This is a genomic window from Mesorhizobium sp. L103C131B0 (genome assembly GCF_000502275.1).
Classification (GTDB): domain Bacteria; phylum Pseudomonadota; class Alphaproteobacteria; order Rhizobiales; family Rhizobiaceae; genus Mesorhizobium.
On record NZ_AYXC01000009.1, the window covers coordinates 1 to 55,591 of the forward strand.

A 55,591-nucleotide genomic window follows, 5' to 3' on the forward strand; every position below is an offset into this window, starting at 1 on the left:
ACCGTAGCGCCGACACTGGCGGTGGTGCCGCTGGTGCCGCCGACCGTTGCGCCGACATTGGCGCCCTTGCTGCCGCCGACCGAGACGCCGACGCCAAGCCCGCCGCCACTGCCGCCGACCGAGACGCCCACCCCACCGCTGCCGCCGATGCCTACACTGAGCCCGCCCGCGCCAGCCGGAAAGCACAAAGCCACGGCAACAGCGCCACCGGCCAAGGCCTTTGTTAAACTTTTAAAGAAATCCATAATGACGCTCCCCGTGTTGGTTGCCTGTACGCAGGTTGAACAGCATCCGTTACCAATATGATTACGCGAGTGTAGCGTTTTTAGTTTCTGCGAGAATAGGTAGTATTGGAAATCGTTGTTATGGCTGCTTGCGGCGATCGGAATATATATTTTGGAATTGGCGGAAAAAATCGAGGATTTGCGGTTAGACTCGGAACCTTAGACAGGCAGGACGAGTGCTCGCATGCGGGAATTTGCCGGGCGCATGCCTCAGGCCGTCTTGCGAAGCCGCTTCCCTAGGCTGCGGTGGAGAATGGACCCTCGAGAATGGGCTCGTGCTGGGGAAAGGGGACGACCCAAGAAACCCGCGACGATCTCCACCGATGTCGGGCGCGTTGTGCGTCACATCGTTCCGCTGCTCGCAGTCGACGGCGTCAGCGCTACCCTTGCGGGCATACCTTCGCCCCGTTTGGCGTTTCTGCCCTTTGGATCGGATGGCGATCGTCCGCTGGCGTTTCGAATCTCTTCAACTTACGCCGAGTTTCGCAAATCCACTTTCATCCCGGCTAACGTTCGAAGGGTTCGCCAAGCGAGGCGACACCGTTCAGCCTGAGCAAGCGGCGGTCCGCCGAGATGACACCGAGCACGACGATCGTAACGAGATAGGGAAGGCTGGAAAGCAGTTGCGATGGCAAGTCCAGACCGGTCGCCTGGGCGGCGAGGCTCATCAGCGAAACCGCGCCGAAGAGGCAGGCACCCAGGAAGATGCGGCCAGCGAGCCACGTACCAAAGACAACGAGTGCGATCGCGATCCAGCCACGTCCGGCAATCATACCGTCCGCCCAAAGGGGCGTGTACACCGCCGCCGCATAGGCGCCGGCAAAACCCGCCATCATGCCACCAAAAGCTATGGCCGCGACACGGATAGCGATGACCGGATAGCCGATGGCGTGGGCTGCCTTGGGATTCTCGCCGATTGCCCTCACGACAAGGCCGACTCTCGTATAGGCAAACATCGCCCAGATCGCAAACGTCACGGCAAGGGAAAGCCATACGACGACGTCCTGGACAAACAGCCTGCCGACTACCGGGATTTCCGAGAGGCCGGGAAAGACAAGTTTCGGGAGCCCCTTCACCGTCAAGCTCTCGTAGCTTTTGCCGAACAGCGCCGAAAGGCCTTGGCCGAGAATGCCGATCGCAAGGCCTGTCGCGACCTGGTTTGCCCGGAATCCGAGTGCCAGCACTGCAAAGACGAGGGACAGGACGGCGCTACCGAGGCCGGCGGCAACGAACCCCAGCAGGTGTCCACCGCCGTGGTAGACGACGATGAACGCGAGCACCGCGCCGAGGGCCATCAGGCCCTCTACGCCGAGGTTAAGAACACCGGCGCGCTCGACCACCAACTCGCCGAGTGCGGCAAGGAGAAAGGGGGTTGCCGCTGCGAGCATGCCCGAAATAATGAACTCGACGGCGTTCATGGCTGGCTCAGGTGATGGGGGCGGCGCCACTCGATGCGGTAGCGCACGAAGGCCACAGCGCCGAGATAGGCGAGCAGCAAGCTGCCTTGGAAGACGCGGACGGCGGCGATCGGCAGGTTTGCCGACACCATCGCATTGTCGCCGCCGATATAGAGGACAGCCATAAAGAGCGCGGAAAAGATGATGCCGACTGGATGCAAGCCGCCGAGATAGGCGACAATGATGGCCGCATAACCGTAGCCGGTCGAGATCGAGCGCTGCAGCTGGCCGAGCGGACCCGCGACTTCCGCCGCGCCTGCCAGTCCCGCCGCCATGCCACCGATCAGAAGCGACAGCCAAATCGCACGCCCTTCGCTGAAGCCGGCGTAACCGGCCGCGCGCGGGGCAAGGCCGCCGACCTTGAGCTTATACCCCATGAAGCTTCGCTGCATGAAAACCCAGGCCACCAGCGAGAGCGCAAGTGTGATGAGCAGCGAGACGTTGACGCGGGTACCGGTGATCAGGGTCGGCACCATCGCGTCGTTCTGAAACATGACGGATTGTGGGAAATTGAAGCCGGCCGGGTCCTTCCATGGGCCGAGCAGCAGGTAGTTGAGGACTTGCGCCGCAACGAGGCTCAGCATCAAGGAGACCAGGATCTCGTTCGCATTGAGCCTGACGCGCCAGAAGGCGGTGATAGATGCCCAAAGTGCACCGCCGAGGGCACCGAGAAGCAGCATCAGCGGCCAGATCCACTGCCCGGTCGCCTGCGGAAACCAGACGGGGATCGCCGAGGCGAAAATAGCGCCCAGGATAAACTGGCCCTCCGCGCCGATGTTGAACACTTTTGCGCGGAAACCGATCGCCAGCCCCTGAGCAATGAGGAGAAGGGGCCCCGCCTTCAGCAGCACCTCCGCAAACGATGCCCAGGAGAGGAACGGCTCGAGAAGCATCGCGTACAGGACGGCCGCCGGATCTCGGCCTATCAGCACATAAAGGCCCAGATTGAGGATGATCGCCATGCCAAGCGCGACAGCCGGGGCCAGCATGGCCGCGACGAGCGAGGCATGCTCCCGGCGGACGAGCGCGGGGAGGAACGGCGCGGCCCAAACGCTCATGCAGGAACCTTCTCTGGCGAGGCATGTGCTCCTATCATGTATCTGCCGATGTCTTCGGGGCGCGTGTCCCGCGTGACCAGAGGCGGACTCAGCATTCCATGATGGAGCACCTGGATCAAATCGCAGAGTTCGAAAAGTTCCTCGAGTTCCTCGGAAATTACGAGGATCGCCACGCCCAGGTTGCGCAACGCGATGAGCCGCCTTCTGATGGCGGATGCAGCGCCAATGTCTACACCCCAGGTCGGCTGCGCCACGAAAAGCAGTTTTGGCGACAGCATCATCTCGCGACCGACGATGAATTTCTGCAAGTTGCCGCCGGACAGCGAGCCCGCTTCGGCATCCGGGCCGGAGGCGCGGACGTCGTACCGACGGATGCATTCGCTGGTGAAAGCCGTCGCTCCGGCGCTGTTGATGAGGCCGCGCCTCACGAGATCGAAAGGATGGGCGGTAAGAACGGTGTTGAGCACGAGCGACATTTCAGGGACCGCGCCGCGTCCCAGCCGGTCTTCGGGCACGAAGGCGAAGCCAAATCTCCTGCGCGCGGCCGCATCGAGTGTGCCTACGTCGCGGCCCATCATGTAGATCCGGTCGCGTTGTTCCTTCAGCAGCATCGCTTCGCCCGAGATGAGCGCGGCAAGCTCGCCTTGGCCATTGCCCGATATTCCGGCTATGCCAAGGATCTCGCCTGATCGTACCGTGAGGCTGATGCCGGAGAGCGGCGTGGCAAAGGGGTCGTCCGGCGTGTAGTCCATGTCGATTATTTCCAGCCGCTTCTCCCCCTCGGGCATGGCCAACGCGGGCATCACCTCGGGCATGTCGCGGCCGATCATCATCCGGGCGAGGTCGTGCGCATCATAGTCGCGCGGGTCGACGGTGCCGATAACGCGCCCTCCACGCAAGACCGTCGCCTGGTCACAGATCGTGCGAATTTCCTCCAGTTTGTGGGAGATGAACAGGATGGACACGCCGCGGTCGCGAAGGCGCCTGAGCGTGTCGAACAGCTTCTTCACCGCCTGCGGCGGCAAGACCGAGGTCGGCTCGTCGAGAATGAGCAGCTTCGGGTCCGTCATCAGGCAGCGGATGATCTCCACCCGCTGCCGTTCGCCGACCGAGAGCGCGTGCACATCGGCGAGAGGATCTACTTCAAGGCCAAAATCCTGGCCGAGGCTGCGGATGCGCCCGGCCAGCTCCGCCTTGCCGCCGGGGACGACGAGCTGGATGTTCTCGACGACAGTCAGCGTCTCGAACAGCGAGAAATGCTGAAAGACCATGCCGATGCCCCTGCGCCGTGCCTCAGCCGGCGAGGCAAGGCGCAGAGGCTCTCCGTTCCAGACGACGGTGCCTTCGTCCGGCTGTTCAACGCCATAGATGAGCTTCATCAGCGTCGATTTGCCCGCCCCATTCTCCCCGAGGATCGCATGGATCGATTGGGGCGCCACGTCCAGATCGATGGCTTCGTTAGCCCGGATCTGGCCGTAGCTCTTCGAGATGCCGCGGAGCGACAGAAGGGGCGGGGTCATGACTTACTTCGGCAGTGGTGTGGTGACACCCTTGACGTGCCAGTCCATCGCGACGATCTCGGGATCCGCTATCGTCGCACCGGCGGCGGCGGCTTCGCTGCCGTCGGCCTTGGTGATTGGACCTGTGAAGGGCGAGAAGCTGCCGTCGGCGATCCTCGCCGCCACTTCCTTGATCTTCGTCATCGTGTCGGCTGGGATATCTGAGTTCCAGTCCACGACCTCCACCACCTTTTCCGCGACGCCGAGGAAGGTGTTGGCGCCCTTGAAAGTTCCGGCGAGATGGGCATCCACGGAAGCCTTGAAGAAGGGCGACCAGTCCGTCGCGATGCAGCCGAGATATTTCTTCGGTGCATATTTCTTCATCGACGAATTGAGGTTGAACGCATAGACGCCAGCCTCCTCGCAGGCCGAGATCACGGAGGGTGTGTCCTGCGCGTTCGAGAAGATCACGTCGCAGTTCTGTGCCATCAGCGCCTTGGCGGCTTCCTGTTCCTTGGCCGGGTCGAACCAGGAGTTCACCCAGACGACCGATACCTCGACATCGGGATTTACAGTCTGTGCGCCGAGCGTGAATGCGTTGATCGAGGTGATCAGCTCCGGAATGGCGAAGGCCGAGACGGAGCCGAGCTTGCCGGTCTTGGAAAGAGCTGCGGCGGCTATGCCGAGCAGGTAAGTGCCCTGGAAATACTTCGCCGCGAAGGGCGAGAAATTCGGCGCGGTCTGGAAGCCGGAGGCATGCAGCACGGTGACCCCAGGATCGCGGCGGGCGATCTGTAGTGCACCATTCTGGTAGCCGAATGAGCCGGCGATCAGGAACTTGTTACCGTCGGCGACGGTCTTGTTCATGATCCGGTCGGCGTCCGGCCCTTCGGCGATGTTCTCGATGACGGTGATCTTCACCTTGTCGCCGTAGGCGGCCTTGACCGGCTCGAGGCCGGCGGCGAGCGCATGGCCCCAGCCGACATCGCCGACCGGCGACGGGAGCACGAGCGTGATACCGAGCGGCTCGTCGGCCGCAAAGGCGGGACGGCTGCCAAGCGCGCCGGCAAGCCCTGTCGCGGCAAGGCCCTTCATCAGAGTTCTGCGGGTCAGATAGTTCAGCATGTCAGTTCCCCTGTCTTAAGTTGTTAGAATTCCACCGCGGCAAAGGCGGCTTCCGCGTCCGCAGCAAGCCGGGCCTCGTTCAGCCCGGTAAACGCACCCTTCTCCCAGACGATGCGGCCGTTGATCATGGTCATGTCGGTGGGCATGCCGATACCGACCTTGGCGATCAGGCTCAATGGATCGTGGCGCGTGCCGACATAATCCATGCGGCGCGTGTCGATCGCGAAGAGGTCGGCGGCCATGCCGGGCGACAGTCGGCCGATGTCATTGCGGCCCAGAAGCGCGGCCCCGCCCGTTGTCGCATAGCCGAGGAAATCGACCGGCGCAGGCACGGGATGAGCGCGCGTCGAGGCCGCCAGGCATTGCAGCATGTAGGCGGAATGGATGCAGTGCATGAGGTTGGAATTGTCGTTCGAGGCAGCACCGTCGCAGCCGAGACCGACGCGCAGGCCAAAGGCGGACATGGCGGGAATATCAGTCACCTCCGCGCCCACCAGATAGACCGGCTCAGGGCAATGCGAGACACCGGTGCCGCTCGCCGCCATCAGCCGCAGTTCGTCATGCGTCAGCTCCCAGCAATGGGCATAGAAAGTGTCTCGGCCGGCAAATCCGAGGTCCTCGAGATAGTCCACCGTACGCATGCCATGGCGGGCCTCGATGATCGGGCTTTCGCCCTCGCCGACATGGGTGTGCATCCGCACCCCGCGATCACGCGCCAGCGAAACCGATTCCACGAAGGTCTCGCGGTAGCAGTTGACCGGCTGGCAGGGAGCGACCACGACCTGACGCATGCTGAAGGGACTGGTGTCGTGATAAGTGTCGATGAGGCGTGCGCAGTCGGCAATGAATTCGTCCGTGGTCTCCAGCATCTCGTCTGGAATGGTCGAGCCTTCCGATTTTGGCAGCGTGTTGCCGCCGCGGCCGGCATGGAAACGCATGCCGAGAAGATCGGCCGCTTCGAACTGCCGGTCGATGAGCCGTTTTCCGGCATGGCGCGGAAAATTGTACTGGTGGTCGAAGGCCGTCGTGCAACCGTGCTTTATCATCTCTGCCATCGCCGTGATCGAGGCGTGGTAGAAACAATCCTCGTTGAGCCGGGAGAAGATCGGATAGATCCGGTCGAGCCATTCGATGACCGACAGCTTCGTCCAGTCGAGTTCGGCACGGTTGCGCACAAAGCACTGAAAGAAGTGATGGTGCGTGTTGACGAGGCCGGGATAGACGAACCAGCCGTCGGCGTCCTGCACGATAGTACCGGCCGGCAACTCGCTTCTGTGCAGGCCTTGCCCGATTGCCTCGATCTGCGGGCCATTCGTCAGCACATCGACATTGCGCCGGACGCTCGGACCCCTGCCCTCGTCGGTGATGACCGCTGCGCAATTCTTCAGGAGATAGCCGGTCACCTCACGCCTCGTCCAGCATGGGTCGCGGTTCGGGCTTCAACTCGTGCAGCCGGTGGATACCGGGCATTTCGATGAAATTGTCGAGGCTGCGGAGCGCTCGCGACCAGAGCCGGATCGTGGGATACGGATCGAGGGAAACGCCGCCGTCGGGCGCGAGCGCGACGTAGGGAAAGCAAGCAATGTCGGCAATCGTCGGCCGGTCGGATGCGAGAAACCGATCGCCACGCATTTTTTGTTCGAAGAGGCCGGCTTCCAGCTCACGTAGTGCCGCTATGCCATTGGCCTGAAGCGCACCGATGTCACCGGGACGCAGCAGCATCTCATGCAGGCGCGCGCCGCCGAGGTTGGCGGTCAGCCTGTGCGAGAAGGAAAGCCATTGCTGGATGCGCGCCGTCTCCTCGGGGGCGCCGCTGCCGAGCCAGGCCGGTGCTGCCTTCGCGGCGAGATAGCCAAGCATGGCGGAAGACTCGGTCAGGATCAGGTCGCCGTCTTCAAGGATCGGGATGGAGCCTCCCGGATTAAGCGCCATAAGCTCGGGGCCACGATGCTCGGCGCCGGGATGGAAGTCGACCGGGCGGATTTCGAGCTTCACACCTGACAGCGTCGCCATCAGGCGCACCTTGTAGCAACTTGGGGAGAGGATGTAGTCGTAAAGCTTCATTGTGCCACCAATTGCGCGCCGTAGGTATAATTGTGGCGCTTCAGCCAGCGGCGATAGGCGACCGAGGTCAGGTCGGCGCGCGTCGGGATTTCCATGCCGGGATCGAGCGGCAAAAGACGCGGGATCTGGTTTTCGAGGATCGAGCGGTCCTGCAGGAAAATCGTCTGCTGGAAATGGATGAGGTCGGTCTGTGGCGTCTCGTCATCAAAAAGCGCCATCCACGGCCAGACGTCGCAGAGATCCTCGGCAAGCGGCTGGACGAATAGCGCAATCACATCCCATTCGCCCGGGCGCGGCGGGCAGGTCTTGTAGAGGACTGAGCAGGTCGGAGCCGGCACGCGGTACATGTATTCCGTCGTGATACCTCCGCTCGCGGATTTCGCCGCCTGCGGCTGGTAGAACTTCACCTGGGTCGCCCAGACCTCATCCTCTTCCTCGCGGATATCGACCTTGTAGTTTTCGACCTCGGTATGTGGCTCCGAGCCGAGGATGTCGGTATGGACGAAGGGGAAGTGTGCGATGTCGAGGAAGTTCTCGACGGCGCGGAGCGGCGAGCAGCGCACCCGCACCACGCCGACATCGACGAAGCGGCGCCCGGGCTGGTCTGCCTCGGGAATCGGAAAGACCGGTTTCTTCGGTTCGCCGAGCGACGACCAGATATGGCCATAGCGCACCGAAACCGGCAGCACGCGCCCGTTTTCGCCTGTCACTTTCGCCGCGCCATTGGCGTCGAGCGCAACCTTGATCCGCTCGTCCATCAGGGTGGTCTCGCGCCCATAGCGGTCGAGCCGGCTGAAAAGCCCGACCGGATACCATTCGTCGCGCATCGCATCGTCGATCATGGCACAGCCCCTTTCGCCTCGATCCCTTCGGCCATGCGCCGAAGGCTCTCGGCGGCTCGCGAGGCGGCGATGCGCTCGGACGCATCGCAATCGGCTGGAACAAGGACGTGGATCAGCGTCTCGCCGGCTTCCCGCGGGATAGGCAGCAGGCGAATTGCCGGCGCGCCGGGTGCCTGCCAGACGTATCCTTCAACGGTGGCCTTCGTACCGGCAGCGACCGAGAGCGCCGAATGTCCGGCACGGGCCGTCAATGAACGGAGCGGCACGTAACCCTCAAAAAGGGGTGGGTTGCCATCAGGCTCTCCATCAGCGACCCAGATGATCCCGCCGGCCTCTTCGACCAACCGGGTCGCAACGCGAATCGTCTCCGGCGGCGTGAGGCTGGGATGGGCAGGAATGCGCAGGCACTGACCGGCCTGCGAATAGGTCCAGCCGTGATAGATGCAGGAGAGCGCCTCGCCGCGCACGAAGCCATGGGAGAGGCGCATGCCGCGATGCGGACAGCGATCCGCCGATGCCGCCAAGCGCCCCGATTGGCTTCGCCAGAGGGCAATGGGACCGGCGGGCGTCCGCGCCGGCATTACCTGTCCTGTTGGCAGATCCTGGGTAAGGGCGACCGGCACCCAGGTGTCCGTCTTGTCGGACAGCATGACCTTACTTTCCGTACTGATACTACTGTTTCCCGACCAGAGAGATGCCGGCGCAAGGAGTTGGCGAACCGCTCGATGCGGCTGACGTATGCATAATTATTTCGCAATTGCAATATTGATTAAATTAAGTGCAAACGGAGGGTAACCACACGCAAAGCTATATGTTTTTTTGCTCGACAGGCGCGCGGTCGACCGTCTCGACCCAGACTTCAATGGGCCCAAGCGAACATCCCATCTCCATCATGTCGATCAGTTCCGCCGCACCGGCAATATCGAGTTCGATGCGATCGGTGCTTGCATGAGCGATGTGGTGCGCGAGACCGAGCTTGGCCGCATGGCGCATGATCCAGGGCAGGAAGGACGCGGGTTCGAGGTGGCCGCGAATGGTCATCCGCTCATGCAAGCGGTGTTGACTTTGCTTCATCACGAACGGAACGCGCGCCTTGGTGTCATGGTCGGCAGCATAGCGTCTGACTGAACGGGCGGAAGTGGTAATCGACGCGCCATGACGCCGAATATGGACTGATCGCCCATGCCTACACCGGGCACTCATGCATGTCGCCCAGAAGTGAGCCGCGGTTCTGGGACAACGACATGCATTAAAACAAAGACTTCAAGCGGGTCGCATGGATCCGTTCAGCGTGACGCGCTTTAGGGTTATCTGAGCTATTGTAATACATCGGTAGATTGGCGCACCCGACAGGATTCGAACCTGTGACCTCTGCCTTCGGAGGGCAGCGCTCTATCCAGCTGAGCTACGGGTGCCTTCAAGGAACCTGAAAACGAACCAGCCGATAGGCCGGCCAGCCACGGCTTCTTAGCGGAAGCCGCGCCGGGCTTCAACGGGCAATTGGCGTGGCGATATTTTCGAAGCCACGTCGCGCGGCTTGGCAACTTCGCGTCCGCCCTGCAGCCTCAGCCCGGGACTCACCCCGCCACCTCCACCTTCGCCACCCGCCTGCGCACCCTGCGCGGCGCCCGCTTCGCCTTCTTCGCGCCGGTCAGTTCGTGCATCGCATCCAGCTGCATCTGCTGCATTTCGGCCAGCCGCGTCCATTGGCGCGAGATCAGATAGTCGAGCTTTTCGTGCAAATGGCGCACTTCCAGCTCGGCTTTCAGGTTCACCCGGTAGTCGTTGAACGAGCGCAGGCGGTCCTTGGCCTCCGTCCGTCTCTGGCTCATCATGATGATCGGCGCCTGGATGGCGGCGATACAGGAGAGCAGCAGGTTGAGCAGGATGAAGGGGTAGGGGTCGAAGGCGCTGCTCACGCCCGCGATCAAATTGATGCCGATCCACACCGCAAGCACGCTGCCGAACGAGATCAGGAACCACCAGCTGCCGCCGAAAGCCGCCATGTTGTCGGAGACGCGGTCGGCGAACGAGCGGTGCTCCTCGAACTCCTCTTCCGAGTTTTCCGAAATCGTGTCCTGCCTGGCGATCGATTCGACCACCTGGCGGTCGAGCTCGGAGAATTCGCCATGCTCCTGCTGCAGCAGCTCCTCCATGTAGCGCATGCGGTAACGGCCGAGCTCCTCCCGGCTGATGCGGGCGCCGCGCGGCAGGTCGGGATGATCGGAGCGGATGCGGTCGGCCAGGCTCGGCCTGAGGTCGTCGATGCGCACCAGGTCACGCTTGCGAAACTTTCTACCTGATATCGCCGACGGTTTTCGCTTCGGCTTCAGGCGGCCATGGGGTTCGGAGTCCGGCACATCGGGCGCTTCCAGCGCCTCGTCGGCAACCAGTTCGGCGTCGTGGGCGGGCGGCGCCTCGAAATACTCGCCGCCGCTGTCGTTTTCATTGTCGGCCTGTTCGGATGGTTTTGGGCTCATGATGCCGGCTCCTGCTGTCGCGCCCACGATACGCCAAGGCGAGGCGGCATAGCCACTGTGGCGGTGAAGATTGGGGGCTTGTGCATGCTTGTGATGAATGCCTGCTGCAATTGCCTGTGGCAGCGCAGCCCCCCGGGGCCTCGCTCGCCTGCTGCTCGGCAACCAGACCGCCGAAGTGCTGTTGCCGACGGAGGTCGCGCCTGCTGCAGAGTTAAGATGAGGCAGCGATCCTTCACGACCCCCCTCTGTCCTGCCGGACATCTCCCCCTCAAGGGGGGAGATCAGATGTCGCCATGGCTTCGCCAAACACGAAAAAGAGGCGAGACGCCGAAGCTGCTAATCTCCCCACTTGAGGGGGAGATGGCCGGCAGGCCAGAGGGGGGTGCTGTCCCGCCGGCGTTTCAGAGTTCCTCCACCCAACGACGGGTTCTATTGCGGCGGTAAACCAGGCAACTGCGACCCCTGCGCCGGCAAACCAGGCGGCGGCAGGCCGGGCGACGCGGCCGGCTGATCTCCCGCAAACATCAGCCGCGTCTTCGTATCGGCCATGGCGGGCGACAGACTGCGCTGGATCAGCGCTTCGACATGGTCGTTGCGCTGCCTAGCGCTGTCGGCGCCCATCACCACCACGATCAGATGCCGGCCGTCGGCATTGTAGGACGTGACGATATTGTAACCGGATGCCCTGATATAGCCGGTCTTGATGCCGTCGACGCCGCGCACCCGGCCGAGCATGTCGTTGTGGCCGCGCACCAGCCGGCCGCGGAACATGAAGTCGCTTTCGGAGAAATAGTGGAACTGCTGCGGGAAGCGGGCGCGCAGCGCCATCCCCAGCGTCGCCATGTCGCGCGCCGATGTGTGCTGGCCATCGTCGGGCAGGCCGGAGGCATTGCGGAAGACGGTGCTGCTCATGCCGATCTGGCGCGCCTTGGACGTCATCATGGCGGCGAACTGGTCCTCCGAGCCGCCGAGATATTCGCCCACCGCCACCGCCACGTCATTGGCCGACTTGACCACGATCGCCCGGATCGCCGAATCGACATCGATGCTCTCGCCGCGCTTGAAGCGCAATTTGGTCGGCGGCTGCCGGGCGGCATTGTCGGAGACCGGAATCTGCGTTTCCTTCGAGACGCGGCCGGACTCCAGCGCCTCGAACAGCAGGTACAGCGTCATCATCTTGGTCAGCGACGCCGGATAGCGTTGCGCCCTCGAACTGACTTCGAACAGCGTTTTGCCACTGCCGGCATCGACGACGATGGCCGCATATTTCTCCTGCGGCGCCGGCACCGCCAGCACGCTGTCGGGCGGTGCGGTGGTGCTGCAGCCGGCCACGAAGACAAGCAGCAGGAGGGCTGCGAGAAATTTCTGGGCGGGGGAGGGGAAATGGAAATTTGGCAAGTCAAGTCCGGCGTTGCTGAGAGGGCCGGAACCTAGCCTAACCCATTTTGTTCGTCCATTTGGTTAACGGCGGAGCTGCCGATGACGCTGCCAATCTCCCCCGCAAGGGGGGAGATCAGATGTCGCTTCGGCTTCGCCAACCATCGGCGCTGAAACGGCAACCTCCCGAAATCGCCTGCTTCCTGTCCTGTTTTGCCTGCGGGGTCGCGGTGCTGCTATAGAGGCGGCAATTGCTTGGGGGATTTGACAATGACCGGTGACATCGGCGCGGCTGCGCCATCTCTTATCAGGGCTTCGCTCAGCCGCACCGGCAAATGGGCCGGCAGCGTCGCTTTCATCGGCGGCGCCGCATCCGACATCCTCAATCCGCTGGCGCCGTTCGCCGCCTATATCGCGCTGGTCGCTTCGGTTGCCGCCGCCGTCATCGCCATTGCCATCGTTCTGCGGCTGGTGCTGGCCGCCAAGGCGCTGCCGGCGCTGATCTTTGCCACCAGCGCTGCCGCCGTCGCCGGCGGCGTCTATGGCCTGCAGCAGCAGTCCAATTCGCAGAACGGTGTGATCGCCGGCCTGGTGCCGGCCATCGCCCAGTTGCAGCAGCAGATGGGCATCGTCTCGGCCAGGGTGGCCAGGATCGAGCAAACGGTAACCGAGACGAAGCTGGCGGTCGACCAGGTCAAGCAATCGACCGACGCGGTGGCGAAGATGACCGAGGAAATTGCGTCGACCCAGCAGCAGCAGGCTGAGCAGGGCGCGCAGACGCAAAAGTCGGTAGAGGCGGTCAAGCAGACGACCGAAACGCTCGCTGCCGGCCAGCAGAAACAGGCCGAGCAGGCGGATAAGCTTCAGGCGACCACCGAGCAGATCGCCGCCTCGATCGACACCATCGCCAAGGGCTTTGCCGCATTGGCCGCGCAGGGCGGGACGATCGCCGAGCCGAAGCGGCCGGACGAATTCTATCACAATGCCCGCGTCTACGAGCTTTCCGGCGACATGCTGAATGCGCGGCGCTCCTATCTCGCTTTCGCCGGTTTCGACGTCGACGCCGTCGATCCCTACACACGCTTCGCCACCCTGCTGCGCGTGCAGGACGGCAAGGCCGGCGCCCGCGAAGTGTTCGGCGCCCTGGCCGACAAGGCCAAGGCGCTGTCGATCAAGCTGGTCCATATCCTGCAGTTCGACGATGCCCAGCGTCTCGACAAGCTCAACGCCTTCATCGCCGCCAATCCGGATTTCGCACCGGCCTATTACCTGCTCGCGCAGGAGTTTTCCGAGGATCGCCTCGGCGTCCAGTCGCTGTCCGACAAGCGCAGCGAGGCCGAGGCGCTGACCAGGTTCGTCTCCTATGAAAAGGAAGGCGGGCTGCTCAAATATTTCGTCGACCAGACGCAGCTCGCCGACTGGCTCGACCGCAGCCGTACCCGCCTGACGGCGCTTGGCGACGTGCTCGACCCAGCACGCTTTGCCCCGACGCTGACGCCGATGCGCTCCAATGCCGGCTGGACGATCTCCATCTCGCTGCCCGAGGCCGCGACCGGCATTTCCTGGCGCATGGGTGTGTCAGGTCCGTTCACCGACACCGGGCTGATGGCGATGAACGACCAGCGCACCGGCAAGCCGATGCCCAATCCGAGCTTCGAATTGCCCGACAGCACCACGGCCACCACCATCGGGGTCAAGTATCTCGATCTCAGGGGCCGCGAGACCGGGCCGTTCAACATAAGTTTCGATCCGGACGCAGCGCTGCAACAGGGCAACAAACAGATCCTCGACCAGTTCTGGACGTCGTGGATCGCCTTCGACGCCAGCGGCAATCACGGCCTGGTCTATTTCTCCCAGATGCTGTCGTTCCGCTGCGGCATCAAGGAGGTGCGCTACAGCCTGAACGGCACGGCGCTCGACAGGGAGATCAAGCTGCCGCCTTGCGACAAGAAGGACCCGTACGCCATTCCTTATGACTACCAGCCTTACTTCAAGGTCCCCGAGAACGTGACATCGATGGCGGTGCAGGTCACCTACACCGATGGCACCAAGTCGCCGGTGCGCGAGTATAAGCGGCAGTAGGCGCCCACCCTCCCCCATGTGGGGAGGGTCGATCCGCGTAGCGGATCGGGGTGGGGGTCCTCGTAGGGCGCTACCCCCACCCCGTCGATCGATCTCCGCTTCGCTCCGATCGCTCGCCGACCCTCCCCACAAGGGGGAGGGTAAAAATCGCCCTGATGCAAAATGCCGGTCGCTGTGCTTGCGCATCCCTCGCGGAGCGGGTTTGTTCGCTGCCATCAGAATCAGCAGGTGCGCGGATGGATACGGTCACGATCAAGGCAAAGGGCATTTCGGTCACGCTCGATCTCACTGTCGGCCATATCGCCGACATGACGGTCGACAGCGATGGCCGCCAGCTGAAGCCGCTGCACCGCGCGCCCTGGATCGATGCCGGCGAGACGCTGCCGCCGGATCTGCCTCAAGGCACGGTGCGGCTGTCGGGCGATTTCCTATGCGCACCGTTTTCGGCCAGCGACATCGAGGCCGCACCGCTGCATGGCTGGCCGGCCAACAGCGCCTGGGATGTCACCGCCAGCGAAGCGACATCCGACGGCTGGCGGGCCGTCTTCCGGTTGCGCCGCACGGTGATGGGCGCGACGGTCGACAAGATCTTCACGCTCCGCAACAGTCATCCCTTTCTCTATCAGGAGCATGTCTTTTCCGGCGGTTCCGGCGCTGTCTCCGCCGCCCACCATCCGATGGCGGCGATGCGCGATGGCGGCCGGCTGGCCTTTTCGCCGAAGCGCTTTGCCGGGACACTGGACGCACCGCTGGAGCCCGATCCGGCCCGCGGTCGCTTCAAGCTTTCCTATCCCGCCCGCTCGACCGATCTGACGCGCTTTCCAGCCACTGGCGGCGGCACGCTCGATCTCACCGACTACCACATGGAGGATGAGCGCGAGGATTTCATCACCCTGGTCGAAGCCGATCATGGCGGTCCGGGCTGGACGGCGCTGGCGCGCCGGGCCGAACAGGATCTGGTGCTGGTGCTGAAGAACCCGGCGGAGCTGCCGGTCACCATGCTGTGGTTCAGCAATGGCGGCCGCGACTACGCGCCGTGGAGCAGCCGCCATCGCGGCGTGCTCGGCATCGAGGACGGCCGCGCCGCCATCGGCCATGCCGCATCGATCGGCGACAATTGGCTGAAGCGCGAAGGGGTCGCGACCGCTTTTACCCTCGGCGGCGAAGTCTCCTTCCGCCATGTCATCGGCACGCTGCCGCTCACGAGCGGCGAGCCGCCGCGCGATATCGGGACAGCCTCAGGTCACATGCGTCTCACCGGAGCCGATGGTTCGACCCGCGATGTCAGGTTCGACAGCGATTTCCTGCGGATCGGCCAGCCCGGCTGATTTTCGAACGCTGGCCCTGCCCCTCACCTGCCTGCCGGCATCTCGACACACGGCACATGGAGCTTGTCCGCCGCACCGCCGCGCCAACCAATCTGCTTGGCGCTGCGGCGGACGCATTGGGGGAGAAGTGTTACCCATCTATCGGCTGGACACCGGCAGGGCGACGAGGGGCAGCGCTGACGTGGCGGATGTCGTGAGATTGCCCAAATCGCGGTTTGAAATTTCCTCGAACTGCCGACAAGATGCAAAGCATAGCTGGAAGCGCCCAATGTCCGAAATCGCCCATCTCGCCGCCACCATCTTCAAGCGCGCCGGCAAGGCGAAACGCTTCATCGTCGCCATTGCCGGCCCGCCCGGCGCCGGCAAGTCGACGCTCTCGACCGGGCTGCATGATCTGCTGCCGGAGGGCGCGGCTGAAGTCGTGCCGATGGACGGCTTCCACTATGACGACATCGTGCTCGACCAGCGCGGCCTGCGGCCAAGAAAGGGCGCGCCGGAGACTTTCGACTTCGCCGGCTTTGAGACGCTGTTGAAGCGCATCCGTTCGGGCGAGCCAGACATCGCCATTCCGGTGTTCGACCGCAGCATGGAATTGTCGCGCGCCGCCGCCTCCATCGTTGCCGCCGAGACCAAGTTCATCCTGGTCGAAGGCAATTACCTCCTGCTCGACGAGGAGCCGTGGTCGCGGCTGGCGCCGCTGTTCGACTTCACCATCTTTGTCGATGTGCCGCGGGCCGAACTCGAGCGCCGCCTTCTGGTGCGCTGGCACGAGCATGGCCGCTCCGACGAAGACGCCCGCGCCTGGATCGCTTCCAACGACATGCCCAACATCGATCGCGTGCTCGGCCGTCGCAGGTCCGCCGACCTGGTTGTTGGCGATCCCGCATAGTTCGCTGGACTTCGGAACGGGAACCTTAAGACTTTCAGGTCGTTATCTCTCATCGGCAATCGTGCCGCCGTGAGGGAACCGTCAGATGGCAACCAAGGCAAAAACACCCGCCAAGAGCAAGACCGCTCAACCCAAAGCCAGGCAGGCAAAGGCCACGCAGGCCAAGGCAGGCGCCGGCCCGGCGATCGCCGAGCGGTCCAAGGACGCAAAGCCGGCTTTCGGCAAAGCGGCGCCAAAGAAGGTAGAACCGGTCGCGACGGCGAAGGTGGCGGCGAAAACCGCCAAACCCAAGAAGCCGGCAAGCCGCGGCTCGATGGCCGGCGGGGCCATGCGCACGGTCAAGGCGACCGCCAATGTCGCCGCGGGTGCGGTGGCGGCGACAGCCAGGGGCGCCGCGTCGCTCGCTGCGTCCGTCATCGGCAAGGGCGGCTCGAAAAGCAAGGCCAAGGCGAAATAGACCCGGCTGCTTCGGCTGGCCGAGGTCAATTCCTGGCGGGAATGGTCAGGCCGCGCTGCACCGCGGGCCGCGCCAGCCCGCGCTCCAGCCATGCCGCGACGGTGGGGAAGTCGTCGAAGCCGACGAGTTCGCGCGCCTCGTAGAAGCCGATCAGATTGCGCACCCAGCCCAGCATCGAAATGTCGGCGATGGTATAGTCGTCGTCCATGATCCAGGTTCGACCCTTCAGCCGCGTCTCCAGCACCCCGATCAGCCGCCGCGATTCATTGCGGTAGCGATCCAGCGGCCGCTTGTCGGCGATCTCGCGTCCGGCGAATTTGTTGAAAAACCCGACCTGTCCGAAAATCGGCCCGATCGCCGCCATCTGGAAGAACACCCATTGGATGGTCTCGTAGCGCCGCGCCGGATCGGCAGGGATCAGCTTGCCGGTCTTGTCGGTGAGGTAGAGCAGGATGGCGCCGGATTCGAACAGGCCGAATGGCCTGCCGCCCGGCCCGTCGGGGTCGATGATCGCGGGTATCTTGCCGTTCGGGTTCAGCGACAGGAATTCCGGCGTCCAGCTCTGGTCCTTGCCGATATCCACCAGATGCGCCTCGTAGGGGAGGCCGAGTTCTTCCAGCGCGATCGAGACTTTCACCCCATTCGGCGTCGTCGCGGAATAGAGCTGCAGGCGGTCGGGGTGGCTGGCCGGCCAGCGCTTGGTGATCGGAAAGGCGGACAGGTCGGTCATCGAAAGCTCCGGTCGGGAATTTGGCGCGGTATCGCGCCGTCTGGCGAGTTGCGAAGGATTATCCTCGGCTTCTTTGCCGATCAACCGGTCGAAGGTGCACACACCGTCTTCGCAGTCATTCAGGGCCAGTCGCTCAGGCCAGTCGCTTGCCGTCAGACCGCCTTGAACGCCACCACGGCATTGGTGCCGCCGAAGGCAAAACCGTTGCTGATCGCCGCGCGCACCTTGCGCTCGCGCGCCACATTCGGCGTGATGTCGAGATCGCAGTCGGGGTCGGCCTGCCGGAAATTGGCCGTCGGCGGCACGATGCCTTCGCGGATCGCCATCACGCAGGCGATCATTTCCAGGCCGCCCGAGGCGCCGAGGCAATGGGCATGCATCGACTTGGTCGACGACACCGACAGCTTATAGGCATGGTCGCCGAAGACGCGCTTGATTGCCGCCGTCTCGATCTGGTCGTTGGCCTTGGTGCCGGTGCCGTGGGCGTTGAGATAGTCGACGTCCTCGGGATTGAGCCCGGCGTCCGCCAGGCAGGCGCGCATCGCCGCCGTCGGTCCCTCGACAGTCGGCGCGACGATATCGGAAGCGTCGGCGGAAAGGCCGGCTCCAGCAAATTCGGCCAGAATGGTCGCGCCGCGCGCCATGGCGTGTTCATACGTTTCCAGCACCGCCATTCCAGCACCTTCGCCGAGCGACAGGCCTTGGCGATCGGCCGAGAACGGCCGGCAGGTATCGGGCGCCAGCACCCGCAGGGCCTCCCAGCCCTTCAGGATGCCCCAAAGCAGCGGCGCGTCGGTGCCGCCGGCGACCATGACATCGGCGCGGCCGAGCCGGATCTGGTCGACCGCCGAGGCAAAGGCGTGATTGGACGAGGAGCAGGCCGAAGTGACGCCGAACACCGGCCCGCGCAGGCCGAGATTCATGCTGACATGGCCGGATGCCGCACTCGGCATCACTTTCGGCACGGTGAAGATGCCGGCCCGGTTCTTGCCGTCGACCAGGATGGCGCGATAGTTCTCCTCGATCGCCTCCCAGCCGCAGACGCCGACGCCGACAACCGCGCCCATCCGGTAGGTGGTTGCTTCAGTCGATGTCAGGCCGGCATGCTGCATGGCTTCGCGCGCGGCAATCGTCGCCAAAAGGCTGAAGCGGTCCATCGACACGGTCTGCTTGTGGCTGATGCCATGATCGGGCAGCGTCTTGATTTCGCAGCCGACCTTGACCTTCAAATCATGCAAACCGGGATTGCTGATTTGACCGATGGCCGATCGGCCGGCCCGCATTTCGTTCCAGATTGCAGGCGCATTGGCGCCGAGCCCGCATATGCCGCCGATGCCGGTAATGACGACGCGCTTTTGCATTCAGCTCAGGCTTTTTTCGCAATCAGCGCGCGAACAGCCTCAACCATATCGCCGACATTCTTGAGATTGCTCCAGGCATCGACCGTGTTCATCTCGATCTCGATGCCGTACTGCTCCTCGAGATCGAAGATGATCTCGGTCAGTTCCAGGGAATGGATGCCAAGCGCGGTCAATTCCGTATTGGTGGTGATCTCTTCGCCACCGGGCTCCGCATGTGCCCTGATCTTGGCGATGATTTCCGTTGCCAGCTCGTCAGCCATTCGATTCCTTCCCCAATTTTATAACGTCGCGGTGCCGATTGGTTGGCGCCCCTGTTGCCTGGACTGAAATCGCCGTCGCCTTCAAAAACCCGCCAGGCGCAGCATGACCGTTCCAAAGAGGCTCCCTCTATAGAAACGGAAACGCTGTCAAGCAACAAGCTATATCAACAAGCACCATATCGACAAAGCGCCGGGAGTGCTTAACGTTAGCGCCGTGGATACGTTGCAGCATGTCTTGATCCCAGCTCTTCCGGCCCAGCGCGCGGCCGGGGCGGCCCGGCTTGCGTGCGGCGTCAGGGATGGACGCACCCGGCTTTTGCGCCTCTATCAGGACGGCTCGGCCAAAATCCGCATGCCGGCCGTTGCGGCCGATCCGCTCGAAGCCGTGCTCATCAACACCGCCGGCGGTCTGACCGGCGGCGATCGGCTCGGCTGGGAAATCGATGTCGGGCCAGGTGCCTCCGCCTCGATAACCACCCAGGCCTGCGAAAAGATCTATCGTGCCGCTAGCGACCGCGCCGAAGTTCGGGTGAAGCTCAGCGTCGGCGCGGGCGGGCGTATCGCCTGGCTGCCCCAGGAAACCATCGTCTTCGACCGCTCGGCCTTTGCCCGCACGCTCGAGGTCGAGCTTGCCGCAGGCGCCGAGGCATTGCTGCTTGAAGCCACCATATTCGGCCGCCTCGCCATGGGCGAAGAGGCCGCGCACGGCCATTTCCACGACCGTTGGCGTGTCCGTCAGGATGGTGCGCTCGTTCATGCCGAGGATTTCCGCATCGGGCCGGCTATCGCGGCGGCACTTGGCCGCCCGGCGGTCGCCGGCGGCGCCATTGCCGCAGCGACGCTGCTGATGGTTTCGCCGCAGGCCGAAGCCTTGCTCGATCCGGCCCGCGACATCATCGGCGCCGATGGCGATGCCAGCGCCTGGAGCGTCAAGAAATCTGGCAAGCTTCTTGCGAGGCTGTTTGCCGAGGACGGCTATCAGCTGCGCAAGCGGCTGGTTCCGCTCGTCGAACTGCTCAACGGGCGGGCGGGTCTGCCCAAATTATGGTCACTCTGAGCCAAATCCAGGCCAAATCCAGGAAAGCGCATGAACCTGACGCCGCGTGAAAAGGACAAGCTGCTCATCGCCATGGCGGCGATCGTGGCGCGCAAGCGGCTGGAACGCGGCGTCAAGCTCAATCACCCCGAAGCGATCGCGCTGATCACCGATTTCGTCGTCGAGGGCGCCCGCGACGGCCGCCCGGTCGCCGAACTGATGGACGCCGGCGCCCATGTCATCACCCGCGCGCAGGTGATGGAAGGCATCGCCGAGATGATCCACGACGTGCAGGTCGAGGCGACCTTTCCCGACGGCACCAAGCTGGTGACCGTTCACGAACCGATCAGGTGAGGAGAAAAACGATGCTGGAGCTGCGACCGAATTGCGAATGCTGCGACAAGGACCTGCCGCCGGAAGCGTCGGACGCGCTGATCTGCACCTTTGAATGCACCTTCTGCGCTGACTGCGCTGAACATGTGCTGGGCGGCGTCTGCCCGAACTGCGGCGGCAATTTTTCCGCACGCCCGATCCGCCCAGTGGAGAAACTGGTGAAATATCCGGCCTCGACCCAACGCGTGCTCAAGGCCGAGGGCTGCGGCCCGCGCAAGGCTGCGTGATTGTTTTTGTGACTTCGAAGGGAAGACCGATGATCTCTGCTTCAACCAAACGCACCACGCTTGCAGCGATCCTGCTGCTGGCGGCGGCGATGCCCGCCTATGCCCATGTCGGCATCGGCACCGCCCCGTCCTTCGCGGCGGGCTTCGCGCATCCGCTGTCCGGCCTCGACCATATGACCGTCATGGTAGCCGTCGGCCTGTGGGCGGCGCTCAAGGGCGGCAAGGCAATCTGGGCCTGGCCGCTGGCCTTTGTCGGCGTCATGCTGGTCGGCGGCGCGCTCGGCATGCTCCACGTGCCGGTGCCTTTCGTCGAACCGGGCATCCTTGCCTCCGTCGTCGCGCTTGGCTTGCTGGTGGCGTTGGCGGTCGATCTGCCGGTCTCGGCCGGAGTCGCCATCATCGGCCTGTTCGCGCTGTTCCATGGCCATGCCCACGGCACCGAAGTGCCGGAAAATGCCGGTGGGCTTGACTATATGGCCGGCTTTGCCGTTGCCACCGCACTTCTCCATGCCATGGGCATCGCTGCCGGCCTTGGCCTCGGCATGCGCTTTCGCGGGCTTGCCCGCGCCGCTGGCGCCGCTTGTGCTGCAGTCGCCGTCGGCCTGGTCTTCGGCGTTTTGTGAGGCTAACGATGATTCCCGGCGAAATCATCACGGCAAGCGGCGACATCGAGCTCAACAAGGGGCTGCCGACGGTGACGCTGAAGGTGGCCAACAGCGGCGACCGGCCGATCCAGGTCGGCAGCCACTACCATTTCTTCGAGACCAATGAGGGGTTGAAATTCGATCGCGACAAAGCGCGCGGCATGCGTCTGGACATTGCCGCCGGCACCGCGATGCGCTTCGAACCGGGACAAGAGCGGGACGTCACGCTGGTGCCGTTCGGAGGAAAACGCGAGGTCTACGGTTTTCAGCAGAAGATCATGGGCAGGCTGTGAGATCGACGGGGTCGGGCGCCCTGAGGTCAGTTCGACGGCCTGGCCGCCGCGTAGATGACGATTCTTGCCGAGCCGTCGAATTCCACCGCAAGGACGTCTTCCGTAAGCACGCGCCGCGAATCGATGGCGTTGAACAGCAAGGCGTTGGCGTCGATCTCCTTGCGCAGTTCCGCAATGTCATCCTGATGCTGTTCGACCTTGCTCTCGACCGCCGGCGGCGGGCCGCCTTCGCTGCGCGCCGCGTCGGTGAGGAAGACGATATCCACAGTATCGAGCTTGGACGTCTTGCGCACGGCGCCGATGTTCTCACGCGTCCGCTCGATCGCGGTGATGATCTTGTTGGTCTGTGGTTCCGTCCGCGCCTCCTCCTGCCGGACATCGGAGCCGACGATCCTGTTGACGGTGTCGGCCCGGTTGACGGCGTCAGCGCTTTCAAGACCTTGCGCGGCTTGCGGGCCGAAAGCTGCGAGAAATGTGCAGGCAGCAAGGCTCTGGAGCCATCTGGTGTCGGCAAAGACAGGCATTGCTCGCTCCTGGTGGACTTTTCTGTGCAACGCCGTTCGGCGCCAAAGGAACGAAACGCCTCCTGTCGGGCGAAGGTTCCCTGTGGGCTGGCGGGCCGGGTGCCGGCCCGCCAAGCGCTTCTTTCAGCTTGCCTTCTTGGTGACAAGGGTCAGCGCGCCATCGGTGGTCATGCTGGCGGCGACCACCTGTGCCGAGGTGAGCCCCTTGGCTTCGAGCGCCGACTTGATCTGCGGCGTCGCGTCGATCGAAGAGCGCAGTTTCTGCAGCCCGGCATCGCCACGCTGGTCGATCACCTGATTGACCTGCGTCTGGGTGGCCTTGGGCAATTCGCTGATATCGACGATGTTGACCTTCTGGATCGCCGGCGCCGCCGGCTGAGCGCTGGGCGCCGCCGGCTTCGGTTGCGGCGTGGGCTGCTGGTGGGCGCCGGCTACGGTTGCGGAGGCCAGCGTGGCGGCGGCTGCAAGAACGATGATTTTGCGCATGTATTTTCCTTTCATCGATTTGGCCAAGGGTTTGGCAAACGGGCGGTTTGGGGTGGCACGGCCACCTCAACGGCCAAATGGGATCAGAAGGTGTCGCCGAGCGGGTCATTGCATGACCATTGGATGGCGACGATGTGGAGTTCGGCTGCGGCCGGACTCTCGTTTGGGGAGCATTGACTGATGGCTAGAATTACCCGCGCCGCCTACGCGCAGATGTATGGCCCGACGGTCGGCGACAGAGTGCGCCTGGCCGATACCGAGCTGTTTATCGAGGTCGAAAAGGACCTCACCGTCCATGGCGAGGAGGTGAAATTCGGCGGCGGCAAGGTCATCCGCGACGGCATGGGCCAGAGCCAGGTGTCGCGCGCCGGCGGCGCGGTCGACACGGTCATCACCAACGCGCTGGTGGTCGATGCCACTGCCGGCATCTTCAAGGCCGATATAGGTCTCAGGGACGGCCGCATCGCGGCGATCGGCAAGGCCGGCAATCCCGACACGCAGGACGGTGTCACCATCATCATCGGCCCCGGTACCGAGATCATCGCCGGCGAGGGCAAGATCCTGACCGCCGGCGGCTTCGACGCGCACATCCACTTCATCTGCCCGCAGCAGATCGACGAAGCGCTGATGTCGGGCATCACCACCATGCTCGGCGGCGGCACCGGCCCGGCGCATGGCACGCTGGCCACCACCTGCACGCCCGGACCCTGGCACATGGCGCGCATGATCCAGTCCTTCGACGCTTTCCCGATGAACATCGGGCTGTCCGGAAAGGGCAACGCCTCGCTGCCGGCAGCGCTGGAGGAAATGGTGCTGGGCGGGGCCTGCTCGCTGAAGCTGCACGAGGACTGGGGCACGACGCCGGCGGCCATCGACTGCTGCCTGTCGGTTGCCGACGATTACGACGTGCAGGTGATGATCCACACCGACACGCTGAACGAATCCGGCTTCGTCGAGAACACCGTCGCCGCCATCAAGGGCCGCACCATCCACGCCTTCCACACCGAAGGCGCCGGTGGCGGCCATGCGCCCGATATCATCAAGGTCTGCGGCCTGCCCAACGTCATTCCGTCTTCGACCAACCCGACCCGGCCCTACACCGTCAACACGCTGGCCGAGCATCTCGACATGCTGATGGTGTGCCATCATCTGTCGCCGTCGATACCCGAAGACATCGCCTTTGCCGAAAGCCGCATCCGCAAGGAGACCATCGCGGCGGAAGACATTCTGCACGATATCGGCGCCTTCTCGATCATCTCGTCGGACTCGCAGGCAATGGGCCGTGTCGGCGAGGTGGCGATCCGCACCTGGCAGACCGCCGACAAGATGAAGCGCCAGCGCGGGTCATTGCCGCAGGAGACCGGCAACAACGACAATTTCCGCGTTCGCCGCTACATCGCCAAATACACCATCAATCCGGCCATCGCGCATGGGCTGTCCAAGGACATCGGGTCGATCGCGGTCGGCAAGCGCGCCGATCTGGTGCTGTGGAACCCAGCCTTCTTCGGCGTCAAGCCCGACATGGTGCTGATCGGTGGCATGATTGCCGCCGCGCCCATGGGCGATCCCAACGCCTCTATCCCGACGCCGCAGCCGATGCACTACCGGCCGATGTTCGGCGCCTATGGCAAGGCTAGGACCAACTCGTCGGTGACCTTCGTTTCGAAGGCCGCGCTGGAGTCCGGCCTGCATGGCCGGCTCGGCGTCGACAAGCAGTTCGTGGCGGTGGAAAACACCCGCGGCGGCATCGGCAAGCATTCGATGGTCCTCAACGACGCTACGCCGCATGTCGAAGTCGACCCGGAGACTTACGAGGTGCGCGCCGATGGCGAGCTACTGACCTGCGAGCCGGCAAGCGTGCTGCCGATGGCGCAGCGGTATTTCCTGTTTTGAGGCGAGGGGCGATTTGATCAACCCGGCAAATTCCGTTGCGACCCGGTCGGTCCCACCGCAATATGCGGCTCAAAGAAACCGCGTAGCAGGTCATGGCCACCGAAATAGCCTCCGCCCACGACATCTTCCCGCATATCCGCATCGTCATGGGCATGGTGATCGGACTTGGCGTCGCTCGCCTGCTGTCGGGGGTGGCGCGAATCGTCCAGCATCCCGGCCAGTACAGGCTCTATCCCGTGCACCTCGGCTGGGTCGCCTCCATGCTGTTGCTGCTGGTGCATTTCTGGTGGTGGGAGTTCGGCCTCTACACCATAGAGGTCTGGACTTTCGGCAAGTACCTGTTCCTGATCTTCTACGCCATCACGCTGTTCCTGCTGTGCGCGCTGCTGTTTCCGGATTCGATGCTCGACTACACCAGCTACGAGGATTTCTTCTATTCACGCCGTGGCTGGTTCTTCGGCCTGCTGGCGACGACCTATCTGCTCGACGTCGTCGACACGCTGCTGAAGGGTCCCGAGCATTTCGCCCGCTACGGCAATGAATATCTGTTCCGAACGCCGGTTTTCGTGGTGTTGTGCATCGCCGCCATACTGGTGCGTGACCGCCGCTTCCACATCGCCTTCGTCGCCGGCACGCTGATCTATCAGATATCGTTCATCCTGCGGCTCTTCGACACCATCGTCTGAACAGTGGCTATGGTTTAGGGTCGCAGGAAAGAGGGTTCAACCATGTACAAGGCCATCGGATCGCGTGGATCCCGCGTCAGCCGCGTTCTGTGGATGCTCGAGGAACTCGGGCAGCCCTATGAATTCGTCGAGGTCAAATTGCGTTCGCCCGAAGCCTATGCGCTCAACCCGTCGGGCAAGGTGCCGATCCTGATCGATGGCGAACTGACGGTGACTGATTCGGCGGCAATCTGCGTCTATCTCGCCGACAAGCACGCCGACAAAGGCATGGGCGCCAATCCAGGTGTGGCCGGACGCGCCGAAATGGATTCCTGGATGCATTTTGCCCAGTCCGAGTTCGAAGCGCCGCTGTGGAACAAGCTGCGCCACCGCTTCCTGTTGCCGAAGGACGTGCGGGTCGATGTCGGCCCCGCCGCCGCCTACGATTTCGCCTCGGAGGCCAAGGCGCTCGACGGCCGGCTGGGGGATCGGGAGTTTGCGCTGGGCGACCGGTTTTCCGCCGTCGACGTGCTGTTGGGCGACATGGGCGGCTGGGCCCGCGCCGGAAAATTTCCGATCGAATCCGAGCGCGTCAACGCGTATTTCGACCGCGTCCTGGCGCGGCCTGCCCGTGCGAGAGCCCAGGCTAACGGTGGAGCCATGCGATGAAACTCAACCTGAACACCGACTTCACCAAGTTCCCCCGGGCCGTCTCGGTGGTGCCTGCCGGCACTGCCGGAACTACGCCGCCATCCGGCCGTGCCGTCCTGCCCCATGACGAGCGTCATTTGCGCCGCCGCGCCATCGAGCTTGCCGACGGCAGCAAGGTGCTGGTCGACCTGCCCGAACCCGTGACCTTGAACGATGGCGACCGGCTGGTGCTGGAGGATGGCGGCCAGGTCGAGATCACCGCGGCACCCGAAGAGGTCTACGACATCCGCGCCCGCCACGCCGTGCATCTGACCGAACTCGCCTGGCATATCGGCAACCGGCATCTGGCGGCTGCGATTGAGCCCAGCCGCATCCTGATTTTGCGCGACCATGTTATCAAGGCTATGCTGGAAGGGCTAGGCGCCACGGTGCGCGAAGTCTCCGAACCGTTCAAGCCGGTGCGCGGCGCCTATTCCGCCCAAGGTGCGCATGGTCATGATCATGGCCATGCGCATGCGCACGCCGAAGCGCATTCCCATGATGGACGTTCCCACGCACACAGCGAGTCGCATTCGCACAGCCATTCCCATGACGGGCATCATCACGATCATGACTGACCAGCCGTCCGGCATCGCTTTGCTGCGGCTCATGGCGTGGCTGTCGCCGGCCTTTCCGGTCGGCGGCTTTGCCTACAGCCATGGCCTCGAACGCGCCGGGCAAGACGGGCTGGTTGCCGATACCGCCAGCCTCGCCTTCTGGCTGGAGACGCTGGTCGAGATGGGCTCGGGCTGGAACGACGCCGTGCTCTTCACGGAAGCCTGGCGCCGCGCCCGCGGCGGCGGCGATCTCCATGAAATTGCCGATCTCGCCGAAGCGCTGGCCGGCTCGCGTGAGCGTCACACCGAAACCATGCTGCAAGGCGCCGCCTTCCTGAAAGCGGCAGCGGCTTGGGCGAATCCGGTGTTGGGCCGCCTGCCGGCCGAATGCGTCTACTGTGTCGCCGTCGGCGCCGTTGCCGGCGGCAACGGCATCGCGCTTCAGGACGCGATGTCGGCCTTCCTGCAGGCCTTCTTCTCCAACCTCGTCCAGGCGGCGATCCGACTCGGCATCGTCGGCCAGACGGACGCTATGGCCTTGCTCGCCGGCTTCGAGCCGTTGGCGCTGTCGACGGCCGCGCGCGCCGCCGGCTCGACATTGGACGATCTCGGCGGCTGCGCCTTCATCTCCGACATCATGGCGATGAAGCACGAGACGCAGTATTCCAGGCTGTTCCGCTCATGATCGTCCTCGCCTTCGCCCTCTCGGCCGTCCTGCTGCTGATCACCGCGCTGCATGTCTATTGGGGCCTTGGCGGCATCTGGCCGGGCAGGGACGGCGTCTCCTGCGCCCACGCCGTCGTCGGCTTTCGCGGCGTCGACGAGATGCCGACGCCGTTTGCCTGTTTCGCCGTTGCCGCGTGCCTGTGCCTCGCAACCCTGTGGCCGCTGGCGCTGACCGGGGTCTTCGCCACCCCCTTTCCAAGGGAAGGCCTTGCCGCCACAGCGCTGCTCATAGGGCTGGTCTTCCTCGGCCGCGGCATTGCCGGCTTCACGCCGTGGTGGCGCCGTCTGGCGCCGGAACAGCCTTTTGCGCGGCTCGATATCAGCTTCTATTCGCCGCTCTGCCTGTTGATCGGGCTCAGCTTCGCCATCCTCGCCATCACGGAGTTTTCGGCATGACGGAGTTTTCGGTATGACTCAGGCAAACGGTCCCCTGCGTATCGGCATCGGCGGTCCCGTCGGCTCCGGCAAGACGACGCTCACCGAAAAGCTCTGCAAGGCGCTGCGCGACGATTTCTCCATCGCCGTCGTCACCAACGACATCTACACCAAGGAAGACGCCATGATGCTGGCCCGCCTGCAGGCGCTGCCTGAGGACCGCATCGTCGGCGTGGAGACCGGCGGCTGCCCGCACACCGCCATCCGTGAGGACGCCTCGATCAATTTGCAGGCGATCGCCGGGCTGAACAGGAAATTCCCCGATCTCGACATCGTCTTCATCGAATCCGGCGGCGACAATCTTGCCGCCACCTTCTCGCCGGACCTTGCCGACCTGACCCTCTATGTCATCTCGGTTTGCCAGGGCGAGGAAATCCCCAGGAAGGGCGGGCCGGCGATCACCCGTTCCGATTTCCTGGTCATCAACAAGAGCGATCTGGCGCCCTATGTGAACGTCAACCTCGATGTCATGGAGAGCGACGCCGCCCGAATGCGGGGCAAGCGCCCGTTCGGCTTCACCGACCTGTCGCGCGGCAAGGGACTGCAGGAAGTCATCGACTTCATCGTCGAACATGGCGGGCTGCAGTCGGCTCGCTCGGCGGCCTGACCCAGTACTTACCGGTTGCTGGTCGGCATTGGGCGCGGCATTCTCGGGGAAATGGAGGATTTTTTGATGAGCATCGCCCGTTTGCAGAAAGAGCCGCTGACCAACCTGCCCTATTATGAGGGGCGCGTCGACCTTGCCGCCGCCTTCCGCTGGACGGCGCGGCTCAACATGCATGAAGCCGTGGCCAACCACTTCTCGCTGTCGGTCAACGAGGCCGGCAGCAAATTCCTGATGAACCCCAACCAGGTGCATTTCTCGCGCATCAAGGCGAGCGACCTTTTGCTGATCGACGCCAACGATCCCGAGACATTGTCCGGCCCGAATGCGCCCGACCCGACCGCCTGGGGTCTGCACGGCGCCATTCACCGCAACGTGCCGCATGCGCGCTGCGCCATGCATGTGCATTCCATTCATGCCACTGTGCTTGCGTCGCTGGCCGACTCGACTCTGCCGCCGATCGACCAGAACTCGGCCATGTTCTTCAACCGCCACGTCGTCGATGCCCACTATGGCGGGCTGGCCTTCGAGGAGGAAGGCGAGCGCTGCTCGCAACTGCTCACCGACCCTAAGGTCAAGGTGATGGTGATGGGCAATCACGGCGTCATGGTCATCGGCGACACCGTTGCCGACGCCTTCAACCGCATGTTCTATTTCGAGCGCGCCGCAGAGACCTACATCAAGGCGCTATGGACCGGCCGGCCGCTGCGCACGCTCTCCGACGCCATTGCCGAAAAGGCCGCCAGCGAGATGGACGACTATCCCGGCCAGGCGGAGCGTCATCTCGCCGAGCTGAAGGCGATCCTCGACGAGGAGGAGCCGGTGTACCGGAGCTAAGCGACCATCCGTGCTTCTCCCGTTTACGCTACGCACTCACCTTCTGTGATTTGTTATGACTGATCGGCGTAAGGTTGATTGCCAGGTGGTTCCCCCAATCCGTCGCTGCTTCGCAGCGCCACCTTTCCCCCTCCGGAGGGAAAGGAAGGGAGCCTTTCTGGACGAGCGTTTGACGGCAAAAAGCTTGGCGCCTTTCCTCTACCCCGTCGATCGGGGGGTCCGAAGGACGGGCGAGACCCGTGGCTCGCCCCGGCAGGGTGGCTCGGCGAAGCCGAGACGGGGGTCGACCGGCGCAACATTAGACAATGCATGGCCAAGCTGAAGGGAGGATGAGGGGCAGCGCCGACGTTCATAGGCTCACTCAGAGTCCCAACTGAGCCCGCAACTCTTCCGCACTGTTGATCACGACAGCGCCCTTCGGTCCTGCCATCGGCGCTTCCGGCCAGAAGATCGTCCGCATCCCCGCGGCCAGGCCTGATGTGGCGCCGGTAACGCTGTCGTCGACGGCCACCGCGTCTGAAGGATCGACGCCGGCCAGCCACGCGGCGCGCAGGAACGGTTCGGGATGCGGCTTGCCTTCGCGCACGTCGTTTCGGCTGATCGTGCGCATGCCGGGATAGATCAGGCCGACGGCGCTCAGATTTGCATCGACGATCACCCGGTCGGAATTGGACACCACCGCCTGCTGCACGCCGAGCGCGCGCAACTCGTTGAACACTTCGATCGCGCCGGGGCGCGGCTTCAGCGTCTCGGCCATCGGCATGTAGTGATCGTATTTGCGCACGATCCAGTCGTCGAAGGGCAGGTCGAGGCCGAACTCGCTGCGCAGCATCTCGTAGACCGGTGCGGCGGCGACGCCCAGCACCCGCTCATGCAGGTCGGCCGGCGGCGTGATACCGACGCTGCGCAGCGCCGCCACCAAGGCCGCCTCATGCAGCGGCTCGCTGTCGACCAGCGTGCCGTCCATATCCCAGAAAACCGCTTTCGGCGTCATGCGAGGCTCCTTTTGCCGATCCCCTTAAAGCGTTTGTATCAGGAGATAAACCGCCGAGCCCGTTCGCCGGCGATTTTCGCTGGGTTGATTGCCGCGCGGCAGTCGGATCGGAAGCAGCAAGCAATTGCCCTGCCAATAGACAATTGCGCGCCGACACATTCCCTGCAAGACTATGACGCTTCGCCCGAGGGCAGGCAAATGGGCAGGGCTGGAGGCACATTTTGAATTCGCGGCAAGACGGCGGCAGCAGCAGGCTGGACGAGGCAGCGCGCGCCGGCTGGCTTTATTATGTTGCCGGCAACACCCAGGACCAGATCGCCGCCACGCTCGGCATTTCCCGGCAGACGGCGCAGCGGCTGGTGTCGCTGGCGGTGTCGGAGGGGCTGATCAAGGTGCGGGTCGACCACCCGATCGCCAATTGCCTTGATCTCGCAGCTAGACTGAAGTCACGCTTCGCGCTCGACCTCGTCGAAGTGGTGCCGAGCGATCCAACCTCATCCTCGACCACGATCGGCATTGCCGAGGCGGCTGCGGCCGAGATCGAGCGGCGGCTGCGGTCACCGACGCCCATCGTCTTGGCCATCGGCACCGGCCGCACGCTGAAGGCGGCGATCGAGCAATTGCCGCCGATGGAATGCTCGCAGCACAAGGTTGTGTCCTTGACCGGCAACATCTCGCCCGACGGTTCGGCCGCCTTCTACAACGTCATCTTCACCATGGCCGACCGGGTCAAGGCGCGTTCGTTCCCGATGCCGCTGCCGGTCATCGCCTCGTCGCCGGAAGAGCGCGAGATGCTGCTTGCCCAGCCGATGATCCAACCGACGCTGGCGCTGGCCGCGGAAGCCGACGTGACCTTTGTCGGCATCGGCGATCTCGGCCCGAAGGCGCCGCTCTACGAGGACGGTTTTATCTCGGAAAGCGAGCTGAAGGCTTTGCAAAAGGCTGGCGGCGTCGCCGAGATCGTCGGCTGGGTGTTCGACCGGGAAGGCCGCATGATCGAGGGCATCACCAACGACCGGGTATCGTCGGCAGCCTTGCCGTCACGCGAAAAGTCGCTGGTCATTGCGCTCGCCATGGGCGAGCGTAAATTGCCGGGCATCGTGGCCGCTGTGAACCGCCGGCTGGTCAATGGCCTCATCACCGACGAGCGGACCGCCACGGCTTTGCTCGACGGTTCCTGATAGATTAAGCGGCCCATCGATAAAATCCAACATGTTTATTTGCAGCGCCCGGACGGGTCGTTGCCGTCGAGAAAACCCATGTCGCGCTGCAGATGCGGCGACAACTCCCGGACGTCGACGTAGCCGCGCCGGCGGTGCACAAGCAGGGAAAATTCATGCACCAGCAGGGAAAACCAGCTCTGCGCCGGGGTCGAATGGAGCTTTTGCTGTACCGTGGTCATGATCTTCGGCCTCCGCTATGCTTGAACTTGATTGATCGTTGACACCAGATATCGGCCTGATTGCCTCTTGCCGCCAATCAAACGTCGATCACGACCCATAAGGAGGGCTTATGCCCGATCTCAAGGCACCACAGCTCGCCCAGTTGCCGCCGCTGCAGGCCATCAGGGTGTTCGAAGCCGTCGCGCGGCATCTCTCCTTCACCAAGGCCGCGCAGGAACTCGGCATGACGCAGGCCGCCGCCAGCTACCAGATCAAGCTTCTGGAAGAGCGCATCGGTTCGCCGCTGTTCCTGCGCCAGCCGCGCCAGATTGTGCTGACGGAACCCGGCCAGCGCCTGGCGCCCGCCGTCAGCGAGGCGTTCAGCCTGCTCTCAAGCGCCTATTCCGCCGCGCGTGGGGGCGCCGATGGTGTGCTGTGCGTCTCGACGCTGCTGACCTTTGCCTCGAACTGGCTGGCGCAGCACCTCGGCTCCTTCCAGGTCGCGCATCCGTCGCTGGCGGTGCGCGTCGATACCTCGAACAGGGTGATCGATTTTGCCCGCGAGGACATGGACATCGCTATCCGCTCCGGCAGCGGCAAGTGGCCTGGAGTGGAGACCCATCTTTTGTTCAAGGCCGATTTCACCCCGGTGCTGAGCCCGGCACTCGCTGCCACCATAGGTGGCGTCCACGAACCCGCCGACCTGTTCAAGCTGCCCATTCTCGATCCCGGCGACATCTGGTGGCGGGAATGGTTCGCCCTTGCCGGCGTCCCGGCGGACGAACTTGCCAGGCGCACCGGCACCAGCATGGGCGCGCAGGCCTATGAGGCGAACGCGGCCATCGCCGGCCATGGTGTGGCGATCCTGACCACCGCATTGTTCAAGACCGAGCTCGCCGCCGGCCGCCTGATCCAGCCCTTCGACCTAGTCGGCGACGACGGCCACGCCTATTGGCTGGTCTACCCGACGGCGCGTCGCAACGTGCCGAAGATAAAAGCCTTCCGGGACTGGATCTTGGCCGAGATCGCCTGCGCCTGAGGGCGAGCGACTCGCGGATTGATTTCCGAGATGCAAAGCGAGCCATGGATCCGCGACGAATGCTCGCTTCGCGGACAAACAGCTGCGATCGGGCCACCCGGTTAACCAAGCTTGACAAAAACGCTGTCGATATCACTCGCCCGGCATAGGCTTGTGCTTGTGACGACCCAATTGAGCAGGATCAATCGTCTGCAGATTGAAACAGGGTCGATCAGCCGGCTGATGAAAGTCTATCGCGTCGAAGAAATCGAAAACAACACCGTGCGCACGACGCAGGTGATCGAAGCATTTACGCCGTTTCAAGCTGCCGTCAAGGCAATCGGCCGGGAAGTTAGGCTGCGCAAGGACGAGGCCGGCTGGATCCGGGTGACGGAAGTGCTGACCAGAGCCAAGCAAATCCGCGACGGCAGGGTTTTCGAATATTCCGTGGGAAGCTACCCGTCCCACGGCTGATGGACTCGGCCCTATCGCTCCCCTGGCGCGACGATTGGGTTGCGATGGGTCGGCATCAACCCGCTCTCACATTCCCTGCAAACAGCTTCCCAAATCGGTTCAATATCCTCTACGCGCGCAACGCCGCGCTCCGCCTTGCGTGCTGCGCTGCAGCATCGAATCTGGCTTGACATAATTTATGCCAAGTGAGTAATTGCCCATTACCAAGGCAAATGCTCATCTTGGTTCATGGGAGGAATTTGATGAAACTGCGCACGCTCACCCTGGGCTTGTTGTCGGCCAGCGCTTTCGCTTTTGCCGCACACGCCGAATCCATCACCATCGCCACGGTCAACAATGGCGACATGGTCCGCATGCAGAAGCTGACCGACGACTTCACCAAGGCTAACCCCGACGTCACGCTCAACTGGGTCACGCTCGAAGAGAACGTGCTGCGCGAGCGCGTCACCACCGACATCGCCACCAAGGGCGGCCAGTATGACGTTATGACCATCGGCACCTACGAGGTTCCGATCTGGGCCAAGCAGAGCTGGCTGTTGCCGCTCGACAAGCTCGGCGACGACTATGACGCCAAGGACATCATCCCGGCCATCGCCGGCGGCCTGTCGGTCGACGGCAAGCTCTATGCCGCGCCCTTCTACGGCGAAAGCTCCTTCGTCATGTACCGCAAGGACCTGATCGAGAAGGCCGGGCTGACCATGCCCGATGCCCCGACCTGGGACTTCATTAAGCAGGCCGCCGACAAGATGACCGACCGCGCCAATGGCGTGAACGGCGTATGCCTGCGCGGCAAGGCCGGCTGGGGCGAGAACACGGCGTTCCTGACGGCCATGTCCAACTCGTTTGGCGCCCGCTGGTTCGACGAGAACTGGAAGCCGCAGTTCGACCAGCCGGAATGGAAGAACACACTGCAGTTCTATGTCGACCTGATGAAGGCCGACGGTCCGGAAGGCGCTTCGTCCAACGGCTTCAACGAGAATCTGGCTCTGTTCCAGCAAGGCAAGTGCGGCATGTGGATCGACGCCACCGTGGCGGCGTCCTTCGTCTCGGATCCGAAGGCCTCGAAGGTGGCCGACAAGGTCGGTTATGCTTTGGCGCCGGACAATGGCCTCGGCAAGCGCGCCAACTGGCTCTGGGCCTGGTCGCTGGCGATCCCCGCAGGCACGCAGAAGGCGGAATCCGCCCAGAAGTTCGTCTCATGGGCAACCAGCAAGCACTATGCCGAACTGGTCGCTTCCAAGGAAGGCTGGGCCAACGTTCCTCCGGGAACGCGTTCCTCGCTCTACGCCAATCCCGAGTACCAGAAGGCGGCCCCGTTCGCCAAGATGACGCTGGACTCGATCAATGCCGCCGATCCGGCGCATCCGACGGTCAAGCCGGTGCCCTATGTCGGTGTGCAGTTCGTCGCCATTCCTGAGTTCCAGGGCCTCGGCACAACCGTTGGCCAGCTGTTCTCGGCGGCGCTCGCCGGCCAGACCAGCGTAGACGACGCGCTCAAGCAGGCGCAGGACGCCGCCACGGCGACCATGACCGAAGGCGGTTATATCAAGTAAGGCTCCTCCCGGTGCCGAACGCCGGTCGCCTCCTGACCGGCGATGGCCGCCCGAGTCCCAGTTCGGGCGGCCGCTTTTTCCCCGCTGTGAAAATTCAGTCCGACTAGTGAAGGGTGACCGTCATGGCTACTCAGCAGACCCGTTCGCTTGCCCGCTTTATGTTGGCGCCATCCGTGGTGCTGCTGTTCGTCTGGATGATCGTGCCGCTGGTCATCACCTTCTGGTTCTCCTTCCAGCAATACAATCCGCTGAACCCGATCCGCGACGGCTTCGTCTGGTTCTCGAACTACTCGCTGTTCTATTCCAACCCGGCATTCCTGCAATCGATCCTGAACACGCTCGTCCTGGTCGGCAGCGTGCTGCTGATCACCGTGATCGGCGGCATCATGCTGGCGCTGTTGATCGATCAGCCGATGTGGGGACAGGGGATCGTGCGCATCCTCGTCATCTCTCCGTTCTTCGTCATGCCGCCGGTGGCTGCACTTGTCTGGAAGAACATGATCATGCACCCGCAATACGGCGTCTTTGCCGACATTGCGCGCTTCTTCGGCGCCCAGCCAATCGACTGGTTCGGGCAGCACCCGATGCTGGCCATCATCATCATCGTCGCCTGGCAATGGCTGCCCTTCGCCACGCTGATCCTGCTGACCGCATTGCAGTCGCTCGACGGCGAGCAGAAGGAAGCCGCCGAGATGGACGGCGCCGGCTTCGTCAGCCGCTTCATCTATCTGACGCTGCCGCACATGTCGCGCGCCATCACCGTCGTCATCCTGATCCAGACCATCTTCCTGCTGTCGGTCTATGCCGAAATCCTGGTCACCACCAATGGCGGACCCGGCTATGCCTCCACCAACCTGCCCTTCCTCGTCTACCAGAAGGCATTGCTGGAGTTCAAAATCGGCCAGGCATCGGCCGGCGGTGTCATCGCCGTCATTCTCGCCAACATCGTCGCCTTCTTCGCCATGCGCGCGGTGGGCAAGAACCTGGACAAGTAAGGGAGGATACGATGGCACGTGCAGTCACCACCCAACACAAGGTCATTGCGACAGGCGCCGCCTGGATCGTTGCGCTGCTGATCTTCTTCCCGATCCTCTACACGATCATCACCTCGTTCAAGTCGGAGCAGGAGGCCATCCAGGGCTTCGCGCTGATCCCGTCGGGGACGTTCGAGAGCTATACCGAGGTCCAGGCGCAGAGCGGCTACTTCAAGTTCTTCTTCAACTCGGTGCTGCTCTCGGTCGGCTCGACCATCCTGGCCCTGATAGTCGCGGTTCCGGCCGCCTGGTCGATGGCCTTCTCGCCGGGCAAGTGGACCAAGGACATCCTGATGTGGATGCTCTCGACCAAGATGATGCCGGCGGTTGCCGTGCTATTCCCGATCTACCTCATCTTCCGCGATGCCGGACTGCTCGACAGCCGCATCGGTCTGATGATCATGCTGATGCTGATCAACCTGCCGATCGTGATCTGGATGCTCTACACCTACTTCCGCGAAATCCCCGGCGAAATCCTGGAGGCGGCACGCATGGACGGCGCCACCCTGTGGGGCGAGATCGTCTATGTGCTGACCCCCATGGCCGTGCCGGGCATCGCCTCGACCATGCTGCTCAACATCATCCTGGCGTGGAACGAAGCGTTCTGGACCATCCGCCTGACCACCACCGAGGCGGCGCCGCTGACGGCCTTCATCAGTTCGTTCTCAAGCCCGCAAGGCCTGTTCTGGGCCAAGCTTTCGGCGGCATCGACGCTGGCCATCGCGCCCATCCTGATCATGGGCTGGTTCAGCCAGAAGCAGCTGGTGCGCGGGCTGACCTTCGGTGCGGTAAAATAACGGACGTTGCCTGAAGCAATCCGGCCAAATAACCCCTCGGGGAGGAAACCATGGGAAACATCACGCTCAAGAACGTCTCCAAGCATTTCGGATCGACGGTCATCATTCCAGGCCTCGACCTGGTCATCGAGAATGGCGAGTTCGTCGTCTTCGTCGGGCCGTCGGGTTGCGGCAAGTCCACGTTGCTGCGCCTCATCGCCGGGCTCGAGGACACCAGCGGGGGCACCATCAACATCGATGGCCGTGACGTCACCGGCGAGGCGCCGGCCAAGCGCAAGCTGGCCATGGTATTCCAGTCCTATGCGCTCTATCCGCATATGACGGTGGCCAAGAACATCGGCTTCCCGCTGAAGATGGCGGGCGAGGATGTGGCGACGATCGACAAGAAGGTGAAGGACGCAGCCCGGGTCCTCAACCTCACCAACTATCTCGAACGCCGGCCTGGCCAGCTCTCCGGCGGCCAGCGGCAACGCGTCGCCATCGGCCGCGCCATCGTGCGCCAGCCCTCGGCCTTCCTGTTCGACGAGCCGCTGTCCAACCTCGATGCCGCACTGCGCGGCACCATGCGGCTCGAAATCAGCGAGCTGCACCATCAGCTCAAGACGACGATGGTCTACGTCACCCACGACCAGATCGAAGCTATGACCATGGCCGACAAGATCGTCGTGCTCAACGCCGGCAACATCGAACAGGTCGGCTCGCCGATGGAACTCTACAAGTCGCCGAAGAACCTGTTCGTGGCGGGCTTCATCGGTTCGCCGAAAATGAACCTGATCGAAGGTGCGCCGGCGGCCAAATACAACGCCAAGACCATCGGCATTCGTCCTGAGCATATGGGGATATCGACCACAGCGGGTGACTGGAAAGCCCTTGTCGGCGTCGCCGAGCATCTGGGCTCCGACACCTTCCTGCATGTCCAGGCCGACGGCGCCGGTCCGCTGACGGTACGCGCCGACGGCGAACTCGCCGTGCGTCACGGCGACACCATCTATTTGACGCCCGACAAGGTCCGGATGCATCGCTTCGGCCCCGATGGAAAGGCGCTGACGCAGTGAGACTGAACGGCAAATCGGCGCTGATCACCGGCTCGGCGCGCGGCATCGGCAGGGCTTTTGCCGAAGCCTACACGCGCGAGGGTGCCACGGTGGCCATTGCCGATATCAATCTGGCGGCTGCCGAAAAGACGGCCGCCGAGATCGGCGCCAACGCCTATCCGGTCAGGCTCGACGTCAGCGACCTCGCTTCGATCCAGGCGGCGGTCAAGGCGGTCGAAACAAAGACGGGCGGCCTCGACATACTGATCAACAACGCTGCCTTGTTCGACCTGGCGCCGATCGTCGAGATCACCAAAGCGAGCTACGACAAATTGTTCTCCGTCAACGTCGCCGGCACCTTGTTCATGCTGCAGGCAGCGGCGCGTTCGATGATCGCAAGGGGCAATGGCGGCAAGATCATCAACATCGCCAGCCAGGCAGGACGCCGCGGCGAGCCGCTGGTCGCCGTCTATTGCGCCACCAAGGCCGCGGTGATTTCGTTGACCCAGTCCGCCGGGCTCGATCTGATCAAGCACCGCATCAACGTCAATGGCATCGCGCCCGGCGTCGTCGACAGCGATATGTGGGATGAGGTCGATGCGCTGTTTGCCAAATATGAGAACCGGCCGAAGGGCGAGAAGAAGCGGCTGGTCGGCGAGGGCGTGCCCTATGGCCGCATGGGCAAGCCGGAGGACCTGACCGGCATGGCGGTCTTCCTGGCAAGCGACGACGCCGAATACATCGTCGCCCAGACCTACAATGTCGATGGCGGCCAATGGATGAGTTGATGGGCCGGGATCACGAAGGCCGCAGCCCGGCCAAAAGGGTAAAAAAATGACCGTGAAACTCTCCTCCTCGATCCTCTCGGAACTCCCCGCCAAGGTCGCCGGTCCCAGATATGATCGCTCCAGGCTCAAACCCGGTATCGTCCATTTCGGCGTCGGCAATTTCCATCGCTCGCATCAGGCGGTCTACCTCGACGATCTCTTCAATTCAGGCATCGGCCATGACTGGGCGCTGGTCGGCGCCGGGGTCTTCGAGGGCGAAAAAATCGGCCGTTCCAAGCTGCAGGAGCAGGACTGGCTGACCACCGTGGTCGAGCAGGATTCCGACCATATGAGCGCCCGCGTCACCGGCGTCATGATCGACTTCCTGACGCCCGGCGATGCCGATGCCATCATCGACCAGCTCGCCGATCCGGCGATCAAGATCGTCTCGCTGACCATCACGGAAGGCGGTTATTTCATCGATCCGGCCTCCGGCAAGTTCAACCCGACCCACCCCGACATCGTCGCCGACGCACAGGCAGGCACGACGCCGAAGACGGTGTTCGGCCTCATCCTTGCGGGCCTGATGCGCCGCCGGGCCGACGGCATCGTGCCGTTCACCGTCATGTCCTGCGACAACATCCCTCACAATGGCCATGTCACCTCGGATGGCGTCATCGGCCTCGCCCGGCTGATCGATGAGGATCTGGCAAACTGGGTCAGCGACAATGTCGCCTTTCCAAACGGCATGGTCGACCGCATCACCCCCGCCACCTCCGACCGCGAGCGCGGTATTCTCGCCACCGAGTTCGGCCTCGAGGACAACTGGCCGGTGTTCTGCGAGCCGTTCAAGCAATGGGTGCTGGAGGATCATTTCACCGACGGCCGCCCGCCGCTGGAAAAGGTCGGTGTGCAATTCGTGAGGGATGTCGCGCCCTATGAACTGATGAAGATCCGCATCCTCAATGGCGGTCATGCCACGATCGCTTATCCCGCAGGGTTGATGGACATCCATTTCGTCCATGAGGCGATGCAGGAGCCGCTGGTGCGCGGCTTCCTCGCCAAGCTCGAGCATGACGAGATCATCCCGACCGTGCCGCCGGTGCCGGACACCGTGCTGGAGGATTATTACCAGCTCATCGAGCACCGCTTTTCCAACCCCAAGATCGGCGACACCATCCGTCGGCTTTGCCTCGACGGTTCCAACCGGCAGCCGAAATTCATCATCCCGACCATTGCCGACCGGCTGAAGGCCGGCAAAGGAGTCGCGGGTCTGGCGCTCGAGTCGGCGCTGTGGTGCCGCTATTGTTTCGGCACCACAGACAGCGGCGCGGTCATCGAGGCCAACGACCCGAGCTGGGACCGGCTGCAGGCAAGCGCGAAGGCGGCGAAGGACAAGCCCGGTGCCTGGCTTGCGATGGAAGATATATATGGCCACGTCGGCCGCTCGGCGCCGTTCGCCGAGGCCTTTGCCCATGCGCTCAACGTCTTGTGGGCGAATGGCACGCGCGCGACGCTGACGCGCTACATCTCCGGCAAGCTCTGACGCCAGCCGCAATGACGCCCGAACTGGTCATCTTCGACTGTGACGGCGTGCTGGTCGACAGCGAGGCGCTGTCGGTTTCGGCTCTGCTCGGCATGATCTCTGCCGCCGGGGGCTCGGTCAGCGAGGATGCGGCCTACGAGCATTTCCTCGGCAAGAGCATGAAGAGCGTGCGCGAGATACTTCTTCGCGATTTCACCATCGACATCACCGACGTGCATCTGACCGATATGCGCGTCGAGCTGATGCGCAAATTCCGCGAGGAGCTGAAGCCGATTCCCGGCATCAGCGACATCCTGCCGAGGCTGGGCGTGCCCTGCTGCGTCGCTTCCTCCGGCACGCTCGACCGCATTCGCTATGCGCTCGACGTTACCGGCCTGCTCGGCCTGCTCGAGCCCCATCTGTTCAGCGCTGCCATGGTCGCGCGCGGCAAGCCGGCGCCGGATCTTTTTCTCCATGCCGCCGCCGCCATGGGCGCGCATCCCGGTAATTGCATCGTAATCGAGGACAGCCCTGCCGGCATCGCGGCGGCGCGTGCGGCCGGCATGCGCGTCTTTGCTTTCACCGGCGGTTCGCACGCCGGCAACCCGGCCTTGAAAGCGCGGCTTGCGTCGAGTGAACCGGACTTTATATTCGCGGACATGCTGCAATTGCCCGATCTGATTGCAGGCTAGAGCATGATGCCGAAAAGTGTGAATCGGTTTTCGGAACGACATCATGCTCTACTTCTTTGATTTAGAGACGGATTCAGATTTCGGGTCGAACAGACCTGAAATCATCCGGCTCTAGGGAGCGAGAGTAAAAGCATCTTGACGAAAAGCTTCGTTTGCGCGGTCGATGTCGGCACCGGGAGCGCCCGCGCGGGCATTCTCGATACGTCAGGCACCTTGCTCGGCCGCGCCGAGCATCCGATCGTCATGAACCAGCCGAAGGCCGATCACGCCGAGCACAATTCGCAGGATATCTGGTCGGCGGTCTGCATCGCGGTGCGTGCCGCGCGCGAAAAGGCCGGTGTGTCAGCCGACGATATTGTCGGCATGTCGTTCGACGCCACCTGCTCGCTGGTGGTGCTGGACAGGAATGCCGGCCAGCTCAGCGTCTCGGTGACGGGCGAACGGCGCTGGGACACCATCGTCTGGCTCGACCATCGCGCCATCGCCGAGGCAGATGAATGCACCGATAGCGGCCACGCCGTACTCGACTATATCGGTGGCGTCATGTCGCCGGAAATGGCGACGCCGAAGCTGATGTGGCTGAAGCGCAATCTGCCGGGAACTTGGCATGAAGCCGGCTACCTGTTCGACCTCACCGATTTCCTGACCTGGAAGGCGACCGGGTCGCTGGCGCGCTCGCAATGCACGCTGACCGCCAAATGGACCTATCTGGCGCATGAGGAAACCGGCTGGCGCCGTGACTTCTTCGACAGGGTCGGGCTTGGCGATCTGTTCGAACACGGCAGCCTGCCGGAGAAGGCAAGTGCTGTCGGTGCCGACATCGGCACGCTCACCCCTGAAGCGGCGGCGGAGTTGGGCTTGAGCGAAAACTGTCGGGTCGGCGCCGGCGTCATCGATGCCTATGCCGGCGCGCTTGGCGTGCTCGGCGGCTTTGCTGGCGACGAGCAGAATATCGGCCGCCATCTGGCATTGATCGCCGGCACCTCGTCCTGCGTCATGGCGATGTCGCCCGACCCGCAGCCTTTCGCCGGCGTCTGGGGTCCATACTATGGCGCCGCACTGCCAAAGCTGTGGCTGTCGGAAGGCGGACAGTCGGCCACTGGTGCCTTGCTCGACCACATCATCCGCTGGCATGGCGCCGGCGGCGAGCCGGATGCGGCCATGCATGCCAAGATCGCCAGGCGCGTCGCTGAACTGCGCAGCACCGAAGGCGACAAGCTGGCGGCGAGGTTGCATGTGCTGCCGGATTTCCACGGCAACCGCTCGCCGCTTGCCGACCCGCATGCCGTCGGCGTGGTCAGCGGGCTGACGCTGGATTCCTCCTTCGACAGTCTGTGCAAGCTGTATTGGCGCACCGCCGTCGGCATCGCGCTCGGCGTGCGCCATGTGCTGGAGGCGCTGAACGAGAACGGCTATCTCATCGACACGCTGCATGTCACCGGCGGCCACACCAAGAACCCGTTGCTGATGGAGCTTTATGCCGACGCGACCGGCTGCGCGGTAATCGAGCCGCTGGCCGACGAAGCCGTTCTGCTCGGCACCGGCATGGTCGCCGCCACCGCGGCCGGTCTGTTCCCGGACCTGAATGCCGCTTGCGTCGCCATGCAGCAAGGCGGCAGGGCGCGCACCTCGAACCGGGCCGCGTCAGGCCGCTTCGACCGCGACTACAGGATTTTCCTCGAAATGCACCGCCAGCGGCAGGAGCTCGACGCCATCAGCTAGAGCAATTCCACGAAAAATGTGAAACGGTTTTCCGTCCGGAATTGCGTACCAAATCTAGGCCTCCTCTCGCCGGCGCAAGGATGCGCCGGTCGCCGAGTCGAACAGATGCACGCTCTCCTCCTCGAATGTGTAGCGCACAGGCGCGCGCAACGCCGGGCATTCGCGGGCCGATACCAATGCGCCGACCTCCTTGCCGCCGCAGGCGAACGTCACCAGCGCGTCATTGCCATGGAACTCGATGAGGTCGGCGGTGCCTTGCAGAAGATTGATGCTCTGAGCGCCGGCGGTCTTCAGGTCCGGCGGTCGGATTCCAAGCACGGCGCGCTGGACGCCGCGTAGATCGAAGCCCGAGCCTTCTATGGAGAAGCTCGAGCCGCCGTCTGTCAGCGTCCAGCGTTCGTCCTTCCGCCCGACGGCCACGTCGATGAAATTCATGTTCGGCGTACCGATGAAGCCGGCGACGAACAGATTGCCCGGCTGGCGATAGATCTCCGCAGGCGAGCCGATCTGTTCGATAACGCCATCCCTGAGCAGCACGATCCGGTCGGCCAGCGTCATCGCTTCCAACTGATCGTGGGTGACATAGACGGTGGTGGTCTTCAGCGACTGATGCAGCCAGGCGATCTCGACCCGCATGTGGTTGCGCAGTTTGGCATCTAGATTGGACAGCGGCTCGTCGAACAGGAACACTTTCGGCGTCTTGATCATGGCGCGCGCAATCGCCACGCGCTGCTGCTGGCCGCCGGAAAGTTCGGTCGGCTTGCGGGCGAGGTAAGGTTCGAGGCCGAGCGTCGTTGCCACCGCCTCGACTCGCTTCCGGATCTCGGCCGGGGGCACTTTCTGTCGCTTGAGCCCAAAGGCGATGTTGTCGAAGATCGTCATATGCGGGTAGAGCGCATAGTTCTGGAAAACCATGGCAATGCCGCGCTCGCCGGGCTCGAGATCGTTGACCACTTTGCCGCCGATCGACACTTCCCCGCCGCTGATATCCTCCAGTCCGGCCAGCATCCTGAGCAAGGTCGACTTGCCGCAGCCGGACGGGCCGAGGAATACGACGAATTCGTGCTCCTCGATCGAGAGATTGAGGTCGCGGATGACGGTGGTGGCGCCGTAAGCCTTGTCGACATGGGAGCAAACGATCGCGGACATGGTCAGCCCTTCTCGCCGGTAAGAAGGATTTGCAGCTTGACGTCTTGCGGCTTGCCTTGCGCCGCCCGCTCGAAGGCCTCGATGCTGTCCGAGAAATCATAAGTGCCGGTGATCAGCGGCTTGAGGTCGACCTTCCCCGAGGCGATCAGCTGCAGCGCGCGGTCGAAGATGTTGGCGTAACGGAACACCGTCTCGATGCGCACTTCCTTGGAGATGGCCGCCGGAACGTTGAGGCTGACCGGTTCGACCGGCAGTCCGACCAGCACCACCGCGCCGCCCGGCCGCGCGACATCGAACAGGTCGGCGAATGCCTTCGGGCTGCCGCTCGCCTCGAACACGATATCCGCGCCCCAATTGTCGGTCGCGGCGGAGACTGCGTCGACCAGCGATTGCTCACCTATATTGACCGGCACGATGCCGGGATATTGCGCGGCAATCTTGAGCTTGGGTGCGGAAAAATCGGAGATCAGCACCTTCGAGCAGCCGCCGGCCAGCGCCGCCAGCGCGATCATGATGCCGATCGGGCCGCAGCCGACGACGACGGCGACGTCGCCAGGCACGATGCGGGCGCGGCTCGCCGCCTGCATGCCGATGGCAAAGGGTTCGACCATCGCGCCTTCGGCGAAGGTGACATTGTCCGGCAGTCTGTAGGTGAAGGCGGCCGGGTGCACGGCATAGGGCGCCAGCACGCCATGGACAGGCGGCGTCGCCCAGAAGGAGACGTCAGGGTCGACATTGTAGATGCCGAGCCTGGTCGCGCGCGACGACAGGTTCGGCACGCCCGGCTCCATGCAGACGCGGTCGCCGACCTTCAGCGTGCCGACATTGGCGCCGATCTCGACGATCGTTCCCGCGGCTTCGTGGCCGAGCACCATCGGGGCCCGCACGACATAGCTGCCGATGGCGCCATGGGTGTAATAGTGCACGTCGCTGCCGCAGACGCCGACCGTGTGGATGGCGATCTTGACATCGCCCGGTCCGACGTCGAGCGGCAGCGCGATCTCGCGCAGCGACAGTTCGCCTTTTTTCTCAAGCACCAGTGCCCGCATAGGTAAGTCCTCGCATCAAGTCTTTTTTTACCGGAAAACGGAATTCAGGAAGCCGCTGAGCACGCCGAGGAACAGCAGCGGCGGTAGCGACAACAGCACGACCGAGGCGTTGAGGATTCCCCACGGCACGTTCATGCCTTGCTGTGAAAGTTCGGAAGCGACGATCGGCAATGTCTTGGCGTTGGAACTGGACAGCATCAGCGCGATCAGGAATTCGTTCCACACCAGCACGAAGCTGAAGGCGACGGCGCCGATCAGCGAGCGCGCCGCTACCGGCAGCGCAATGCGCCAGAACACCGAGTAAGCGCCGTAGCCGTCGACGAAAGCGGCTTCCTCGATTTCCTTCGGCACGGCCTGGAAGGCGGGAATGGCGAGCCACATGATCACCGAGATGGTGAGCAGCGAATAGGTGACGATCAGCGCCGGCAAGGTGTCGTAGAGCCCGATCTGCAGCCAGATCACCATCAGCGGAATGGCGACTGCCACCGGGGGCAGGAAGCGCAGCGACAACACGAAGAACTGGATGTCGCCAGCGAAGCGATTGGGATAGCGCGCCACCGCATAGGCTGCCGGAAGGCCGAGCATGACGCCGATCAGCACGGCGACGCCGCAGGAAATGACCGAGTTATAGAGACCGGTCAGTACGCTGTCGCGGCCGATGATGTAGCTGATATTGTCGAAGGTCGGGGTAAACACCAGGCGCGGCACGCGGGTGATGATGTCGACATTGTTCTTCAGCGAATTGACCGCCGTCCAGGCGAGCGGAAACACCGCCATGAAGCCGGCGAAGGCCAGGATGATCTTGCCGATGAGGCGGCCCGGTCTCATGCGATACGGCCTCATGCCTGCACCCGCTTCCACAGCATGGTGAAGGTGATGACAGTCGCGATCATCATCAGCACCGCCATGGCCGAGGCATAGGACACCTTGCCGGATTCGATGAAGCCTTGCGAGAAGGCGTACATGTCGAGCGTCTCGGTCGCCACGCCCGGCCCGCCGCGCGTCATCACATAAATCAGGTCGAAGGAGCGCAGCGATTCGATCATCTTGACGAACATCAGGCTGATCAGCGGCGCCTTCAGCATAGGCAAGGTCACATAGGCATGGATCTGCCAGCGTTTGGCGTGGTCGAGCCGCGCCGCTTCGATCGGCTGCGGCGGCAAGGTCTCCAGAAGCTTCAGCACGATGACCGCGAAGAACAGTCCCCACTGCCAGACATCGACCGAGGCGACGGCAAACAGGGCCGTCGACGGCTTCGACAGCGGGTCGAAGATCAGCCCGCCGGTGATCAGCCTGTAGGGATAGGTGGCGATGCCGTAGAGCGGATGATAGGCGAACTTCCACACGAAAGCCGCCGACACGCGCGGCAACAGCACCGGGATGATGAACAGCAGGCAGTAGATGTTGCGCAGCCGCGGCGACGCCACTTCGAACATCAGCACGCCGAGCCCGATGGCCACCATCATCGTTGCCACGACGGTGACGATTTCCCACTTCACCGAAACCCAGACCGCGTTGAGGAAACGCCGGTCGGCGAACAGGTCGATGAAGTTCGACAACCAGACCCAGGAATAGTCCGAGGAGCTCAGCTCGCGGTTCTGCAGGGCGATGACGATGGCGTAGAGCGTCGGCACCATCGACAGCACCAGAAGAATGGTGAGCGTCGGAACCAGAAACGTCACGGGCAGGGAAGAGCGTCGGCGCATGGCCTATCCTCGGGCTGTGCCTTTTTTGGGGAGAACCCGCGGCGCACAGGACCCGGCATCCGGTCGAATGCCGTGGACCGCGCGCCGCGGCCGGGAGGATTACTTCTTCTTCACCAGCTCGTTGGCGTAGGCCTCGAGTTCGTCGAGGCCGCCCTTGACGTCGGTGCGCGTGCCGGTGACCAGCTCTTCCAGGATGATGCCCCAGCGGTCGCCGAGATCCGGCCAGCGCGGATCCTGCCAGAAGTTCACCGCCGTCACCTTGCCGGTATCGGCAAGCGCCTGGCCGAGATCGGCGCCATAGATGTCGGCGAACTCCTTGCTGGACAGCACGCTGGTGCGGTTGAGCTCGCCGAATTGGTGCGCGTCGAGCCGGCGCTTCTCGTTCTCCTTCGACGTCGCCCAGGCGATGAACAGGCCGGCGCATTGCTTCGCGGCGTCATCGGCATTGGCCTTGGCGGCGATGGCGAGGCCGTGGCCGTAGCCGCCGCCGGTCAGTGGCGAGGGCGGCGGCAGGAAGCCGATCTTGCCGACCACTTGCGAGGTCTTCGGGTCGACCGCCATGCCCGACAGCGGCGTCGATTCGACCAAGATGGCAACCTGGCCCGACAGGAAGGCGCCGGTCGATTCATCCCAGCTGCCGGTCTGCGTGCCGGGCGCTGAATCCTTGAACAGTTTAAGATAGGTCTCGGTCGCTTTGACCGCGGCCTCGGAGTTGAAAGCCGGCTTGTCACCGTCGAACCATTTTCCGCCATAGGCCTTGAAGAACGGCATCCAGCGCCAGACATTGGCGCCCGAGCCACGCGCGCCGCGCAGCGCGATGCCGTACATGCCCTTGTCGGGATCAGTCAGCTTCGGCACGTCGGCGATCAACTCGTCCAGCGTCTTCGGCGGCTGGATGCCGGCGGCTTCCAGAATGTCCTTGCGGTAGACCATCAGGTCGCCGCCGCCGGTCAGCGGCGCGAACCACACCTTGCCGTCATAGGTGGCGACCTTCTGCCGGCCCGGGTCGAAATCGGCGTAGTCGTAGTCAGCCGGGTAATAGTCGGTGAGCGGCACGATCCATTTCGACGAGGCGAACAGCGCGACATTGGCTTCGTCGACATAGTAGACGTTGTAGTTGCCCACCGTGGACGCATCGGCGCGCGATTTCGCCCGGCGGTCGTTCTCGTTGAGATAGTCGATCTGGAAGCTGGCGCCGGCCAGTTTCTGGAACTCGTCCTTGGACGCCTCCAGCAGCGTCAGCCCGTCACGCGGTTGCGCCAGCACCTTGACCGGCGCCGAGCAGACCGGCGCCGCCAGCGCCATGGTCGAGAGGGTCGTGGTAAGCATGAAAGCTGCGCTTATGCTCGCAGCGAGCCGAATTGGTTTCATTGATTTTCTCCTCCAGGAACAGTCGCAGGAAGCGGAAGTCTTCGGTTGCGCGATCCTCGCCATCGCCCGAGCGACAAGCCACCCATCGCCAAAATGAGGAGTTGCTAAAGGCCGCGCTAGAAGCCTCGTTGCAGCAGACCTGTACTTTTATGCATTGTGCGCTGCAAAATCCGGCCCGCCTGCACGGCCTCTGTCACATGAGTACCGATGGAGTGAGGAAGGCCGGTTTTCAGGCGCGCATCGTCATCCGCTGCTTCGACAGCTTGCGGTAGGATGACGGCGTCATCCGGTGCTTGCGCAGGAAGGCGCGGTTGAAGTTGGAGATGTTCATGTAGCCGACCTGGAAGCAGATGTCGGTGATCGGAATATCGGTGTCCGCCAGCAGCTTGCAGGCTTGCCAGAGCCGGAGCTTGGCGATGTGGTCGCTGAAACTGTTGCCGGTGTTCTTCTGGAAGAAGCGCGAAAACGTGCTTTCGCTCATCCCGGCCAGCTCCGCCGCCTCCGGCAGCTTCAGATCCTCGGCGAAATGCTGGAAGAGATAGGTCAGCGTGCGCTGGATGATGTCCAGCGAGGTTGCGTCGAGCGCGGGTGAGAAATCCGGCGAGGACAAAAGCTCGTATTCGTCTGTCCTGGCCAGCAGATCGACCAGTTCGAGGAAGAGGCAAAACCGGGCGAGCCCGTGCACGGTGCCCATCCGTTCCATCAGCGCAGCGCCGTCGAGCGCGGCGCGGCCATGGAAGACGATGCCGCGCAGCGATCGCTCCAGGAACGGTTCCAGTTCGCGCAGCTCCGGCAGCAGTCCCGCCGAGCCGCGCAGCCGCTGCGGATCGAATTGCAGCACGATGTCGCGTCCTTCGATCAGCTCGCCGGGTTGCACCGATGTCACCCAGTCATGCGGCAGCCCGCCGCCGACGATGCTCAGGTAGCCCGGCCCGAATTCGCCGATGTGATCGCCGACCAGCGCGACCCCGGAAGACTTCCGCAGGAGATGGATCTCGTATTCCGGATGAAAATTCCAGACATTGCGCTCCCAGGGATAGTCGTCGAGCCGCCACAGGAAACTGTCGCTCGCCTCGGTGACGATGTGCTCGAAAGCCGGCACCGTGCGAGGGATCGCGGCCGTGTTCTTTCTGCGCCTGAATGCCATCGTCTGCTCTCCGGGGCGTATGAGGAAGCGACTGGTTTCGGGTAATCCGTAGCAGTCTGTCGCCCGCAAGTGAACGATGTCTGCCTCAGCGATTTCAACGCCGGCTCTCGATGATCTCAATGAAGCGGGCGAACAGCCCGGCCTGGGATTTGACGCCGAGTTTGCGATGGATGTTGCGGCGGTGAACCTTCACCGTTCCCGGTACGATGCGCATGGCTCTCGCGATCGACTCGGTGGAATGCCCCTGCAGCACCAGATCGACGACATGCTTTTCGCGCGGGGTCAGCGACAGGCTTTCCCAAATGTGGGCGCGGTCGAACTCGTTGACGGCGGCGATCGTCTCGCCCTGCTCCGCTTCGTCCTGCTCCTCGGCCGAAAGTGCGGGCCAGCGCAACCGGGCGAAGTTGATGACCGCCGGCGCCATGTCGCGCAGCAGCCTGGCATCGGCGGTGCCGAAGGGACCCGAGGCGTGCAATCGCATCAGCGACAGCACCAGCGCATCCTTGCCGGGCAGCGGCACGAAGAAGCCGACCTCCTCGGCCAGCCTTGTCTGGCTATAGTAGGTGCGAAAATACTCGCTGGCATAGAAGCGGTCGGGCGCCAGCTCGCGCATGCGCCAGAACCCCTCCTTGCGCTCCACCGCCGCGTGATGAAATGGGTCGAGCAGATAAGGTCCTTCCTGATAGAGCGTGACGAAGACATGGCTCTCGGCCGGCGAGAAGGTTTCGAACAGCAGCGGCGGTCGCGATGCGCCGCGATAGCCGAAGATAACGCAGTGGTCGAAGCTGACATGCTGGCTCAGCCAATCGACCATTGCCTGGCCGAACATTTCGCCGCTGGTCTCTCGCGTTGCCGCGACAAGGGCTGCGAGCCGGCTGTATTCGTCGCTGCGGGACGCACTCAACCTATACCCCCTCAAACGAGAAAATAGATCAGATATACCACCTGCGAGGTATATACTAGCCGCCATCGGCTCTGGTAGCGTCCTGAAATAGCCCTGTTGCTGGAGCCAGCACTTTGACCGCAGTGCCCGACATCGAGTTTCGCGGCGTCACCAAGCGCTATGGCGCCGTGACCGCTGTCAGCGGCATCGATCTGGCTGTGCCGCCCTCCGCCTTTGTCGCCCTTCTCGGACCGTCCGGCTGCGGCAAGACCACATGCCTGCGCATGATCGGCGGCTTCGAGCAGCCGAGCGAAGGCCAGGTGTTCATCCGCGGCCAAGACATGGCCGGCACACCGCCCTATCGCCGCCCGGTCAACATGGTGTTCCAGCAATATGCGCTGTTTCCGCACCTCGATGTCGAAGCCAATGTATCCTACGGGCTGCGCCAGGCACGGCCACGCCTGTCGTCGCAGGAAATCGGCCGTCGCGCCGGCGAGGCGCTCGAAATGGTGCGGCTCGCCGGCTATGGCGGCCGCAAGATCCACGAACTGTCCGGCGGCCAGCAGCAGCGCGTCGCGCTGGCGCGCGCACTGGTCAACAAGCCGGCCGTGCTGTTGCTCGACGAGCCGCTGGCGGCCCTCGACAAGAAACTGCGCACCGACATGCAGATCGAGTTGCAGAACCTGCAGCGCGAGATCGGCATCACCTTCGTGCTGGTCACCCACGACCAGGAGGAGGCGCTGTCGATGAGCGACTTCGTCTGCGTCATGAACGGCGGCCGCATCGTACAGCTCGGGCAACCAAGCGAGATCTATGACGAGCCGGCCGACCTGTTCGTCGCCGACTTCGTCGGCAAGACCAATCTGTTGAGCGGCAAGGTTGCCGGGCATACAGGCGATCTTGTCAATGTGGCGCTGGCGGACGGAACCGTCATTGCCGCGCGCAAACGAACCGCCTTGCAGCAGGGCGAGACCGTTTCTGTCAGCCTGCGTCCTGAATCGCTAAGCCTCGGCGCCACCAAAGGCAGCCCTTTCAAGGGCATCGTACGCAACCGGATCTTCTTGGGCTCAACGGCGGAATACGCCATCGAGGTGCAGGGCATCGGAACGCTGCTGGCCAAGGCCGACCATGTGATCGGCCATGGCAACCTCTTCAAGCCGGGTGAACCCGTCGCCATCGGCTTTGCCTCCGGGACGCCGCTGGCGTTTCCGGAGACCAAGAACAACGGGACCAACCAGAGGGTAGCAAAAAATGTCGAAATCATATCGTGACGGACTGCCGATTAGCCCTGAGAACTTCGTCGACCAGCTGATGCGCCTGAAGCGCGGCTCGATCGGCCGNGAGCTCGGCATCATGCCGACGCCGGCCTTCGCCGCCGAAAACCTCGGCGACCGCATGTCGATCGCCACCTGGCCGAACTATCACGACCCGCAGACCTTCGAGAATTTCAAGAAGGACACCGGCGTCGCCGTCGAGGTCAACGTGTTCGGCTCCAATGAGGAGATGCTGGCCAAGCTGCAGGCCGGCGCCTCGGGCTGGAGCCTGTTCGTGCCGACCAACTACACGATCTCGACCTACAAGAAGCTCGGCATCATCGATCCGCTCGATATGGCCAAGCTGCCGAATTTCGACGGCTCCCAGGAGGACCCGCGCTTCACCTCGGAAGGCACGATCGACGGCACGACCTACGCGGTGCCGAAGAACTGGGGCACCACGGGCTTTGCCGTCAACACCAAGAAGCTGGCCAAGCCGATGACGAGCTGGAAGGAATTCTGGGACGTCGCCATGGCTGAGGGCGATGGCCGCACCATGGTGCATGACTACCAGCTGACCACCATCGGCAACGCGCTGAAATATTACGGCTATTCCTTCAACTCGCTGAAGCAGGACGAACTCGCCAAGGCCGAGGAACTGCTGCTCAAGGTCAAGCCGCATCTGTTCGCGGTCTCTTCGGACTACCAGCCGGGCATGCGGGCGGGCGACGCCTGGATGACCATGTGCTGGACGAATGATGGCGCACAGCTGCATCGCGATATTCCAGAGATCGCCTATGTGCTGGGCAAGGAGGGCGGCGAAATCTGGACCGATTTCTACGCCATCCCGAAGGACGCGCCGAACAAGCCGGCCGGCTATGCCTTGCTCAATTATCTGATGACCCCGGAGGTTGCTGTGAAGGAGCATCTCGCCAATGGCGCGCCCTCGACCGACGCGCGGGTCAACAAACTGCTGCCCAAGGAAGTGCTCGACAATCCGATCCTTTACCCGGCGGCCGACCTGTTGACACCGCTGGAATTCGGTGCGGCGGCGACGCTGACCGACCCCGGCCGCGCCGAACTGATGGCGCGCTTCAAGTCGGCTTGAGGCTGGCCTGACGCAAACGGAAAACCGGCGGGCCTAGTCCGCCGGCATCGGGGCGGTTTAATGCACGGCAACAGATTTCGGCACAATTTTCTGACAGCGCTGCTGCTCGCACCGGCCACGGCGTGGCTGGTGGTGTTCCTGGTGTTGCCGTTCATCGCCATTGCCGTGTTTAGCGTCGGCGAGCGGGCGCCGGAGGGCGGCTATCAGGCCGCCTTCACGCTGGCGCAATACGCCAATCTCCCGGCAAGGGCGACCGCCTTCTGGAACACGATGATGCTGGCGCCGGTGGGCGCGCTTGCCTGCCTGCTCGTCGCCTACCCGGTTGCCTACTACCTCGCCCTGAAGGCGCCGCAACGCTGGCGACTGATCCTGCTTGCGCTCGTCGTCATTCCCTTTTGGACCAGCCTTTTGATGCGCACCTATGCCTGGATGTACATTCTGGGCGGACGCGGCATTCCCGCACTGCTGGCCTTTGTCGGCACCGAGGATGTCAGGCTGATCAACACGCCGGGCGCCGTGCTGCTCGGCATCGTCTATGGCTATTTGCCGCTCATGATCCTGCCGATCTATGTCAGTCTCGAGCGGCTCGACCGACGGCTGCTGGAAGCCTCTGCCGATCTCGGCGCGACGCCGCTCTCGACCTTCCTAGGCGTGACGCTGAAGCTGTCGCTGCCGGGCGTCATGACCGGCTTCTCGCTGGTCATGATCCTGCTGCTTGGCGAATACCTGATCCCGACGCTGCTTGGCGGCGGCAAGGTGTTCTTCATCGGCAACGCGCTGGTCGACCTGTTCCTGCAGTCGCGCAACTGGCCGTTCGGATCGGCCATCGCCATCACCTTGGTGGCGGTTTCGGTGGTGGTGCTGATTGCCGCCAACCGCATTTCGACACGGGTGTCGGGCGCCCGCAGGGTGGATCTGATCTGATGCGCGCCTTCGTCACAGCCGTCTTCGCCTTCCTCTATCTGCCGATTGCGTTGGTCGTGCTGTTTTCCTTCAACGCCGGCCGCCATGCCAGCGAGTTCACCGGCTTTTCGGTGCAGTGGTACGGCACGGCGCTGTCGAACCCGTTCCTGGTCGAGGCATTGAAGAACAGCCTGTTCATCGCCACCACCAGCGCGCTTCTGGCGGCGGTGTGCGGCACGGCAGCCGCACTCGGCCTGGCGCGGGTCGGGCTCAGAACCCGCGCCGTCTTCGACGCGCTGATGGGTGCCGCGATCGTCGTTCCCGGCGTCGTCATCGGCATCTCGACGCTCGTCGCGCTGGTCCAGTTGTTTGGCGTGCTCAACCCGTTCCTCGCCTCGATCTGGCCAAACGACCAGCCGCCGCGCCTGTCGCTCGGCTATGGATCGATCATCGCCGCCCACGGCCTGTTTTCGATGGCGTTGGTGACGATAATCGTCGGCACGCGTCTCGCCAGCCTCGACCGCAACCTGGTCGAGGCCTCGAGCGATCTCTACGCCACGCCGCTGACGACGTTTCGCTCGATCGTGCTGCCGCAGATCATGCCGGCGGTGATCGCCGGCTTCCTGCTCGCCTTCACCTTCTCCTTCGACGATTTCATCGTCGCCTTCTTCGTCGCCGGCGCGCAGACGACGCTGCCGATCTATGTCTTCGCCTCGATCCGGCGCGGCGTGACGCCGGAAATCAACGCCATCGCCACCATCGTGCTCGTCGCCTCGGTTCTTCTGGTGGTGCTTGCCCAATGGCAGCTGCGCCAGCGCCAGCCGTCAAACTGAACAAGCCATCCAGCTGAAAGACAAATTCATGCTCCTCAAAGACCGCATCGCCGTGGTGACGGGCGCCGGTTCCGGCATCGGCCGCGCCGGCGCCATGATCATGGCCAGGGAAGGCGCGCTGGTGGTCATCGCCGACCGGGATCTGGCCAGCGGCGAGACCACGGCGGCGGACATCCGGGCAGTGGGCGGGCAGGCCGAGGCGATTGTCACCGACGTCTCTGACGACGCGGCGGTCGGGCAGCTCATCACAGGCACGCTCGGCAAGTATGGCCGCATCGACATCCTGCACAATCACGCCGGCATCCAGGTCGGCGGCACGCTGACCGAGGTCGAGGTCGATGGCATGGATGCGTCCTGGCGCATCAATGTACGGGCGCAGTTCCTGGCCGCGCGGCTGGCCATGCCGGCGATGGTCGCGCAAGGCGGCGGCGTCATCCTCAACACGGCTTCGAATTCGGGCGTCTTCTACGACCGCGAGATGATCGCCTATGCCACGTCCAAACATGCGGTGGTGGCGATGACCAGACAGATGTCGCTCGACTATGCCCGCCACAATGTGCGCGTCAACGCGCTCTGCCCGGGCTGGGTCGACACGCCTTTCAACGAGCCGTTCATCGCCCAGATGGGCGGACGCGAGGCGATCGAAACCTATGTCCGCACCAAGATTCCGATGGGCCGCTGGGCGAGCGCCGAAGAGATCGCAGAAGCGATCCTGTTCCTCGTCTCCGACCGCTCATCCTTCATGACCGGCCAGGCACTGGTGATCGACGGCGGCGAAAGCATCGGCTGATCTAGAGCAATTCCAGGAAAAGTGTGTAACGGTTTTCCGTCCGGAATTGCGTAAAACAAATAAGGGCAGCCGGATAGGAGGGTTCCCGCTTCTGGCTCAATCGCCGGCTGCCCGTCCTCCCTTGCCTTCATGCCGCATTTCGTCCAATAGAACGACGCAAACGCTGCGAAACCGAAGGTTTTGCCGTTTGGAAGTGCGGCTTCCGGCCTCGTTGCCGACGCGCCGCAATCGGAAAGAGCAGGACAATGTCTGCGATCGAAGCCGGCGCTCGTGCGCCGGAAAATCTTTGGCGTCAGGAAATCAGGGCGACGCTGGCGCTGGCCTGGCCGATGGTGCTCACCAATCTCGGCCAGACCGCGATGACCGCCACCGACGTCATGATGATGGGGCGTCTGGGCGCGGACACGCTGGCCAGCGGCGCGCTCGGCGCCAACCTCTATTTCATGCCGCTGATCTTCGGCCTCGGCCTGATGCTGGCGACCTCGCCGATGATCGCCACCGAGCTTGGCCGCCGCCGCTATTCGGTGCGCGATTTGCGCCGCACCGTGCGGCAAGGGCTGTGGCTGGCGATCCTGATCTCGATCCCGATCTGGATGGTGCTGTGGCATGGCGAGGCCATTCTGCTGGCCATGGGCCAGGAGCCGGCATTGGCACATCAGGCCGGCATCTATCTGCGCTGGCTGGAATGGGCGGTGCTGCCCTTCTACGGCTATATCGTGCTGCGTTCCTTCATCTCGGCGCTGGAGCGGCCGGGCTGGGCGCTGATCATCGTCTTCGTCGCCGTCGCCTGCAACGCCTTCTTCAACTGGGTGTTCATGTTTGGCAATCTCGGCGTCACCTCAATGGGCATTGCCGGTTCGGGGCTGGCGACCACGCTGTCGAGCACGTTGATGTTCTGCGGCCTGGCAGCCGTGGTGATGCTGGAGAAGAAGTTTCGCCGCTACCGCCTGTTAGGCCGCTTCTGGCGCTCCGACTGGCCGCGCTTCAAGGGTCTGCTGCGGCTCGGCATGCCGATCGCCGGCATCCTCGCCTTCGAGGTGACGATCTTCAACGCCGCAGCCCTGCTGATGGGCCTGATCGATGCGGATTCGCTCGCCGCGCACG

At 63.4% G+C, this 55,591-nt stretch carries 60 protein-coding genes and 1 tRNA gene (1 of these 61 cut by a window edge); 34 read left to right on the forward strand and 27 right to left on the reverse strand.

Features of this window, described 5'->3' with window-relative positions; genetic code table 11:
* From X730_RS148425 to X730_RS148365, 13 genes are all read right to left on the reverse strand, one after another.
* On the reverse strand, positions 1-245 hold a 245-nt coding region (locus tag X730_RS148425; protein WP_032910105.1), incomplete at its 3' end, for a hypothetical protein.
* A gap of 545 nt (positions 246-790) precedes the next feature.
* A complete protein-coding gene (locus tag X730_RS148420; protein ID WP_023734807.1) occupies positions 791-1,702 on the reverse strand; it encodes an ABC transporter permease in 912 nt (303 codons plus the stop codon).
* On the reverse strand, positions 1,699-2,799 hold the full coding sequence (locus tag X730_RS148415; protein ID WP_023734808.1) for an ABC transporter permease: 1,101 nt from the start codon (positions 2,797-2,799) through the stop codon (positions 1,699-1,701). The genes X730_RS148420 and X730_RS148415 overlap by 4 nt, the downstream gene beginning before the upstream one ends.
* Positions 2,796-4,319, reverse strand: a complete 1,524-nt coding sequence (locus tag X730_RS148410; protein ID WP_023826615.1) for an ABC transporter ATP-binding protein — start codon at positions 4,317-4,319, stop codon at positions 2,796-2,798. Before X730_RS148410 ends, X730_RS148415 begins: the two co-directional genes overlap by 4 nt.
* Positions 4,320-4,322: 3 nt before the next feature.
* Positions 4,323-5,420 carry a BMP family ABC transporter substrate-binding protein gene (locus X730_RS148405; RefSeq protein ID WP_196813867.1) on the reverse strand — a complete coding sequence of 366 codons (1,098 nt, stop codon included), beginning with the start codon at positions 5,418-5,420 and terminating at the stop codon, positions 4,323-4,325.
* Positions 5,421-5,446: 26 nt separating this feature from the next.
* A complete protein-coding gene (locus tag X730_RS148400) occupies positions 5,447-6,826 on the reverse strand; it encodes an amidohydrolase (protein ID WP_023689144.1) in 1,380 nt (459 codons plus the stop codon).
* Between the two features lies 1 nt (position 6,827).
* The gene (locus tag X730_RS148395) at positions 6,828-7,487 is read right to left on the reverse strand and encodes a glutathione S-transferase family protein (RefSeq protein WP_023699368.1); all 660 of its coding nucleotides are present in this window, start codon (positions 7,485-7,487) and stop codon (positions 6,828-6,830) included.
* Positions 7,484-8,329 carry an aromatic ring-hydroxylating dioxygenase subunit alpha gene (locus tag X730_RS148390; RefSeq protein WP_023699367.1) on the reverse strand — a complete coding sequence of 282 codons (846 nt, stop codon included), beginning with the start codon at positions 8,327-8,329 and terminating at the stop codon, positions 7,484-7,486. The genes X730_RS148395 and X730_RS148390 overlap by 4 nt, the downstream gene beginning before the upstream one ends.
* Positions 8,326-8,979, reverse strand: coding sequence for a Rieske 2Fe-2S domain-containing protein (locus X730_RS148385; protein ID WP_023714514.1), 654 nt, complete (start codon positions 8,977-8,979; stop codon positions 8,326-8,328). The genes X730_RS148390 and X730_RS148385 overlap by 4 nt, the downstream gene beginning before the upstream one ends.
* Positions 8,980-9,136: 157 nt before the next feature.
* Complete coding sequence (locus X730_RS148380; protein ID WP_023822906.1) at positions 9,137-9,370, reverse strand: acylphosphatase; 234 nt, start codon at positions 9,368-9,370, stop codon at positions 9,137-9,139.
* A gap of 297 nt (positions 9,371-9,667) precedes the next feature.
* Positions 9,668-9,744, reverse strand: a tRNA-Arg gene (locus X730_RS148375).
* Positions 9,745-9,906: 162 nt separating this feature from the next.
* Positions 9,907-10,809: a DUF1003 domain-containing protein gene (locus X730_RS148370; RefSeq protein ID WP_023703727.1), complete on the reverse strand. Its 903-nt coding sequence runs from the start codon at positions 10,807-10,809 to the stop codon at positions 9,907-9,909.
* Between the two features lie 429 nt (positions 10,810-11,238).
* Complete coding sequence (locus X730_RS148365; RefSeq protein ID WP_023689149.1) at positions 11,239-12,207, reverse strand: D-alanyl-D-alanine carboxypeptidase family protein; 969 nt, start codon at positions 12,205-12,207, stop codon at positions 11,239-11,241.
* A 249-nt stretch (positions 12,208-12,456) separates the two neighbouring features.
* Here X730_RS148365 and X730_RS0133920 point away from each other — a divergent pair, with 249 nt between their 5' ends.
* The 4 genes from X730_RS0133920 to X730_RS148350 all read left to right on the forward strand — a co-directional run bounded on the left by X730_RS0133920 (position 12,457) and on the right by X730_RS148350 (position 16,942).
* Positions 12,457-14,268: a chemotaxis protein gene (locus tag X730_RS0133920; RefSeq protein ID WP_031197072.1), complete on the forward strand. Its 1,812-nt coding sequence runs from the start codon at positions 12,457-12,459 to the stop codon at positions 14,266-14,268.
* Positions 14,269-14,504: 236 nt separating this feature from the next.
* Entirely contained in the window at positions 14,505-15,596 is a 1,092-nt protein-coding gene (locus X730_RS148360) for a hypothetical protein (protein ID WP_023826617.1), read from the forward strand.
* 268 nt (positions 15,597-15,864) lie between these two features.
* A complete protein-coding gene (locus X730_RS148355; protein WP_023714519.1) occupies positions 15,865-16,485 on the forward strand; it encodes a nucleoside triphosphate hydrolase in 621 nt (206 codons plus the stop codon).
* 85 nt (positions 16,486-16,570) lie between these two features.
* Positions 16,571-16,942, forward strand: coding sequence for a hypothetical protein (locus X730_RS148350; protein ID WP_023671223.1), 372 nt, complete (start codon positions 16,571-16,573; stop codon positions 16,940-16,942).
* Between the two features lie 25 nt (positions 16,943-16,967).
* Here the strand turns inward: X730_RS148350 and X730_RS148345 are convergent, their stop codons facing one another.
* The 3 genes from X730_RS148345 to X730_RS148335 form a co-directional block, all read right to left on the reverse strand.
* The gene (locus tag X730_RS148345) at positions 16,968-17,672 is read right to left on the reverse strand and encodes a glutathione S-transferase N-terminal domain-containing protein (protein ID WP_023671224.1); all 705 of its coding nucleotides are present in this window, start codon (positions 17,670-17,672) and stop codon (positions 16,968-16,970) included.
* Positions 17,673-17,824: 152 nt separating this feature from the next.
* Positions 17,825-19,033, reverse strand: coding sequence for a beta-ketoacyl-[acyl-carrier-protein] synthase family protein (locus tag X730_RS148340; protein WP_023671225.1), 1,209 nt, complete (start codon positions 19,031-19,033; stop codon positions 17,825-17,827).
* Between the two features lie 5 nt (positions 19,034-19,038).
* On the reverse strand, positions 19,039-19,293 hold the full coding sequence (locus X730_RS148335; RefSeq protein ID WP_023671226.1) for an acyl carrier protein: 255 nt from the start codon (positions 19,291-19,293) through the stop codon (positions 19,039-19,041).
* Positions 19,294-19,528: 235 nt separating this feature from the next.
* Between X730_RS148335 and X730_RS148330 the strand changes: the two genes are divergently transcribed.
* From X730_RS148330 to X730_RS148310, 5 genes are read left to right on the forward strand one after another with little or no spacing between them, the layout of a single operon-like run.
* Positions 19,529-20,350: an urease accessory protein UreD gene (locus X730_RS148330; protein WP_155922459.1), complete on the forward strand. Its 822-nt coding sequence runs from the start codon at positions 19,529-19,531 to the stop codon at positions 20,348-20,350.
* A gap of 30 nt (positions 20,351-20,380) precedes the next feature.
* On the forward strand, positions 20,381-20,683 hold the full coding sequence (locus tag X730_RS148325; RefSeq protein ID WP_023732691.1) for an urease subunit gamma: 303 nt from the start codon (positions 20,381-20,383) through the stop codon (positions 20,681-20,683).
* A gap of 11 nt (positions 20,684-20,694) precedes the next feature.
* On the forward strand, positions 20,695-20,949 hold the full coding sequence (locus X730_RS148320) for a DUF1272 domain-containing protein (protein WP_023826619.1): 255 nt from the start codon (positions 20,695-20,697) through the stop codon (positions 20,947-20,949).
* 29 nt (positions 20,950-20,978) lie between these two features.
* The gene (locus tag X730_RS148315; protein ID WP_023826620.1) at positions 20,979-21,572 is read left to right on the forward strand and encodes a HupE/UreJ family protein; all 594 of its coding nucleotides are present in this window, start codon (positions 20,979-20,981) and stop codon (positions 21,570-21,572) included.
* An 8-nt stretch (positions 21,573-21,580) separates the two neighbouring features.
* Positions 21,581-21,886: an urease subunit beta gene (locus X730_RS148310; protein ID WP_023671231.1), complete on the forward strand. Its 306-nt coding sequence runs from the start codon at positions 21,581-21,583 to the stop codon at positions 21,884-21,886.
* Positions 21,887-21,912: 26 nt separating this feature from the next.
* Here X730_RS148310 and X730_RS148305 read toward each other — a convergent pair whose 3' ends face one another.
* Complete coding sequence (locus tag X730_RS148305) at positions 21,913-22,410, reverse strand: hypothetical protein (protein ID WP_023689155.1); 498 nt, start codon at positions 22,408-22,410, stop codon at positions 21,913-21,915.
* Positions 22,411-22,533: 123 nt separating this feature from the next.
* Positions 22,534-22,896: a hypothetical protein gene (locus tag X730_RS148300; protein ID WP_023826621.1), complete on the reverse strand. Its 363-nt coding sequence runs from the start codon at positions 22,894-22,896 to the stop codon at positions 22,534-22,536.
* A 177-nt stretch (positions 22,897-23,073) separates the two neighbouring features.
* Between X730_RS148300 and ureC the strand changes: the two genes are divergently transcribed.
* The 8 genes from ureC to X730_RS148260 all read left to right on the forward strand — a co-directional run bounded on the left by ureC (position 23,074) and on the right by X730_RS148260 (position 29,303).
* Positions 23,074-24,789 (forward strand): urease subunit alpha, encoded by a 1,716-nt coding sequence (gene ureC / locus X730_RS148295; protein WP_023826622.1) that lies wholly within the window; start codon positions 23,074-23,076, stop codon positions 24,787-24,789.
* Positions 24,790-24,881: 92 nt separating this feature from the next.
* Entirely contained in the window at positions 24,882-25,475 is a 594-nt protein-coding gene (locus tag X730_RS148290) for a hypothetical protein (RefSeq protein WP_023689157.1), read from the forward strand.
* A gap of 42 nt (positions 25,476-25,517) precedes the next feature.
* Complete coding sequence (locus X730_RS148285; RefSeq protein ID WP_023683600.1) at positions 25,518-26,123, forward strand: glutathione S-transferase family protein; 606 nt, start codon at positions 25,518-25,520, stop codon at positions 26,121-26,123.
* Positions 26,120-26,722, forward strand: coding sequence for an urease accessory protein UreE (gene ureE, locus X730_RS148280; RefSeq protein ID WP_023689158.1), 603 nt, complete (start codon positions 26,120-26,122; stop codon positions 26,720-26,722). Before X730_RS148285 ends, ureE begins: the two co-directional genes overlap by 4 nt.
* The gene (locus X730_RS148275; protein WP_023826623.1) at positions 26,715-27,386 is read left to right on the forward strand and encodes an urease accessory protein UreF; all 672 of its coding nucleotides are present in this window, start codon (positions 26,715-26,717) and stop codon (positions 27,384-27,386) included. The genes ureE and X730_RS148275 overlap by 8 nt, the downstream gene beginning before the upstream one ends.
* Positions 27,383-27,823 carry a DUF3995 domain-containing protein gene (locus X730_RS148270; protein ID WP_023826624.1) on the forward strand — a complete coding sequence of 147 codons (441 nt, stop codon included), beginning with the start codon at positions 27,383-27,385 and terminating at the stop codon, positions 27,821-27,823. Before X730_RS148275 ends, X730_RS148270 begins: the two co-directional genes overlap by 4 nt.
* Positions 27,824-27,836: 13 nt before the next feature.
* Complete coding sequence (ureG, locus tag X730_RS148265) at positions 27,837-28,469, forward strand: urease accessory protein UreG (RefSeq protein WP_023671240.1); 633 nt, start codon at positions 27,837-27,839, stop codon at positions 28,467-28,469.
* A gap of 66 nt (positions 28,470-28,535) precedes the next feature.
* A complete protein-coding gene (locus tag X730_RS148260; RefSeq protein ID WP_023725996.1) occupies positions 28,536-29,303 on the forward strand; it encodes a class II aldolase and adducin N-terminal domain-containing protein in 768 nt (255 codons plus the stop codon).
* A gap of 361 nt (positions 29,304-29,664) precedes the next feature.
* On the opposite strand, the gene X730_RS148255 is transcribed toward X730_RS148260, so the two are convergent.
* A complete protein-coding gene (locus tag X730_RS148255) occupies positions 29,665-30,297 on the reverse strand; it encodes an HAD family phosphatase (protein ID WP_023671242.1) in 633 nt (210 codons plus the stop codon).
* Between the two features lie 221 nt (positions 30,298-30,518).
* Between X730_RS148255 and X730_RS148250 the strand changes: the two genes are divergently transcribed.
* On the forward strand, positions 30,519-31,478 hold the full coding sequence (locus X730_RS148250; protein WP_023826625.1) for a sugar-binding transcriptional regulator: 960 nt from the start codon (positions 30,519-30,521) through the stop codon (positions 31,476-31,478).
* A 35-nt stretch (positions 31,479-31,513) separates the two neighbouring features.
* Here the strand turns inward: X730_RS148250 and X730_RS148245 are convergent, their stop codons facing one another.
* Entirely contained in the window at positions 31,514-31,699 is a 186-nt protein-coding gene (locus X730_RS148245) for a hypothetical protein (RefSeq protein ID WP_023671244.1), read from the reverse strand.
* A gap of 110 nt (positions 31,700-31,809) precedes the next feature.
* Here X730_RS148245 and X730_RS148240 point away from each other — a divergent pair, with 110 nt between their 5' ends.
* From X730_RS148240 to X730_RS148195, 10 genes are all read left to right on the forward strand, one after another.
* Positions 31,810-32,718 (forward strand): LysR substrate-binding domain-containing protein, encoded by a 909-nt coding sequence (locus X730_RS148240; protein ID WP_023671245.1) that lies wholly within the window; start codon positions 31,810-31,812, stop codon positions 32,716-32,718.
* A gap of 111 nt (positions 32,719-32,829) precedes the next feature.
* Positions 32,830-33,171 (forward strand): hypothetical protein, encoded by a 342-nt coding sequence (locus tag X730_RS148235; RefSeq protein WP_155922460.1) that lies wholly within the window; start codon positions 32,830-32,832, stop codon positions 33,169-33,171.
* Between the two features lie 242 nt (positions 33,172-33,413).
* Positions 33,414-34,724 (forward strand): sugar ABC transporter substrate-binding protein, encoded by a 1,311-nt coding sequence (locus X730_RS148230; RefSeq protein WP_023806257.1) that lies wholly within the window; start codon positions 33,414-33,416, stop codon positions 34,722-34,724.
* Positions 34,725-34,846: 122 nt separating this feature from the next.
* The gene (locus X730_RS148225) at positions 34,847-35,719 is read left to right on the forward strand and encodes a sugar ABC transporter permease (protein WP_023826626.1); all 873 of its coding nucleotides are present in this window, start codon (positions 34,847-34,849) and stop codon (positions 35,717-35,719) included.
* Between the two features lie 11 nt (positions 35,720-35,730).
* Complete coding sequence (locus X730_RS148220; protein ID WP_023671250.1) at positions 35,731-36,555, forward strand: carbohydrate ABC transporter permease; 825 nt, start codon at positions 35,731-35,733, stop codon at positions 36,553-36,555.
* A 50-nt stretch (positions 36,556-36,605) separates the two neighbouring features.
* Positions 36,606-37,610: an ABC transporter ATP-binding protein gene (locus tag X730_RS148215; protein ID WP_023826627.1), complete on the forward strand. Its 1,005-nt coding sequence runs from the start codon at positions 36,606-36,608 to the stop codon at positions 37,608-37,610.
* Complete coding sequence (locus tag X730_RS148210; protein ID WP_023826628.1) at positions 37,607-38,377, forward strand: L-iditol 2-dehydrogenase; 771 nt, start codon at positions 37,607-37,609, stop codon at positions 38,375-38,377. Before X730_RS148215 ends, X730_RS148210 begins: the two co-directional genes overlap by 4 nt.
* Before the next feature lie 46 nt (positions 38,378-38,423).
* Positions 38,424-39,902 carry a mannitol dehydrogenase family protein gene (locus tag X730_RS148205; RefSeq protein WP_023826629.1) on the forward strand — a complete coding sequence of 493 codons (1,479 nt, stop codon included), beginning with the start codon at positions 38,424-38,426 and terminating at the stop codon, positions 39,900-39,902.
* 11 nt (positions 39,903-39,913) lie between these two features.
* On the forward strand, positions 39,914-40,573 hold the full coding sequence (locus X730_RS148200) for an HAD family hydrolase (protein ID WP_023689170.1): 660 nt from the start codon (positions 39,914-39,916) through the stop codon (positions 40,571-40,573).
* Between the two features lie 135 nt (positions 40,574-40,708).
* Entirely contained in the window at positions 40,709-42,295 is a 1,587-nt protein-coding gene (locus X730_RS148195) for an FGGY-family carbohydrate kinase (protein ID WP_023806253.1), read from the forward strand.
* Positions 42,296-42,349: 54 nt separating this feature from the next.
* Here X730_RS148195 and ugpC read toward each other — a convergent pair whose 3' ends face one another.
* The 7 genes from ugpC to X730_RS148165 all read right to left on the reverse strand — a co-directional run bounded on the left by ugpC (position 42,350) and on the right by X730_RS148165 (position 49,621).
* Entirely contained in the window at positions 42,350-43,444 is a 1,095-nt protein-coding gene (ugpC, locus tag X730_RS148190) for a sn-glycerol-3-phosphate ABC transporter ATP-binding protein UgpC (protein WP_023826630.1), read from the reverse strand.
* Between the two features lie 2 nt (positions 43,445-43,446).
* Entirely contained in the window at positions 43,447-44,493 is a 1,047-nt protein-coding gene (locus tag X730_RS148185) for an NAD(P)-dependent alcohol dehydrogenase (protein ID WP_023729773.1), read from the reverse strand.
* 27 nt (positions 44,494-44,520) lie between these two features.
* Positions 44,521-45,321, reverse strand: coding sequence for a carbohydrate ABC transporter permease (locus X730_RS0133930; RefSeq protein ID WP_031197075.1), 801 nt, complete (start codon positions 45,319-45,321; stop codon positions 44,521-44,523).
* Positions 45,322-45,332: 11 nt separating this feature from the next.
* Positions 45,333-46,199, reverse strand: a complete 867-nt coding sequence (locus tag X730_RS148180; protein ID WP_023826631.1) for a sugar ABC transporter permease — start codon at positions 46,197-46,199, stop codon at positions 45,333-45,335.
* A gap of 99 nt (positions 46,200-46,298) precedes the next feature.
* On the reverse strand, positions 46,299-47,570 hold the full coding sequence (locus tag X730_RS148175; RefSeq protein WP_023693095.1) for a sugar ABC transporter substrate-binding protein: 1,272 nt from the start codon (positions 47,568-47,570) through the stop codon (positions 46,299-46,301).
* 229 nt (positions 47,571-47,799) lie between these two features.
* Entirely contained in the window at positions 47,800-48,717 is a 918-nt protein-coding gene (locus tag X730_RS148170; protein WP_023671262.1) for an AraC family transcriptional regulator, read from the reverse strand.
* Between the two features lie 94 nt (positions 48,718-48,811).
* Complete coding sequence (locus tag X730_RS148165) at positions 48,812-49,621, reverse strand: LuxR C-terminal-related transcriptional regulator (protein WP_023725984.1); 810 nt, start codon at positions 49,619-49,621, stop codon at positions 48,812-48,814.
* A gap of 113 nt (positions 49,622-49,734) precedes the next feature.
* Here X730_RS148165 and X730_RS148160 point away from each other — a divergent pair, with 113 nt between their 5' ends.
* From X730_RS148160 to X730_RS148135, 6 genes are all read left to right on the forward strand, one after another.
* On the forward strand, positions 49,735-50,871 hold the full coding sequence (locus X730_RS148160) for an ABC transporter ATP-binding protein (protein ID WP_023823950.1): 1,137 nt from the start codon (positions 49,735-49,737) through the stop codon (positions 50,869-50,871).
* Positions 50,852-51,961 (forward strand): spermidine/putrescine ABC transporter substrate-binding protein, encoded by a 1,110-nt coding sequence (locus X730_RS148155; RefSeq protein WP_023826632.1) that lies wholly within the window; start codon positions 50,852-50,854, stop codon positions 51,959-51,961. Before X730_RS148160 ends, X730_RS148155 begins: the two co-directional genes overlap by 20 nt.
* Positions 51,962-52,021: 60 nt before the next feature.
* The gene (locus X730_RS148150) at positions 52,022-52,885 is read left to right on the forward strand and encodes an ABC transporter permease (protein WP_023689180.1); all 864 of its coding nucleotides are present in this window, start codon (positions 52,022-52,024) and stop codon (positions 52,883-52,885) included.
* The gene (locus X730_RS148145; RefSeq protein ID WP_023683576.1) at positions 52,885-53,697 is read left to right on the forward strand and encodes an ABC transporter permease; all 813 of its coding nucleotides are present in this window, start codon (positions 52,885-52,887) and stop codon (positions 53,695-53,697) included. The genes X730_RS148150 and X730_RS148145 overlap by 1 nt, the downstream gene beginning before the upstream one ends.
* Positions 53,698-53,725: 28 nt before the next feature.
* A complete protein-coding gene (locus X730_RS148140; RefSeq protein WP_023816001.1) occupies positions 53,726-54,487 on the forward strand; it encodes a glucose 1-dehydrogenase in 762 nt (253 codons plus the stop codon).
* 245 nt (positions 54,488-54,732) lie between these two features.
* A protein-coding gene (locus tag X730_RS148135) for an MATE family efflux transporter (RefSeq protein WP_023826633.1) crosses the window boundary here: on the forward strand, positions 54,733-55,591 show its 5' portion. It continues 545 nt past the right edge of the window; only the first 859 of its 1,404 coding nucleotides appear in the window; its start codon is at positions 54,733-54,735; its stop codon lies off the right edge, out of view.

Bases quoted from the DNA above. Each gene is read 5' to 3' on its own strand.
- X730_RS148420 (WP_023734807.1), bottom strand. From the start codon at position 1,702: ATGAACGCCGTCGAGTTCATTATTTCGGGCATGCTCGCAGCGGCAACC.
- X730_RS148415 (WP_023734808.1), bottom strand. From the start codon at position 2,799: ATGAGCGTTTGGGCCGCGCCGTTCCTCCCCGCGCTCGTCCGCCGGGAG.
- X730_RS148410 (WP_023826615.1), bottom strand. From the start codon at position 4,319: ATGACCCCGCCCCTTCTGTCGCTCCGCGGCATCTCGAAGAGCTACGGC.
- X730_RS148395 (WP_023699368.1), bottom strand. From the start codon at position 7,487: ATGAAGCTTTACGACTACATCCTCTCCCCAAGTTGCTACAAGGTGCGC.
- X730_RS148390 (WP_023699367.1), bottom strand. From the start codon at position 8,329: ATGATCGACGATGCGATGCGCGACGAATGGTATCCGGTCGGGCTTTTC.
- X730_RS148385 (WP_023714514.1), bottom strand. From the start codon at position 8,979: ATGCTGTCCGACAAGACGGACACCTGGGTGCCGGTCGCCCTTACCCAG.
- X730_RS148380 (WP_023822906.1), bottom strand. From the start codon at position 9,370: ATGACCATTCGCGGCCACCTCGAACCCGCGTCCTTCCTGCCCTGGATC.
- X730_RS148370 (WP_023703727.1), bottom strand. From the start codon at position 10,809: ATGAGCCCAAAACCATCCGAACAGGCCGACAATGAAAACGACAGCGGC.
- X730_RS0133920 (WP_031197072.1), top strand. From the start codon at position 12,457: ATGACCGGTGACATCGGCGCGGCTGCGCCATCTCTTATCAGGGCTTCG.
- X730_RS148360 (WP_023826617.1), top strand. From the start codon at position 14,505: ATGGATACGGTCACGATCAAGGCAAAGGGCATTTCGGTCACGCTCGAT.
- X730_RS148355 (WP_023714519.1), top strand. From the start codon at position 15,865: ATGTCCGAAATCGCCCATCTCGCCGCCACCATCTTCAAGCGCGCCGGC.
- X730_RS148350 (WP_023671223.1), top strand. From the start codon at position 16,571: ATGGCAACCAAGGCAAAAACACCCGCCAAGAGCAAGACCGCTCAACCC.
- X730_RS148345 (WP_023671224.1), bottom strand. From the start codon at position 17,672: ATGACCGACCTGTCCGCCTTTCCGATCACCAAGCGCTGGCCGGCCAGC.
- X730_RS148340 (WP_023671225.1), bottom strand. From the start codon at position 19,033: ATGCAAAAGCGCGTCGTCATTACCGGCATCGGCGGCATATGCGGGCTC.
- X730_RS148335 (WP_023671226.1), bottom strand. From the start codon at position 19,293: ATGGCTGACGAGCTGGCAACGGAAATCATCGCCAAGATCAGGGCACAT.
- X730_RS148325 (WP_023732691.1), top strand. From the start codon at position 20,381: ATGAACCTGACGCCGCGTGAAAAGGACAAGCTGCTCATCGCCATGGCG.
- X730_RS148320 (WP_023826619.1), top strand. From the start codon at position 20,695: ATGCTGGAGCTGCGACCGAATTGCGAATGCTGCGACAAGGACCTGCCG.
- X730_RS148315 (WP_023826620.1), top strand. From the start codon at position 20,979: ATGATCTCTGCTTCAACCAAACGCACCACGCTTGCAGCGATCCTGCTG.
- X730_RS148310 (WP_023671231.1), top strand. From the start codon at position 21,581: ATGATTCCCGGCGAAATCATCACGGCAAGCGGCGACATCGAGCTCAAC.
- X730_RS148305 (WP_023689155.1), bottom strand. From the start codon at position 22,410: ATGCCTGTCTTTGCCGACACCAGATGGCTCCAGAGCCTTGCTGCCTGC.
- X730_RS148300 (WP_023826621.1), bottom strand. From the start codon at position 22,896: ATGCGCAAAATCATCGTTCTTGCAGCCGCCGCCACGCTGGCCTCCGCA.
- X730_RS148290 (WP_023689157.1), top strand. From the start codon at position 24,882: ATGGCCACCGAAATAGCCTCCGCCCACGACATCTTCCCGCATATCCGC.
- X730_RS148285 (WP_023683600.1), top strand. From the start codon at position 25,518: ATGTACAAGGCCATCGGATCGCGTGGATCCCGCGTCAGCCGCGTTCTG.
- ureE (WP_023689158.1), top strand. From the start codon at position 26,120: ATGAAACTCAACCTGAACACCGACTTCACCAAGTTCCCCCGGGCCGTC.
- X730_RS148275 (WP_023826623.1), top strand. From the start codon at position 26,715: ATGACTGACCAGCCGTCCGGCATCGCTTTGCTGCGGCTCATGGCGTGG.
- X730_RS148270 (WP_023826624.1), top strand. From the start codon at position 27,383: ATGATCGTCCTCGCCTTCGCCCTCTCGGCCGTCCTGCTGCTGATCACC.
- ureG (WP_023671240.1), top strand. From the start codon at position 27,837: ATGACTCAGGCAAACGGTCCCCTGCGTATCGGCATCGGCGGTCCCGTC.
- X730_RS148260 (WP_023725996.1), top strand. From the start codon at position 28,536: ATGAGCATCGCCCGTTTGCAGAAAGAGCCGCTGACCAACCTGCCCTAT.
- X730_RS148255 (WP_023671242.1), bottom strand. From the start codon at position 30,297: ATGACGCCGAAAGCGGTTTTCTGGGATATGGACGGCACGCTGGTCGAC.
- X730_RS148245 (WP_023671244.1), bottom strand. From the start codon at position 31,699: ATGACCACGGTACAGCAAAAGCTCCATTCGACCCCGGCGCAGAGCTGG.
- X730_RS148240 (WP_023671245.1), top strand. From the start codon at position 31,810: ATGCCCGATCTCAAGGCACCACAGCTCGCCCAGTTGCCGCCGCTGCAG.
- X730_RS148230 (WP_023806257.1), top strand. From the start codon at position 33,414: ATGAAACTGCGCACGCTCACCCTGGGCTTGTTGTCGGCCAGCGCTTTC.
- X730_RS148225 (WP_023826626.1), top strand. From the start codon at position 34,847: ATGGCTACTCAGCAGACCCGTTCGCTTGCCCGCTTTATGTTGGCGCCA.
- X730_RS148220 (WP_023671250.1), top strand. From the start codon at position 35,731: ATGGCACGTGCAGTCACCACCCAACACAAGGTCATTGCGACAGGCGCC.
- X730_RS148215 (WP_023826627.1), top strand. From the start codon at position 36,606: ATGGGAAACATCACGCTCAAGAACGTCTCCAAGCATTTCGGATCGACG.
- X730_RS148205 (WP_023826629.1), top strand. From the start codon at position 38,424: ATGACCGTGAAACTCTCCTCCTCGATCCTCTCGGAACTCCCCGCCAAG.
- X730_RS148200 (WP_023689170.1), top strand. From the start codon at position 39,914: ATGACGCCCGAACTGGTCATCTTCGACTGTGACGGCGTGCTGGTCGAC.
- ugpC (WP_023826630.1), bottom strand. From the start codon at position 43,444: ATGTCCGCGATCGTTTGCTCCCATGTCGACAAGGCTTACGGCGCCACC.
- X730_RS148185 (WP_023729773.1), bottom strand. From the start codon at position 44,493: ATGCGGGCACTGGTGCTTGAGAAAAAAGGCGAACTGTCGCTGCGCGAG.
- X730_RS0133930 (WP_031197075.1), bottom strand. From the start codon at position 45,321: ATGAGACCGGGCCGCCTCATCGGCAAGATCATCCTGGCCTTCGCCGGC.
- X730_RS148180 (WP_023826631.1), bottom strand. From the start codon at position 46,199: ATGCGCCGACGCTCTTCCCTGCCCGTGACGTTTCTGGTTCCGACGCTC.
- X730_RS148175 (WP_023693095.1), bottom strand. From the start codon at position 47,570: ATGAAACCAATTCGGCTCGCTGCGAGCATAAGCGCAGCTTTCATGCTT.
- X730_RS148170 (WP_023671262.1), bottom strand. From the start codon at position 48,717: ATGGCATTCAGGCGCAGAAAGAACACGGCCGCGATCCCTCGCACGGTG.
- X730_RS148150 (WP_023689180.1), top strand. From the start codon at position 52,022: ATGCACGGCAACAGATTTCGGCACAATTTTCTGACAGCGCTGCTGCTC.
- X730_RS148145 (WP_023683576.1), top strand. From the start codon at position 52,885: ATGCGCGCCTTCGTCACAGCCGTCTTCGCCTTCCTCTATCTGCCGATT.
- X730_RS148140 (WP_023816001.1), top strand. From the start codon at position 53,726: ATGCTCCTCAAAGACCGCATCGCCGTGGTGACGGGCGCCGGTTCCGGC.